Annotated in this window: 54 protein-coding genes, 1 tRNA gene, 1 other RNA gene and 1 pseudogene (2 of these 57 only partly in view); 29 read left to right on the top strand and 28 right to left on the bottom strand. The window is 65.1% G+C overall.

The window, feature by feature from the left end; translation table 11 throughout:
* Positions 1-941, bottom strand: a pseudogene (locus tag MUN23_RS05960) (iron chelate uptake ABC transporter family permease subunit); it reaches 163 nt to the left of the window's first position.
* A gap of 189 nt (positions 942-1130) precedes the next feature.
* Here MUN23_RS05960 and MUN23_RS05955 point away from each other — a divergent pair.
* Complete coding sequence (locus tag MUN23_RS05955; RefSeq protein ID WP_248764004.1) at positions 1131-2093, top strand: ABC transporter substrate-binding protein; 963 nt, start codon at positions 1131-1133, stop codon at positions 2091-2093.
* A gap of 103 nt (positions 2094-2196) precedes the next feature.
* Here the strand turns inward: MUN23_RS05955 and MUN23_RS05950 are convergent, their stop codons facing one another.
* The gene (locus MUN23_RS05950) at positions 2197-2826 is read right to left on the bottom strand and encodes a uracil-DNA glycosylase (protein WP_056348638.1); all 630 of its coding nucleotides are present in this window, start codon (positions 2824-2826) and stop codon (positions 2197-2199) included.
* 308 nt (positions 2827-3134) lie between these two features.
* Between MUN23_RS05950 and MUN23_RS05945 the strand changes: the two genes are divergently transcribed.
* The 5 genes from MUN23_RS05945 to MUN23_RS05925 all read left to right on the top strand — a co-directional run bounded on the left by MUN23_RS05945 (position 3135) and on the right by MUN23_RS05925 (position 7925).
* Complete coding sequence (locus tag MUN23_RS05945) at positions 3135-4199, top strand: M14 family zinc carboxypeptidase (RefSeq protein ID WP_248762983.1); 1065 nt, start codon at positions 3135-3137, stop codon at positions 4197-4199.
* A gap of 244 nt (positions 4200-4443) precedes the next feature.
* Positions 4444-5733, top strand: a complete 1290-nt coding sequence (locus MUN23_RS05940; protein WP_056348633.1) for an adenylosuccinate synthase — start codon at positions 4444-4446, stop codon at positions 5731-5733.
* 262 nt (positions 5734-5995) lie between these two features.
* On the top strand, positions 5996-6337 hold the full coding sequence (locus MUN23_RS05935; RefSeq protein ID WP_248762982.1) for a DUF1508 domain-containing protein: 342 nt from the start codon (positions 5996-5998) through the stop codon (positions 6335-6337).
* 257 nt (positions 6338-6594) lie between these two features.
* A complete protein-coding gene (locus tag MUN23_RS05930; RefSeq protein ID WP_248762981.1) occupies positions 6595-7146 on the top strand; it encodes an RNA polymerase sigma factor in 552 nt (183 codons plus the stop codon).
* Complete coding sequence (locus MUN23_RS05925; protein WP_248762980.1) at positions 7143-7925, top strand: hypothetical protein; 783 nt, start codon at positions 7143-7145, stop codon at positions 7923-7925. The genes MUN23_RS05930 and MUN23_RS05925 overlap by 4 nt, the downstream gene beginning before the upstream one ends.
* Positions 7926-7973: 48 nt before the next feature.
* On the opposite strand, the gene MUN23_RS05920 is transcribed toward MUN23_RS05925, so the two are convergent.
* The 4 genes from MUN23_RS05920 to acs are packed head-to-tail and all read right to left on the bottom strand — an operon-like array spanning position 7974 to position 13280.
* A complete protein-coding gene (locus tag MUN23_RS05920) occupies positions 7974-8468 on the bottom strand; it encodes a CoA-binding protein (protein ID WP_248762979.1) in 495 nt (164 codons plus the stop codon).
* A complete protein-coding gene (locus MUN23_RS05915; RefSeq protein WP_248762978.1) occupies positions 8465-9838 on the bottom strand; it encodes an O-acetylhomoserine aminocarboxypropyltransferase/cysteine synthase family protein in 1374 nt (457 codons plus the stop codon). The genes MUN23_RS05920 and MUN23_RS05915 overlap by 4 nt, the downstream gene beginning before the upstream one ends.
* On the bottom strand, positions 9838-11064 hold the full coding sequence (sfnG, locus tag MUN23_RS05910; RefSeq protein WP_248762977.1) for a dimethylsulfone monooxygenase SfnG: 1227 nt from the start codon (positions 11062-11064) through the stop codon (positions 9838-9840). The genes MUN23_RS05915 and sfnG overlap by 1 nt, the downstream gene beginning before the upstream one ends.
* Positions 11061-13280: an acetate--CoA ligase gene (gene acs, locus MUN23_RS05905; RefSeq protein ID WP_248762976.1), complete on the bottom strand. Its 2220-nt coding sequence runs from the start codon at positions 13278-13280 to the stop codon at positions 11061-11063. The genes sfnG and acs overlap by 4 nt, the downstream gene beginning before the upstream one ends.
* Positions 13281-13553: 273 nt before the next feature.
* Between acs and MUN23_RS05900 the strand changes: the two genes are divergently transcribed.
* The gene (locus MUN23_RS05900; RefSeq protein ID WP_248762975.1) at positions 13554-13979 is read left to right on the top strand and encodes a CoA-binding protein; all 426 of its coding nucleotides are present in this window, start codon (positions 13554-13556) and stop codon (positions 13977-13979) included.
* Here MUN23_RS05900 and MUN23_RS05895 read toward each other — a convergent pair whose 3' ends face one another.
* The gene (locus MUN23_RS05895) at positions 13980-15008 is read right to left on the bottom strand and encodes an isopenicillin N synthase family oxygenase (RefSeq protein WP_248762974.1); all 1029 of its coding nucleotides are present in this window, start codon (positions 15006-15008) and stop codon (positions 13980-13982) included.
* Between the two features lie 45 nt (positions 15009-15053).
* Between MUN23_RS05895 and MUN23_RS05890 the strand changes: the two genes are divergently transcribed.
* Genes MUN23_RS05890 through MUN23_RS05870 form a run of 5 tightly spaced genes read left to right on the top strand, consistent with a single transcriptional unit; the run spans position 15054 to position 17332 of the window.
* The gene (locus tag MUN23_RS05890; RefSeq protein ID WP_104062661.1) at positions 15054-15470 is read left to right on the top strand and encodes an MmcQ/YjbR family DNA-binding protein; all 417 of its coding nucleotides are present in this window, start codon (positions 15054-15056) and stop codon (positions 15468-15470) included.
* Positions 15431-16015: a DUF1990 family protein gene (locus MUN23_RS05885; protein ID WP_248762973.1), complete on the top strand. Its 585-nt coding sequence runs from the start codon at positions 15431-15433 to the stop codon at positions 16013-16015. The genes MUN23_RS05890 and MUN23_RS05885 overlap by 40 nt, the downstream gene beginning before the upstream one ends.
* Positions 16016-16029: 14 nt before the next feature.
* Complete coding sequence (locus tag MUN23_RS05880) at positions 16030-16656, top strand: hypothetical protein (RefSeq protein ID WP_248762972.1); 627 nt, start codon at positions 16030-16032, stop codon at positions 16654-16656.
* A gap of 34 nt (positions 16657-16690) precedes the next feature.
* Positions 16691-17008 (top strand): putative quinol monooxygenase, encoded by a 318-nt coding sequence (locus tag MUN23_RS05875; RefSeq protein WP_248762971.1) that lies wholly within the window; start codon positions 16691-16693, stop codon positions 17006-17008.
* A 30-nt stretch (positions 17009-17038) separates the two neighbouring features.
* On the top strand, positions 17039-17332 hold the full coding sequence (locus MUN23_RS05870; RefSeq protein WP_248762970.1) for a DUF503 domain-containing protein: 294 nt from the start codon (positions 17039-17041) through the stop codon (positions 17330-17332).
* A gap of 12 nt (positions 17333-17344) precedes the next feature.
* Here MUN23_RS05870 and MUN23_RS05865 read toward each other — a convergent pair whose 3' ends face one another.
* The 4 genes from MUN23_RS05865 to purS form a co-directional block, all read right to left on the bottom strand.
* Positions 17345-18187: a hypothetical protein gene (locus MUN23_RS05865; RefSeq protein ID WP_248762969.1), complete on the bottom strand. Its 843-nt coding sequence runs from the start codon at positions 18185-18187 to the stop codon at positions 17345-17347.
* 246 nt (positions 18188-18433) lie between these two features.
* Positions 18434-20767, bottom strand: a complete 2334-nt coding sequence (gene purL / locus MUN23_RS05860; protein ID WP_248762968.1) for a phosphoribosylformylglycinamidine synthase subunit PurL — start codon at positions 20765-20767, stop codon at positions 18434-18436.
* Positions 20764-21537, bottom strand: coding sequence for a phosphoribosylformylglycinamidine synthase subunit PurQ (gene purQ / locus MUN23_RS05855; RefSeq protein ID WP_248762967.1), 774 nt, complete (start codon positions 21535-21537; stop codon positions 20764-20766). The genes purL and purQ overlap by 4 nt, the downstream gene beginning before the upstream one ends.
* Before the next feature lies 1 nt (position 21538).
* Positions 21539-21790 (bottom strand): phosphoribosylformylglycinamidine synthase subunit PurS, encoded by a 252-nt coding sequence (gene purS / locus MUN23_RS05850; protein ID WP_056348600.1) that lies wholly within the window; start codon positions 21788-21790, stop codon positions 21539-21541.
* Between the two features lie 261 nt (positions 21791-22051).
* On the opposite strand from purS, the gene MUN23_RS05845 reads away from it, so the two are divergent.
* The 3 genes from MUN23_RS05845 (at position 22052) to MUN23_RS05835 (ending at position 28934) form a co-directional block, all read left to right on the top strand.
* Positions 22052-22237, top strand: a complete 186-nt coding sequence (locus MUN23_RS05845; RefSeq protein WP_058930172.1) for a hypothetical protein — start codon at positions 22052-22054, stop codon at positions 22235-22237.
* 252 nt (positions 22238-22489) lie between these two features.
* Positions 22490-25462 (top strand): exo-alpha-sialidase, encoded by a 2973-nt coding sequence (locus MUN23_RS05840; RefSeq protein ID WP_248762966.1) that lies wholly within the window; start codon positions 22490-22492, stop codon positions 25460-25462.
* Between the two features lie 379 nt (positions 25463-25841).
* Positions 25842-28934 carry a S8 family peptidase gene (locus MUN23_RS05835; RefSeq protein ID WP_248762965.1) on the top strand — a complete coding sequence of 1031 codons (3093 nt, stop codon included), beginning with the start codon at positions 25842-25844 and terminating at the stop codon, positions 28932-28934.
* Between the two features lie 81 nt (positions 28935-29015).
* Here MUN23_RS05835 and MUN23_RS05830 read toward each other — a convergent pair whose 3' ends face one another.
* Genes MUN23_RS05830 through MUN23_RS05815 form a run of 4 tightly spaced genes read right to left on the bottom strand, consistent with a single transcriptional unit; the run spans position 29016 to position 31391 of the window.
* Positions 29016-29369 carry a serine protease inhibitor gene (locus tag MUN23_RS05830; RefSeq protein ID WP_248762964.1) on the bottom strand — a complete coding sequence of 118 codons (354 nt, stop codon included), beginning with the start codon at positions 29367-29369 and terminating at the stop codon, positions 29016-29018.
* The gene (locus MUN23_RS05825) at positions 29366-30298 is read right to left on the bottom strand and encodes a 3-methyladenine DNA glycosylase (protein WP_248762963.1); all 933 of its coding nucleotides are present in this window, start codon (positions 30296-30298) and stop codon (positions 29366-29368) included. Before MUN23_RS05825 ends, MUN23_RS05830 begins: the two co-directional genes overlap by 4 nt.
* On the bottom strand, positions 30276-30851 hold the full coding sequence (locus MUN23_RS05820) for an SSI family serine proteinase inhibitor (protein ID WP_248762962.1): 576 nt from the start codon (positions 30849-30851) through the stop codon (positions 30276-30278). Before MUN23_RS05820 ends, MUN23_RS05825 begins: the two co-directional genes overlap by 23 nt.
* Before the next feature lie 57 nt (positions 30852-30908).
* The gene (locus MUN23_RS05815) at positions 30909-31391 is read right to left on the bottom strand and encodes a MarR family winged helix-turn-helix transcriptional regulator (RefSeq protein WP_248762961.1); all 483 of its coding nucleotides are present in this window, start codon (positions 31389-31391) and stop codon (positions 30909-30911) included.
* A gap of 81 nt (positions 31392-31472) precedes the next feature.
* Here MUN23_RS05815 and MUN23_RS05810 point away from each other — a divergent pair, with 81 nt between their 5' ends.
* Both MUN23_RS05810 and MUN23_RS05805 read left to right on the top strand, forming a co-directional pair.
* Positions 31473-31715, top strand: coding sequence for a hypothetical protein (locus MUN23_RS05810; protein WP_248762960.1), 243 nt, complete (start codon positions 31473-31475; stop codon positions 31713-31715).
* A gap of 131 nt (positions 31716-31846) precedes the next feature.
* Positions 31847-32062 (top strand): hypothetical protein, encoded by a 216-nt coding sequence (locus MUN23_RS05805; protein WP_248762959.1) that lies wholly within the window; start codon positions 31847-31849, stop codon positions 32060-32062.
* Positions 32063-32154: 92 nt separating this feature from the next.
* Here the strand turns inward: MUN23_RS05805 and MUN23_RS05800 are convergent, their stop codons facing one another.
* Positions 32155-33513 (bottom strand): aspartate kinase, encoded by a 1359-nt coding sequence (locus MUN23_RS05800; RefSeq protein ID WP_058930163.1) that lies wholly within the window; start codon positions 33511-33513, stop codon positions 32155-32157.
* Positions 33514-33729: 216 nt separating this feature from the next.
* Between MUN23_RS05800 and MUN23_RS05795 the strand changes: the two genes are divergently transcribed.
* From MUN23_RS05795 to MUN23_RS05785, 3 genes are all read left to right on the top strand, one after another.
* Entirely contained in the window at positions 33730-34701 is a 972-nt protein-coding gene (locus tag MUN23_RS05795; RefSeq protein WP_248762958.1) for an ABC transporter ATP-binding protein, read from the top strand.
* Positions 34698-35849 (top strand): ABC transporter permease, encoded by a 1152-nt coding sequence (locus MUN23_RS05790; RefSeq protein ID WP_248762957.1) that lies wholly within the window; start codon positions 34698-34700, stop codon positions 35847-35849. Before MUN23_RS05795 ends, MUN23_RS05790 begins: the two co-directional genes overlap by 4 nt.
* A 181-nt stretch (positions 35850-36030) precedes the next feature.
* A complete protein-coding gene (locus MUN23_RS05785; protein WP_248762956.1) occupies positions 36031-36885 on the top strand; it encodes a hypothetical protein in 855 nt (284 codons plus the stop codon).
* A gap of 125 nt (positions 36886-37010) precedes the next feature.
* On the opposite strand, the gene recR is transcribed toward MUN23_RS05785, so the two are convergent.
* The 5 genes from recR to MUN23_RS05760 form a co-directional block, all read right to left on the bottom strand.
* Positions 37011-37610 (bottom strand): recombination mediator RecR, encoded by a 600-nt coding sequence (gene recR / locus MUN23_RS05780; protein ID WP_056348564.1) that lies wholly within the window; start codon positions 37608-37610, stop codon positions 37011-37013.
* A 63-nt stretch (positions 37611-37673) separates the two neighbouring features.
* Positions 37674-41093 carry a DNA polymerase III subunit gamma and tau gene (locus tag MUN23_RS05775; protein ID WP_248762955.1) on the bottom strand — a complete coding sequence of 1140 codons (3420 nt, stop codon included), beginning with the start codon at positions 41091-41093 and terminating at the stop codon, positions 37674-37676.
* Positions 41094-41159: 66 nt separating this feature from the next.
* Positions 41160-41256: signal recognition particle sRNA small type (gene ffs / locus MUN23_RS05770), an RNA gene on the bottom strand.
* A 63-nt stretch (positions 41257-41319) separates the two neighbouring features.
* Complete coding sequence (locus tag MUN23_RS05765; protein WP_248762949.1) at positions 41320-41592, bottom strand: Txe/YoeB family addiction module toxin; 273 nt, start codon at positions 41590-41592, stop codon at positions 41320-41322.
* A complete protein-coding gene (locus MUN23_RS05760) occupies positions 41589-41840 on the bottom strand; it encodes a type II toxin-antitoxin system Phd/YefM family antitoxin (RefSeq protein ID WP_248762947.1) in 252 nt (83 codons plus the stop codon). Before MUN23_RS05760 ends, MUN23_RS05765 begins: the two co-directional genes overlap by 4 nt.
* A gap of 124 nt (positions 41841-41964) precedes the next feature.
* Between MUN23_RS05760 and MUN23_RS05755 the strand changes: the two genes are divergently transcribed.
* Both MUN23_RS05755 and MUN23_RS05750 read left to right on the top strand, forming a co-directional pair.
* Positions 41965-42219, top strand: a complete 255-nt coding sequence (locus MUN23_RS05755; RefSeq protein WP_248762945.1) for a hypothetical protein — start codon at positions 41965-41967, stop codon at positions 42217-42219.
* A gap of 233 nt (positions 42220-42452) precedes the next feature.
* Positions 42453-43346: a GIY-YIG nuclease family protein gene (locus MUN23_RS05750; protein WP_248762943.1), complete on the top strand. Its 894-nt coding sequence runs from the start codon at positions 42453-42455 to the stop codon at positions 43344-43346.
* A 400-nt stretch (positions 43347-43746) separates the two neighbouring features.
* On the opposite strand, the gene MUN23_RS05745 is transcribed toward MUN23_RS05750, so the two are convergent.
* A complete protein-coding gene (locus MUN23_RS05745) occupies positions 43747-44073 on the bottom strand; it encodes a hypothetical protein (RefSeq protein ID WP_248762941.1) in 327 nt (108 codons plus the stop codon).
* A gap of 311 nt (positions 44074-44384) precedes the next feature.
* Here MUN23_RS05745 and MUN23_RS05740 point away from each other — a divergent pair.
* Positions 44385-44472 (top strand) — tRNA-Ser (locus MUN23_RS05740).
* Between the two features lie 90 nt (positions 44473-44562).
* Here MUN23_RS05740 and MUN23_RS05735 read toward each other — a convergent pair.
* Complete coding sequence (locus MUN23_RS05735; protein WP_248762939.1) at positions 44563-45480, bottom strand: oxygenase MpaB family protein; 918 nt, start codon at positions 45478-45480, stop codon at positions 44563-44565.
* A 165-nt stretch (positions 45481-45645) separates the two neighbouring features.
* Between MUN23_RS05735 and MUN23_RS05730 the strand changes: the two genes are divergently transcribed.
* From MUN23_RS05730 to MUN23_RS05720, 3 genes are all read left to right on the top strand, one after another.
* Positions 45646-47031 carry a M23 family metallopeptidase gene (locus MUN23_RS05730; protein WP_248762937.1) on the top strand — a complete coding sequence of 462 codons (1386 nt, stop codon included), beginning with the start codon at positions 45646-45648 and terminating at the stop codon, positions 47029-47031.
* An 81-nt stretch (positions 47032-47112) separates the two neighbouring features.
* Complete coding sequence (locus tag MUN23_RS05725) at positions 47113-47640, top strand: glutathione peroxidase (protein WP_305886581.1); 528 nt, start codon at positions 47113-47115, stop codon at positions 47638-47640.
* 122 nt (positions 47641-47762) lie between these two features.
* Positions 47763-48695: a phosphodiesterase gene (locus MUN23_RS05720; RefSeq protein WP_248762935.1), complete on the top strand. Its 933-nt coding sequence runs from the start codon at positions 47763-47765 to the stop codon at positions 48693-48695.
* Positions 48696-48759: 64 nt separating this feature from the next.
* On the opposite strand, the gene MUN23_RS05715 is transcribed toward MUN23_RS05720, so the two are convergent.
* Positions 48760-50175: a stealth family protein gene (locus MUN23_RS05715; RefSeq protein ID WP_371876030.1), complete on the bottom strand. Its 1416-nt coding sequence runs from the start codon at positions 50173-50175 to the stop codon at positions 48760-48762.
* Positions 50176-50458: 283 nt separating this feature from the next.
* A complete protein-coding gene (locus MUN23_RS05710; protein WP_248762934.1) occupies positions 50459-51388 on the bottom strand; it encodes a hypothetical protein in 930 nt (309 codons plus the stop codon).
* 149 nt (positions 51389-51537) lie between these two features.
* Between MUN23_RS05710 and MUN23_RS05705 the strand changes: the two genes are divergently transcribed.
* Positions 51538-51837, top strand: a complete 300-nt coding sequence (locus MUN23_RS05705; RefSeq protein WP_058930154.1) for a type II toxin-antitoxin system VapB family antitoxin — start codon at positions 51538-51540, stop codon at positions 51835-51837.
* Positions 51830-52495: a LytR C-terminal domain-containing protein gene (locus MUN23_RS05700; RefSeq protein ID WP_248762932.1), complete on the top strand. Its 666-nt coding sequence runs from the start codon at positions 51830-51832 to the stop codon at positions 52493-52495. The genes MUN23_RS05705 and MUN23_RS05700 overlap by 8 nt, the downstream gene beginning before the upstream one ends.
* Before the next feature lie 68 nt (positions 52496-52563).
* Here the strand turns inward: MUN23_RS05700 and MUN23_RS05695 are convergent, their stop codons facing one another.
* The 3 genes from MUN23_RS05695 to MUN23_RS05685 form a co-directional block, all read right to left on the bottom strand.
* Positions 52564-53751, bottom strand: a complete 1188-nt coding sequence (locus MUN23_RS05695; protein ID WP_371875902.1) for an IS30 family transposase — start codon at positions 53749-53751, stop codon at positions 52564-52566.
* A gap of 88 nt (positions 53752-53839) precedes the next feature.
* The gene (locus MUN23_RS05690; RefSeq protein ID WP_248762930.1) at positions 53840-54481 is read right to left on the bottom strand and encodes a TetR/AcrR family transcriptional regulator; all 642 of its coding nucleotides are present in this window, start codon (positions 54479-54481) and stop codon (positions 53840-53842) included.
* A gap of 60 nt (positions 54482-54541) precedes the next feature.
* Positions 54542-55249: a DsbA family oxidoreductase gene (locus MUN23_RS05685; protein WP_248762929.1), complete on the bottom strand. Its 708-nt coding sequence runs from the start codon at positions 55247-55249 to the stop codon at positions 54542-54544.
* A gap of 414 nt (positions 55250-55663) precedes the next feature.
* Here MUN23_RS05685 and MUN23_RS05680 point away from each other — a divergent pair, with 414 nt between their 5' ends.
* A protein-coding gene (locus tag MUN23_RS05680; protein ID WP_248758872.1) for an IS110 family transposase crosses the window boundary here: on the top strand, positions 55664-55668 show its beginning. It continues 1066 nt past the right edge of the window; the window shows 5 of its 1071 coding nt (coding positions 1-5); the start codon lies at positions 55664-55666; the stop codon falls past the right edge of the window.

Raw genomic sequence — 55668 nt, 5'->3', positions numbered from 1 at the left:
ATCCAGCGCTGGTCCGGCCCGATCAGCCAGCGGGCCACATGCGGAATCATCAGGCCAATGAAGCCGATAGGACCGGCCGCGGCGGTGGCTGCACCGCTGAGCAAGGTGATGGCGACGAGCCCCAGGATGCGCGTCCGGTTCGAGTTGGCACCCAGTGCGGTGGCCAGTTCGTCGCCCAGCGACACCGCATTCAGGCCACGGGTGGTGACCACGGCTATCAGCAGGCCCGCCCCGATGAACGGCGCCGCCACCAGGACTGTCCATGGACCGGCTGTCCAGCGAGCCGATGCTCCAGGACCGCAGCTGGTCGAAGGCCCGTGGGTTAGTGAGCGTCAGCCCGGAGGAAATACCCGTCAGCACAGCCCCCAGTGCCACGCCCGCGAGGGTGATCCGCACAGGGTTCACGATGTTCCGGCCGGCGCTGCCTATGAAGTACACAACCGCGGCTGCCAGCACGGCGCCCCCCAGCGCGAACCACACGTATCCGCTCAGTGTAGAGACGCCAAAGACGCCCACGGCTATCACAATGGCAAAGGTCGCCCCGGCGTTAACGCCCAGCACGCCCGGGTCCGCGAGCGGGTTGCGTGTGATGGCCTGGATCAGTGCGCCGGCCGCTCCCAGGGCCATATCCCGGCAATGATGCCCAGCAAGGTCCGCGGCAGGCGGTTCTCCAGGATGATGGCGTGGTCCGCGGTATCCGCGTAGGCAAAGAAGGCCTGCAGCACCGACTCCAGCGGAATGGACTTGGCGCCGATGGCGAGGCTGAGCAGCGCGGCGCCGGTGAGGGCACCAACTGCGGTCAGCAGCAGGACCAGCCGCCAGCTGCCCCGCCGGACCGCGCCAGGGCTGGGCGGCATCTCTGCCAGGACGCCCGCCGCGGTGACAGTGAAGTGAGTGCCGGCGTTCGGCCGTGATTCCCCGGGGATGGTGTCTTGTTGCATGGGTATAGGGCGCTCCGGCACGGGTTGGGGACCTTCCGGGCAACGCCCGGATCAAGGATCACATTCTAATTAGGTTATCCTTACTTCGTGAAAATTGACGATTCAGTGACGGACCACGAGTCCGCACGTACCCGCATCCGCGGACGAAGCTCCGGCCTCAAAGTCGCCGGTGCCCTGCTAGTTCTTGGCATGCTGGCCGGTTGCGGCAGCTCCAACACTGCATCCGGTACCGCCGGCAACGCAGAGGTTGCCACCGGCGGATCCAAGTTCACCACCGCCGACGCGGAGACTGCCAAGCTCGGCAGCGACGCCGAGGCCGGCGAATTCCCCCGCGTCATCAAGCACGCCAACGGCGAGACCACTCTCGACAAAAAGCCGGAGCGCGTCGTTGTCCTGGACACCGGTGAGCTCGACGCCCTGGTCTCCCTGGGCGTCACTCCTGTGGGCATGGCCACTACGGAGGGTGCCAACGCGGTCCCCGGCTACCTGGCTGACAAGGTGGCCGGCGTGGAAACTGTGGGCACTATCCAGGACCTGAACCTCGAGGCGATCGCTGCCCTGAAGCCGGACCTCATCATCGGCAGCAAGCTGCGTGCGGACAAGCTCTACCCGCAGCTTTCCCAGATTGCTCCCACCGTCTTCAGCATCCGCCCGGGGTTTCCGTGGAAGGAAAACTTCCTGTTGGCTGGCGAGGCACTGGGCGAGGAGACCAAGGCGGTCGCCGCGCTCAACGCCTACCAGGCCAAGGCCGATGAACTGAAGGCTGCAGTCCCGGACGACCAGAAGGTATCCCTGGTCCGCTTCTTGCCGGGCAAGATCCGCCTCTACGCCAACAAATCGCTCATCGGCGTGATCCTGAAGGACGCCGGCATCGCCCGGCCGGAGAACCAGGACATAGACGAGCTGGCTGCGGAGATCTCTGCCGAGAACATCGGCGACGCCGATGCCGACTGGATCTTCTACAGCAGCTACGGCGAGCCCTCCGCCACCGGGGAAACCTCTGTTGTTGAAGGCGCCGTCTGGCCCCGACTCGAGGCCGTCAAGTCCGGCCACGCCAAGGCCGTCAGCGATGACACCTGGTTCCTGGGCCTTGGTCCCACCGGCGCTTCGCTGATCCAGGATGAACTCAAGGACCTGCTTACCGCGGGCTGAGAAGTCAGCCAAGCACTTAAGGAAGTACGACGGCGGGCGGTCACCTTTCCAGGAAAGGTGACCGCCCGCCGTCGTCCCCACCGGTAATTGAGCGTTCCGGTGGTTAGACCTTCGCGAGCCCTGTGCGGGCCATGGCGTCGGTGTAGACGACGCGCATTTCCTCGAGGTATTGTTCCTGCCGTGCGGGCGTCCCGGCGAAGGCGCGGCCGCTGAGGGAGCGGACCTTGTAGGTCTTCAGCCCGCGGCGCCAGAGCAGCGGAACTTCGGTCTTCAGCAGCAGGTTGGCCAGGCGGTTGGCTTCGGTGCCGTGGGCCACGATCACCGAAGCGCGGGGGACCACGGCGAGGAACTTCAGCAGCGGCTTGAGGCCGGCGGAAATCTGGTCCGGCGTGAACTTGCCGTTGACCTCGCCGGGGGTGTGCCACGGGTGTACGTTCCAGGGCATCACGAACTCGGGGCGCAGGCCCAGCTTCCACTGGATGCCGAGCATGCGGGTGGCGGCGTCTTCGTCGCCGGCGGTGATGAAGCCGGAGGGGTCAGCCTCGCCGATGTTGGAGTAGAGGCTGATGATGCGGCACTCGTCCACGTCGTGCATGGGGTCAACGTAGGGGACTTCGGTGTGGGGCTTGACACTCTGCAGGGAATCGCACAGCTCGTTGACGGCGGCAACGTTGGGCTCGTAACGGCGGCTCAGGAGCTGTTCACGGAGGGATTCTGGGGCCAGGGCTGTCATATAGTGCAATGTCTCCTGCGGGGCTCGGCGATGCTGCCAATCCGGAAAATGGGCGCGTGATGGGCGCGCCGGTCCGGCGTGGTTTCAAATGTGGTGTGGACCGATTCCTGGTCGATCTCTATCAGTTTAGCAAGCCCCGCGAAATGCGGGGCCCGGCCCCGGCCTCCCGTGATGGACGGCACAGGGCGAGCAGGCCTTGTCAAGTTAATTGACAGCTTTCGTTTAGCTTGATTGGCTTCTGTGACAGCGCGCAATAAGGACGTTGCGGCTGGTCGCACCCTCCATGCACTCGAAAGAGGTAACGTACCGTGAACAAAACCCTGGCAACCTTAAGGACCGCGGCCGTATCCGGAGCCCTGGTTCTGGCGGCACTCGCCGCGCCGGCACCGTTGGCCCATGCCGTGGGCGAAGGCCCCAACTATGACGGCAACGGCCAGATCACCACCTCGAAACTGGCAACCTATGACGAGTTGGTCTCCTTCCTGAAGGATCAGGACACCCGCCAGCCAGCCATGGACCTGGAGGTGATCGGCCAGACTGTCAAGGGCCGGGACATCCACCTGGTGAAGTACATTTCGGACCCGGCCAAGCCCACCATCCTGTACTTGACCCAGCAGCACGGAAATGAGCAGCTGACCACCGAGGGTGCCATGGCATTCGTGAAACACCTGGGAACCGGGAAATCGGGGGACATCCTGGACGGAGTGAACATCCTCATTGTTCCCATGCTCAACGCCGACGGCGCGATGGGAGATGTGAACTTCCCTCTGGACGACTACCTGGCCAAGGGAGACCGCAACATGACGCGGTACAACGCCGAGGAGGTGGACCTGAACCGCGACCACGTCGCCAAAATCCAGCCCGAAACCCAGTCACTCCACACCAACGTCATGCGCAAGTACAACATTGACTACATGATCGACCTGCACCACCAGGGCACCCGGAGCGAACGCGACGGAAAGCTGGTCTCCGGGTCCATCCTGTACCCCACCACGCCCAATGCCGATCCGGCTGTTGTGGAAAAGTCCAAGCAGCTGGGCGCCGTGGTCTTTAATAACGTCGACTCCACCGGCTGGGGCCACTTGGGCAAGTATGTGGGCGGCAGCGCCGAGACCATCAGCCGCAACGGCATCGCAGTGGAGTACGGGATCGCTACCCTGCTCTTCGAAATGCGTGGCATGTCTGATCACTATCTGGACGGCTACGCCCTCGGACTCCGCAGCAACGGTTACCTGATCCAGCAGACAGTGACCACGCTGACGGCCACTGCGGCGGCCATCGCTGACGGTTCGATTGCCGACGCCGACACGTCCTTCTGGGACAGCCTGGACACCCAGACGTCCAGTCCCGGCGAGGAAGCTGACGACGAGTAGTAGACCGCGGGAAGTCTGCCCGTGGTCCTTTGCCGCGCGCGAAGGGCCACGGGCACCCTATTGAGTGGACAAAGTCCGTGATCGGCTAAACTTGGGTGGTAAGAGCCCCGGACTCTTGCGTGGTTGGCCGCCGTAGCGGTCCGGCCAGGCTATGGCCTTCGGGGCATTCTCATGAACGGCGCTACGCAGGCCTGCCATCTCGGTGGACGGACCTGTGCGGCCCGAACGAATGGGGGAGGATCCCATGCCAGCAATCGTGATCGTAGGAGCCCAGTGGGGCGACGAAGGAAAAGGCAAGGCCACCGATCTTCTCGGCGGCCGCGTTGACTACGTCGTAAAGCCCAACGGCGGCAACAATGCCGGGCACACCGTCGTCGTAGGCGGTGAGAAGTATGAGCTCAAACTCCTTCCGGCCGGCATTTTGAGCCCCAACGCGATTCCGATCATCGGCAACGGCTGTGTGGTGAACCTCGAGGCCCTGTTCCAGGAGATCGAAGGCCTGCAGGCCCGTGGCGCGGACACGTCCAAGCTGCGCATCTCCGCCAACGCGCACCTCGTGGCGCCCTACCACCAGGTCCTGGACAAGGTCACCGAGCGTTTCCTCGGCAGCCGCGCCATCGGCACCACCGGCCGCGGCATCGGCCCCGCGTACATGGACAAGGTGGCCCGCCTGGGCATCCGCGTCCAGGACGTCTTCGACGAGTCCATCCTCCGCCAGAAGGTGGAAGGGTCCCTGCGCCAGAAGAATGAACTCCTGGTCAAGGTCTACAACCGCCGCGACATTGTGGTGGACGAGATCGTGGACTACTTCCTGGCCTTCGCCGAGCGCCTGCGCCCGCTGGTCATCGACAGCACCCTGGTCCTCAACAACGCCCTGGACGAGGGCAAGGTTGTGCTTATGGAAGGCGGGCAGGCCACGTTCCTGGACGTGGACCATGGCACCTACCCGTTCGTGACCTCCTCCAACCCGACCGCCGGCGGCGCGTCCGTTGGCTCGGGCATCGGCCCCACTAGAATCTCCCGCTCCATCGGCATCATCAAGGCCTACACCACCCGTGTCGGCGCCGGACCGTTCCCCACCGAACTGTTCGACGAGATGGGCATGTACCTGCAGAAGACCGGTGGCGAGTTCGGCGTAAACACCGGCCGCCCGCGCCGCTGCGGCTGGTACGACGCCGTCCTGGCCCGCCACGCTTCCCGCGTGAACGGCTTCACGGACTACTTCGTCACCAAGCTGGACGTCCTCACGGGCATCGAGCAGATCCCGGTCTGCGTTGCCTACGACGTCGACGGTGTGCGGCACGACGAAATGCCGATGACGCAGACCGAGTTCCACCACGCAGTGCCCATCTTTGAGTACTTCGACGGCTGGACCGAGGACATCACCGGTGCCCGCACCCTGGAGGATCTCCCCGAGAACGCCCGCAACTACGTGCTGGCCCTCGAAAAGCTCTCCGGCACGCGCTTCTCCGCGATCGGCGTCGGCCCGGACCGCGACCAGACCATCGTGGTCCACGATCTGATCAACGACTAGCTTTACTGAATTACGACGGCGGCGGGTCACCCTGGTGGGTGGCCCGCCTTTGTTCTGCGTGGGGTTTGTGCGGAATTTACACAGGGTTTACGCGGCCGGTCTTGTGGGGCTATACGCGGCCCGGACAGACTCTTAAGCACACCCTGAACTGATCAGCAGATCGTTCCACCAGACCCGTAGGTGCCGGACGCAGCGATGCTTCCGGGACCGCCCGTGGCGAAGATGCCGCCCGGACGGGACCCGCAGACCGGAAGGATTTACCATGGCCGGGAAGTTTGAAGTTTTTTTGGACTCGGATTCACGGTTCAGGTTCCGCCTCAAGGCGCCGGATGGCACAGTGGTGGCCGTGTCCGGGGCCTTCGAGGATAAGTCCGCCGTGGCTGCCGGGATTGCCGCCGTCCGCGAATGCGCCGGGACAGGGCTGGTCACCGATCTCAGCCCCGCCGCCAAGGTTGCACCGCCGGTCCCCGTACCCGCCCCTGTGGTGTTCCCCGCCCAACTCCAGCCGGACTGCGGGGACCAGCCCGTTCCCGCCACCAGGCCCCACACGTTTGTTATTGCCAAGACGCCGCGCCGGAGGGTGACTGCGCCGCGCTGGACCTGACCCACGCCGGACGTAGGCGGCGCAAGAACCCCCCGACGTCACGGTCCCGGAAAGTTTTTTGTCCGACCGAGTAACCCCTGCGGTGCCTGGAGCGATTACCCCTGTGAAGCGCCGGTCTGGAACTTGTCCCCCATCATGTTCCAGCCCGGCTCTTTTTGTTACCGGAGGGTAAAGTTAGCTGGCGAGGGCATTCCGCCCATGACGTGCGGGCCCTACGCCGCGCAAGCCCAGTCCCCTCCACCGAAGGCCCTGTGTCCGTGACCGATGCACTGACAGACGACGTTCTGCGTGCGCGCGCCCGCGATCCGGAGCTCTTCAGCATCGTGTACCGAACCTACGCGTCACAGGTCCTGGGCTACCTCACAGCCCGCGGGGTAGAAGATCCGGAGGCGGTTATGCAGGAAGTCTTCATCGCCATCCTGCCACGGCTGCAGAAGGTTACCGGCGGCGTGGCCGGGCTGCGCACGTTTGTCTTCTCCGTGGCGCACGCCAGGATGGTGGACGATCACCGGAGACAGCAGCGCACCCCCAGTAAACTCCCGTTCGAACCGGACCTTGACGGACGCGTGGAGTCCTCGGCCGAGGCTGAAGTGCTGCAGCGGATTTCCCCGCAGGAAGTGGCGGATCTTCTCAACGAATTGCCGGATGAACAGCGGGAAGTGCTGTCGTTACGCCTTGTCGCGGGCCTTACTGTGGATCAGGTGGCCGCTGTGATGGGCAGGAGTGCCGGTGCCGTCAAACAGCTCCAGCGCCGTGCATTGATCCGGCTGCGCGAGCAGTCTGCAGTGAAGGAGTACGTGGCGCCATGACCTCCAATGCCAGCTCCCTGATCCGGACCATTGATGAAATGCTCCTTGACGCCGGTGTGGACGATGCCGCCGGCCTCCGCGAAACCCTTCTCGCGGTGGGCTCCCTGGGCTCCCTGCCTGCACCCGAGCCCGGCCATGAACTGGCGGCACTCCTGTCTGGCCAGACCCACCAGCTCGCCCGGCACCGGCTCCTCCGGAAGCACCGGACCACTGTTGTGGGCCTTGCCGTCATTGCGGGGATGGGGCTGGGCGTCACCGGGGTGGCCGCCACCGGCACCGCTCCGGACGCGCAGGCCAGCAGCTCCATCCAGAAGTTGTTGCAGGACTGGGCTCCCGGCTGGTCCATCGCGGGGACTCCCGCCGCCAGCGGAACCGCCGCAAATCCGGCGGAGGCGCAGTTGCCCGCGGAGCCGGCAACCCACAACGACGCGGCGCCGGCACAGCCCCAAACTGTTGAACGGGAAACTGCCCCGCCGGCGAAAGGTCCGGAAAACGCCGGCCAGGACCGGGGCGCGGAGCCGGCCGGCCGCGGAATCGGTACGCCGTCGGGTACGTCAAGGACGGACGACGGCGGCGCGCCGGGGAACGCTGCGGGCGTCACCCGTGACGCCGCTGCCGGACTCGACGAGGCCGGAGAGCTGGTTGCCGGTACCCTGGCCGAAGCCGCGGCGGCGGGGGAGTCCCTGACGTCAGCCATCGTCCCTCCGGCACTGACAGAAAAAACCGGGGCCGGCAGTGCCGGTCCCGGTTCAATCTGGCTGAAGAAGTTCACCCGCTAATCCGGATCTCCGGCAGGAAGAGCCTTTCCTCCAGGAAGAGCCTCTTCGTCAGGAAAGCAGCTGCCGCCTGGAGGAGATCACGCCGGTGTCGAAGCCGGCCAGGTGCAGCCCGCCATGGAACCGGGCATGCTCGATCTTCACGCAGCGGTCCATCACCACGTTGAGCCCGGCGGCTTCCGCGTCCGTGGCCACGTCCTCATGCCAGGAGCCGAGCTGCAGCCAGAGGGTTTTGGCGCCGGCCGCGATGGCTTCGTCCAGGACACCCGGGAGGTCATCGTGCTTGCGGAACACATCCACGATGTCCGGGCTTTCGGGAAGATCGGCCAGTGAGGCGTACGTCGGTTCACCAAGGATCTCCTTGACCACGGGGTTCACGAAGTACACCTTGTACCGCGTGGACGACTGCAGGTACGTCGCCACAAAATAGCTGGCCCGGGACGGCTTGTCCGAGGCGCCCACGATCGCAATCGAGGTGGCTGCCCGCAGCAGGTTCAGGCGCTCCGGAGCGGAAGGTCCGGTCCAGGTACGTTCGCCGGTGCTCATACGTTCGCTCCAACCGTGCAGGAATCCGCGTCGGTGGTTGAGCTCGCCCCGGTGGAGGAATCCGCGTTGGTGGTTGAGCCTGTCGAAACCGACGCCGCGTCCAGTGCCTGGTCCAGGTCCCACAGGATGTCCTCGATGTCCTCCAGGCCCACGGAAATGCGGACCAGGTCCTCGGGGACGCCCGCCGACTCCAGCTGGACCGGGCTCAGCTGCTGGTGCGTGGTGGAACCCGGGTGGAGCACCAGGGTGCGGGAATCGCCAACATTGGCCAGGTGTGAGGCCAGCTGCAGGGATTCGATGAACTTCTGCCCGGCCGTGCGGCCGCCTTTCACCCCGAAGGAGAACACGGAGCCGGGTCCCAGGGGCAGGTACTTCTTCGCGCGCTCAAAGTGCGGGTGCGAGGGAAGCCCGGAGAAGTTGACGTAGGCCACGCGGGGATCGGCTTCGAGCCATTCGGCCACGGCCTGCGCGTTTTTGAGGTGCTCGTCCAGGCGCTGCGGCAGGGTTTCCACGCCCTGCAGCAGCTGGAAGGCCGAGAGCGGCGACAGTGCCGGGCCGATGTCGCGCAGCTGTTCGCAGCGCAGCTTGGTGAGGAAGCCGTATTCGCCGAAGTTGCCCCACCAGGAGACATTTCCGTAGGAAGCCACGGGCTCGGTCATGGTGGGGAACTTGCCGTTGCCCCAATCAAACCGGCCGCTTTCCACGATCACGCCGCCCAGGGTGGTGCCGTGCCCGCCGAGGAACTTGGTGGCGGAGTGGATGACGATGTCGGCGCCGTGTTCGATCGGGCGCACCAGGTACGGCGTGCTCAAGGTGGCGTCGACCACGAGGGGGACGCCGGCGTCGTGCGCTACCTTCGCGAGGGCCGCCAGGTCCTGGACTTCCGACGACGGGTTGGCCACCACCTCGACGAAGATCGCCTTGGTGTTTTCCTGGACCGCCGCGGCATAGTCCGCGGGGTCGGTGCCGGGGACGAACGTGGTGTCAACGCCGAAGCGGCGGAGGGTCACGTCCAGCTGGGTGACGGTGCCGCCGTAGAGCTGGGAGGCCGCCACGATGTGGTCGCCGGACTGCGTCAGTGCGGCGAAGGTGATGAACTCCGCGGCCATGCCCGACGACGTCGCCACCGCACCGATGCCGCCCTCCAGGGAGGCGATGCGCTCTTCGAACGCGGCCACGGTGGGGTTGCCGATGCGGGAGTAGATGTTGCCGTACTTCTGCAGCGCGAACAGGTTGGCGGCGTCCTGCGTGTCCTTGAACACGAAGGACGTGGTCTGGTAGATGGGCACCGCGCGGGCGCCGTGCTCAGCGTCGGGCGTGCCGCCGGCGTGCAGCGCGCGGGTGCGGAAACCGAACTTGCGGTCAGCCATTACGCAGTCACCAGTCCGGTGGTTGAGCTTGTCGAAACCCCGGTCTCGACAGGCTCGACCACCAGCAGCTCGGTGCCGTTTTTGCGGGCCAGGTCGGCTTCGAGTTCGCGGACGATTGGCAGGATGTCTTGGCCGAAGGCGGCCACTTCCTCCTGGAAGTGCAGGTAGCCGGTGAGGAAGAGGTTCACGCCGATCTTCTTGTACTCGATGATCCGTTCCGCGATCTGCTCGGGGGTGCCGATCAGCTGGGTCTTGAAGCCGTCGTTGTACTGGACCAGGTCCTCGAAGCTCGAGTCGGCCCACATGCCCTTGCCGTCCTTGGTGGACGCGCCGGCCTCCTGCACGGCGTCGCGGAAGCCCTGGACGGCGGGCTTGTGCGCCTTCTCGACGATTTCGCGCAGCGTGTCGCGGGCTTCCTTCTCGGAATCACGGGCGATGACAAAGCCGTTGAGGCCAAACCTCGGAGAGGGCAAAGCGGCGGCCAGGGCGCCCTGGGTGCCGCGCCGGGTCTCACCCGCCGCCGCAACAACGCCGGAGATGTTCTCCTTGAAGCCTTCCAGGTCTTTGCCGTTGGAGAAGTACCAGTCAGCCACGCGGCCGGCGGTGGCCTGCGCCGCCGTCGAGTTTCCGCCGAAGAAGACTTCGGGGTGCGCGCGGCCGGGAACGTCCACGGGGGCCGGGTTCAGGGTGAAGTCGGTGATGTTGTAGTACTTGCCGGCCTGACTGTACTCCTGCTCGGTCCACAGTCCGCGGAGCACTCTGATGAATTCCTCGGTGCGGACGTAGCGTTCGTCGTGCTCCAGCCAGTCGAGGCCGAAGTTGGTGAATTCGTTCTTGAGCCAGCCGGAGACGATGTTGACGGCGGCGCGGCCGTTGGAGATGTGGTCCGCGGTGATGATGAATTTGGCCAGGACGCCGGGGTGCCACATGCCCGGGTGGACGGCGGCGATGACCTTCAGGCGCTCCGTGGCCGCGAGCAGGGCGAGGCTGAAGGACGTGGCCTCGTGCTGCTTGTCGGCCCCGTAGGACGCGGCGTACCGGGTCTGCGTCAGGGCGTATTCGAAGCCGGAGTTCTCGGCGATCTGCGCGAGTTTCTTGTTGTAGTCAAAGTCCCAGCCGGTGCGCTGTTCGATGGTGGAGACCACCAGGCCGCCGGAAACGTTCGGTACCCAGTACGCAAACTTGAGCGGCTCTGAAAGGCGGGCAACGTTGCTGATGTCTGTCATGAGTTTTCCTTTACTAGGGCCCGCTCGCGCAGGACGTCCTGGATTCCGGCGATCGCCGGTTCGTTTTGGAGTGAGGTGGTGTCGCCCAGGGCGGTCCCCTCAAATAATTGGGTGAGCAGCCGGCGCATGATCTTGCCGCTGCGGGTCTTGGGTACGTCGGGAACGACGACGACGTCGCGCGGCTTCGCGATGGGGCCGATCGCCTTCGCGACGTGGTTGCGGAGCTCCTCGGTGGTTGAGCTTGTCGAAACCCCGCGCTTTAGTACGACAAAAGCGACAATCGCGTGCCCGGTCTTGGGGTCGGCCACCGGACAGACGCCGGCCTCCACCACGTCCGGGTGGGACACCAGCGCCGACTCGATCTCGATGGTGGACAGCAGGTGGCCGGAGACGTTGAGGGTGTCGTCCACGCGGCCCAGGATCCAGATGTCGCCGTCGGCGTCGTACTTCGCACCGTCGCCGGCCAGGAACCAGCCCTGTTCCACATACTTGCTCCAGTAGGAGTCGTAGTAGCGGCGGGGGTTGCCCCAGACGGTGCGCGCAATGGCGGGCCCGGGGGTGTCCACCACAATGAAGCCCTGGACGCCCGGCGGCACTGTATTGCCGGCGTCGTCCACGATCCTGGTGCTGACGCCCGGCAGCGGGCGGGCGGCGCAGCCCGGCTTGAACTCGGTGTCCGTGGGGGCGGGGGAGAGGATGGTGGCGCCGGTTTCGGACTGCCACCACGTGTCCACCACGGGTGCGGTGCCGGCGCCGACATTCTGGCGCAGCCAGCGCCACGCTTCAGGGTTCACGGCTTCACCCACCGTGCCGAGCATGCGGATGGAGGAGAGGTCGTAGCTGTCCGGCACGCCATCAGGGAACCAGCCCATCAGGGAGCGGACCAGGGTGGGCGCGGTGTAGTACTGCGTGACGCCGTAGCGTTCGATGATTTCGAAGTGGCGGCCCGGGTGCGGGGTGTTGGGCGTGCCTTCGAAGATCACCTGGGTGGCGCCGTTGGAGAGCGGGCCGTAGATCTCGTAGGTGTGCGCCGTGACCCAGGCGAGGTCCGCGGTGCACCAGTGCACGTCCTGGTCACGGAGTGCGGGATCCGGGTTGCTGAAGAGGTGTTCGAAGCTCCAGGACGCCTGGGTCAGGTAGCCGCCGGATGTGTGGACCAGGCCCTTGGGCTTACCGGTGGTCCCGGAGGTGTACATGATGAACAGGGGCGTTTCGGCGTCGAACGCCTCCGGTTCGTGGACGTCCGCGGCGCTCCCGACGGCGTCATGCCACCACACGTCGCGGCCTTCAGTCATGGGGACGGCGGCCAGGTTCTCCGGCGCCGTGGTGCGGTTGACGACGAGCACGTGCTCGATCGCGTTGTCCCCGGCGACGGCAGCGTCCGCGTTGTCCTTAACGGGCACGGCGACACCGCGGCGGAACTGGCCGTCCGTGGTCACCAGGAGCTTGGCTCTCGTGTCCTCGACACGGAACTTCAGGGCCTCCGCGGAGAAGCCACCGAAAACGAGCGAGTGGATGGCGCCGATCCGGGCCACTGCGAGGGTGATGACCACTGTTTCGGGGATGACCGGAAGGTAGATGACCACGCGGTCGCCCTTGGTGACTCCCAGGGCCAGCAGGGCGTTGGCCGCCTTGGAGACTTCGCGCTGCAGTTGCGTGTACGTGACGGTGCGGCGGTCGCCGGGCTCGCCTTCGAAGTGGAGGGCCACGTTGTCGCCCCTGCCATTGGCGACGTGGCGGTCCACGCAGTTGTAGGCGACGTTGAGCTTGCCGCCCTCAAACCAGGTGATCTCCGGGCCTTTTCTGGCCGCGGCGTCGGCCGGGACGCGGCGGTGGGCCGTGTGCCACGGCTTGCGGCCGGGGGTTCCTGCGGGCTGAGCCCAGTCCAGGCGGAGGGCCTGCTGTTCCCAAAATGCCACATTGTCCGGCTGGGCGGCTTCGTGCTCCGCCGTGTGCTGCGCGGCGGTGGTGCTGCTGATTGTGCTGCCGTGACGGGCCGGCCCGCCGGACGGTGCGCCGTGCACAGCGTCGTCCTGCAGCCCGGTCGAGGACCATCCCGATGGGCTGTTGGTGGGGCCGGCCGCGTCACGCAGCCCTGCTTCGATCGCCGTCGCGTTCGAAGTGGATTGGAGAGAGTCCGTTGCGGCGGCCGCTGCTGCGGCGCTGACGGGACTCAGGGTAGATAAAGGCGTGGCAGAGGATAAATCTGATGTCATAGATGTGCTCCATCGATCCTGGCGGTAGCACCCTTCGCTGTGTGCCGAGGATGGTCGCCTCAACGCGTACAGCGTTTGGTCAGGGATGCTGCGGCTTCATCGATCCAGGTCTCTCGGCCGCTCGGGATGGTCACTACCACTACAGCCGAACCGCACGCCATGCGCCAAACCAGGGTCCGTGGAACGTAATATTCGTTCACGCGAGTATTGACGCCAGTTGTTCATTCAAATATTCGATCATGGGCCGCTCAGGGGACGATGTACGCTTGCATCATGGACCACGTCAACGATCCTGCCGTTATTGAGCGCCTGATGCGAAACAAAGGGCGGTGGGCCATCGTGGGCCTGACCACCAACGAGTGGCGCGCAGCCTACGACACCTCGCTGTTTATCCGCGACCGGCTCGGGATGGAGATTATCCCCGTCAACCTTCCCGGCGACCCCGTCCACGGCGAAACCGGGTACCGTACCCTGGGTGAAATTCCGTCCGAAAAGCAACCCCTCGACGTCGTCGACTGCTTTGTGAACTCGCAGAAGGTCGGGGCGGTGGTGGACCAGGCAATTGCGGTGGGCGCCAAAGCCGTGTGGCTGCAGCTGGGCGTTATCGACGAAGCGGCAGTGGATCGTGCCAAGGCCGCCGGCCTGGACGTGGTGATGAACGTTTGCCCCGCGCAGCAGGCGTGGAAGTACAACCTCTGATCAGCGCTGCATCAGCTCCGGGTAGTGGCGTTCGGTCACATCGGGATGCGCCCGCATGCGGCCCTTGAGCATGTTCAGGCCAAAGGACGCGAGCATGGGGTTGGACGGATCGTCGGAGATGCCACGGGCTTGGGCTTTGAGCTCCGGAGGCAGTGGCACCGGATCGATGACCGCGTCCAGCCGCGGGGACCAGAAGAACGGGACTGAGTAGCGGTCCACGCCGGGTGGCGGCGCCTTGACCCGGTGGATCGTGGCGGCAAGGAAGCCTTCCGTGGCCACCTCCAGCATTTCGCCCAGGTTCACCACGAGTGCCCCGGGAACAGGCTCAACCGGCGCCCATTCAGTTGTCCCGGGCGGTAGCACTTCGAGGCCGCCCACCTCGTCTTGGAGGAGGAGGGTCACAAAACCGTAGTCAGCGTGGGAGCCCACGCCCTGGTTCCCGGCCGCCTCCACCACACCGCCGACGTAATGCACCAGCTTTCCCATCCACGCCGGTTCGTTGCCGAAGGGTTCGTCGAAGTGGTCCTCCGGCAGTTCCAGGGAAACCGAGATGCCCCGTAGCAGCTCCATGCCCACACTGGACATCAGCTCGGCCCAGGCCATGGCCGCCGGTTTGAGCTCCGGCAATGCCTCGTCGGGCCACATGTTGTGCCCCTGGAGCAGCCAGTACGGCTGGTCGGCCGGGTAGTTGTGGACGGGCTCGCGTTCGGGGGAGTAGTCGATCTGCTCGCGGGCGTCGGCCCGTCCCTGCGTGACTTCGGTGCCCATCCGGGTGTAGCCGCGGAAGTGCGGGGAAATCCTGTTGTCCAGCTTCATCCGCTCCTCGAGGGGCAGATCGAAGAAGCGTTTGATGAGGGCCAGCAGTTCCTCGGCCTGGCCGGGGGCGGCGCCGTAACCGGTGATTTGGAAGAAACCCACGTTGTGGGCGGCGTCCCGCAGCTGCTCGATGAATTCAGGGCTGAAGGAGCCGTACGGCTGGCGTGCGGCACTCATGTCCAGAACGGGGATGGTGGCCTGATCGGGTGACATCTTCGCAGACTAGCACCGCCGGGAAGGGCTTTGTAGGCTCGGTCCATGGACGCAGCCCAACTCAAGGCAATATGCCTGTCATTTCCCGGTGCCTTCGAGGATTTTCCCTTCGGTCCGGAGACCTCCGTGTTCAAGGTCCGGGCTGCCGTGGCGGGTGGCGCGCGGCATGAAGCCAAGATGTTTGCGGCGTCCGCCATGAACCCCGACGACTGGTCCGTGAGCCTGAAATGTGAACCCGCCCTGGCTGAGCAGCTGCGGGCCGCCCACCCGGAAATCACCGGCGCGTGGCACATGAACAAGACCCATTGGAACGGCGTGCGGCTGGACGGAAACCTGCCCGATGCCATGGTCCGGGACATGGTGGAGGACTCCTATGACCTGGTGGTGGCCTCCCTGAGCCGCAAGCAACAGGAGCAGCTGGGGTGGGCGCGGCTGTCCGGTTCTTCGGGCGGGCCCCGTTGACCGGGAAGCGCCTGGCTGCCGGCGGCCTCAACTACCCGGGCATCGGCGCCACCGAACACGGCCGGGCGCCGGAAGGCTACCACTGGGTCGTATCGCGGGAGCACCTGGGTGAGGGGTTGGCGGTCTACCGCAGGGTGGCGCACGGAATCCTTAGTTGGGAACTGCAGCGGCGGTCGGGCCTGCGCGTCCGGACCGAGTCCGACGTCGTGATCCCCGGCGCGCGGGTGGTGAGCGGGTTCGGCGTCGGGCCCTTCCGTATAAGTGCCCCGTGCGAGGTGGTCTGGGTCCGGCGGCCGGTGCCCGGAGACGGCCCCCAGTCAGCGGGCTTCGGCTACGGCACGCTGCCCGGCCATCCTGAACGCGGCGAGGAAGCCTTTGAAGTCGAGATCGCCGCTGACGGGCAGGTGTTCTTGAAGATCACCGCCTTCAGCAGGCACGCGAACTGGTTCTACCAGGCGGGAGGCCTGCTGGCCCGGGCGGCGCAGCGGCACATCACTTCGCGATACGTTGGAGGGGCACGCCAACTCGCCGCAGGTGAAAGCTGATCAGGAGAAGGTACATGCTGGACCAATCGACCCTTGACCGCCTATGGAACTTTGGGGATCCCGAGCTGTCCGAACAGCGCTTCCGGGACGCCCTTGCCGACCCGACCTACGACACCGACGAAAAGGCCGAACTCGCCACGCAGCTTGGCCGGGCCATTGGCCTGCAGGGCCGGTACGAGGAGGCGGATGCCTTGCTGGACTCCGTGGACGGCGAGGAAGAACCTACCGTCGGAGTGCGGATCCTGCTGGAACGCGGACGCGTCCTGAACTCCAGCGGCCATGCCGCCATGGCCGTACCCTTGTTCGAACAGGCAGCCGAGCTCGGCGACCACCTCGGCGAGGAGTTCCTCGCCGTCGACGCGCTGCACATGCTGGCCCTGGCAGACTCCGCCCATGCTGAGCTGTGGACCCGGAGCGCCCTCGAATACGCGTCTACCGCCCACGATCCGCACACACGGCGCTGGATGGTGGCACTGCACAACAACCTCGGCTGGACTTTCCACGGCGCCGGCCGGTTCGCCCAGGCGCTGGTGGAGTTCCAACTGGCCGAACAGTGGGCGGAACGGGCAGGAACCCCGGCGCAGCAGCAGGCTGCACGGGAGGCCATCCAGGCCTGTGACCTTGCCCTGGCCGCAGGCTGAACAACCCACACCCCTGCAACGGAAGGAATACCGCATGATCTTCATCGTCGTGAAATTCAAGGTCAAACCCGACTGGTCCGAGCGCTGGCTCGGCCTCGTGGACGCGTTTACCCAAGCCACACGCGCGGAGCCCGGCAACCTGTGGTTCGACTGGTCCCGCAGTGTGGATGACCCCAACGAGTTCGTGCTGGTGGAAGCCTTCAAGGACGACGCCGCCGGGGACCACGTCAACAGCACCCACTTCAAGCAGGCCATGGCGGACATGCCGCAGGCGCTGGCCGAGACGCCGCGCATCATCAGCCGCCAGCTCGATAGCGAAGGCTGGGACCGGATGGGCGAACTGACCATCTGACCCCGTCGGAGCAGTCGATACGATTACTGCATGTGGATCGGCTGGATTGAATTCGACATCCTCCTGGGCGATGTCCAGAGCCTGAAGGAGAAGCGCTCCGTTATCAGGCCGCTGCTGGCCGAGCTCAAGCGCCGCTTCGACGTGTCCGTCGCGGAGGTGGGGGACCACGACCAGTACCGGCGCTCGCAGGTGGGCGCCGGCCTGGTGGCAGCAGACCGGGCGCACCTCGTGGAGGTGCTCACCGCCGTCGAACGCTTTGTGGCAGCCCGGCCCGAGTTTGAACTGCTCAGCTCAAGGCAGCGGGAGCTCCGCAGCGACGACTGACTCATCGAGTGCTTAGAGGCCCAAGACTGCTTTGGCCGCTGGCCACGCCAATATGAGCGCAAGGAACGTGCCGCAGGTGAACGCCCCGGCAAGCCATGCACGAAAACCGTCATGTCCGATGAAGTGTCTGGTCCAGTGCTTGCCTTCAGGTTGTGAAGCATTGCGTAGCCGGGCGCTGACTGTTAGCCCCAAAACTGCGATCGCAGCCAAGCCGATAAGAACGTTCGCGGCGAAAAGCCAGAGGATTACACCTGCCGAAGGGTCCCCAAACTTGTAGCCATGCTGATTGACGTGCGCAATTGCATGTTTGAGGTCATCACTGCCGCCGACGAAAAATGCCACGGCCCAGCACATCCCGGCCAACAAGATGGAAACGATGGGAGCCGAAACCGGCATTTGTGAACCTGCCCGCCACTGGCGCAAGGTCATGATCAGGAGGATCACAGCACCAGAGGTCGGCGCCCAAGGCAGGGCGGCCATAAGACTTAGTCCCAGTTTTGCTGTGGCGAGGATTACGAGTAGAGAAACAAGGGCAAAGCCGACAAGCCATGCCGTGACGCCACTATTACCTGAGCTTGCGGCCGTCGGTTGATGGATTGTCGTACTTGAGTAGTGCCGCTGGTCGACTGTCTGCTTGAAGTGTGCGCTTCCGGAGATATCACCTGTGCGGATTCTTTGATCATTTTGTACTCCGGCCACCTCAAACGAAGCTTGGTCACGTTCCGCCCTGCGGGCTGCAGATCGTCCGACGACGGCAGTAAGCACGGGACTTACCACCGCACCTAGAAGGGATGCTAAAACTGGCGTCCAAGGGCCCGCTGCTTCTCGGGCCAAATCGTCGATGATGGTGCTCATGAACTTCCGCTCTCTCGTTTGTCATTTGCGAACAATACAAGGATGAGCGAGAGGTGTGACATTTTTGTCATAACAAGGGATCCAACTATCGGGGGCAGCCTGTCGAGGTGCTCACCGCCGTCGAACTGCTTGTGGCTGACCCGGCAACGCAAAATCCGCAGCGGTTCCAGACTTCCTTTCCCAGTGCTGGGGTGCGATTGTCCGGAACCGCCGCGGATTCCGTGAGCAGACTAGTGCTGCTGGGTGCTAGCCGAAGTACTTCGGCAGGGTCGCCTCGTGGGCTTCGCGGAGGGCGGCCAGGGACATGGTGTCCACGCCGTTGATCTCCAGGTTGCCGCTGGCTGCATCCACCACGCCGATGCGGGTGTGGGCAAAGCCGCGGGCCGTGCACATGTCCTTGAACCGGACCTCTTCCGAGCGGGGCACGCCAACAACCGCGCGGCCCTGGGACTCGGAGAACAGCGCCGTGAACAAGTCCACGCCGTCGCGGTCCAGAACGTCCTGCAGGGCGATCCGGGCACCCACGCCGTAGCGCAGTGCGGACTCCACCAGGGCTGCCGCGAGGCCGCCTTCGGAGAGGTCGTGCGCGGAGTCCACCATGCCGTCGCGGGATGCGTTGATCAGGATTTCGCCCAGCTCGCGTTCGGCGGCGAGGTCAACCTTGGGCGGCAGTCCACCGAGGTGGCCACGCATGTTGGCCCATTCGGAACCGTCCAGTTCTGCCGCCGTCGTACCCAGCAGGTAGATGGCCTGGCCGTCCTCGCGCCAGCCCGACGGCGTGCGGCGGGCGACGTCGTCGAGCTTGCCCAGCACTGCCACCACGGGGGAGGGGTGGATGGGCGTGGTGCCGGTCTGGTTGTACAGCGAGACGTTGCCGCCGGTGACCGGGATGCCCAGCACCATGCAGGCGTCGGAGAGGCCGCGGATGGCCTCCGCGAGCTGCCACATGACATCAGGGTCCTCGGGGGAGCCGAAGTTCAGGCAGTCGCTGACGGCCATGGGCACGGCGCCGGAGGTGGCCACGTTACGGTAGGCCTCGGCCAGCGCCAGCTGTGCGCCGTGGTACGGATCGAGGTAGGTGTAGCGGCCGTTGGCGTCGGTGGCAAGGGCAACGCCCAGGCCGGTTTCCTCGTCCACGCGGACCACGCCGGCGTCGTCCGGGAACGCCAGGGCGGTGTTGCCGCCCACGTACCGGTCGTACTGGTTGGTGATCCAGTCCTTGCTGCACATGTTCGGCGAGGCCACGAGCTCGGTGACGGCGGCAGCCAGTTCCGCGGGGGCGGAGGGGCGGCCGGTGTCCTGCACTGAGCCGGTGAAGGAATCGGCCTGGACGGAATCCTGCCATTCGGGGCGGGCGTACGGGCGGTCATACACGGGGCCGTCGTGGGCCACGGTGCGAGGGTCGACGTCCACGATGACCACGCCGTCCCAGGTGATGATCAGGCGGCCGGTGTCGGTGACCTCGCCGAGCCAGGAGTACTCCACGGCCCACTTGTCCATGACAGCCTCGAAGGCAGCGATGTTCTCCGGGGTGACCACGGCCATCATGCGTTCCTGCGACTCGGACATCAGGATTTCGCCCGGGGTCAGCGTGGGATCGCGCAGCAGGACGGAGGTCAGCTCAACTTCCATGCCGCCGTCGCCGTTGGAGGCGAGTTCGGACGTGGCGCAGGAGATGCCAGCGGCGCCGAGGTCCTGGATACCTTCAACCAGCGAGCCCTTGAAGAGCTCCAGGCAGCACTCGATCAGGACCTTCTCGGCGAAGGGGTCGCCCACCTGGACGGCGGGGCGCTTGGACGGCTTGGTGTCGTCGAAGGACTCCGAGGCCAGCACCGAGGCGCCGCCGATGCCGTCGCCGCCCGTGCGTGCACCGAACAGGACCACCTTGTTGCCCTTGCCGGACGCGTTGGCGAGGCGGATGTCCTCGTGGCGCATCACGCCAACAGCCAGCGCATTAACCAGCGGGTTGCCCTGGTAAACAGAATCGAACACCATTTCGCCGCCGATGTTCGGCAGGCCCAGCGAGTTGCCGTAGCCGCCGATGCCGGCAACGGCACCGTGCATCACGCGTGCAGTGTCCGGGTGGTCAATGGCGCCGAAACGCAGCGGATCCATCACAGCCACCGGGCGGGCGCCCATCGAGATGATGTCGCGGACAATGCCGCCGATGCCGGTCGCTGCACCCTGGTAGGGCTCCACGAACGACGGCGAGTTGTGGGACTCGATCTTGAACGTCACGGCCCAGCCGTCGCCCAGGTTGGTGACGCCGGCGTTCTCGCCGATGCCCACCAGCATGTCCTTCTTCATCTCCTCGGTCACCTTTTCGCCGAACTGGCGCAGGTGGTTCTTCGAGGACTTGTAGGAGCAGTGCTCGCTCCACATCACGGAGTACATGGCCAGCTCGGCGCCGGTGGGGCGGCGGCCCAGGACCTTGACGACCTCATCGAACTCGTTCTGCTTCAGGCCCAGTTCGGCCCACGGCAGTTCAGTGTCAGGTGTCTTGGCAGCGTTCTCGACGGTGTCGATGTTGAACTTCTTGGCGGTTTCGACAGGCTCGACCACGGAATTGATCTCGGTCATTTGTTGCCTCCCACAATCTTGTTCAGTACGGAGGTGAAGAAACCCAAGCCGTCGGTGTCGGACCCGCCGACCCCGTCGAGCGACTGGGGGCCGAAGCCAACCTCTACAGCGTGCTCCGGGTGCGGCATGAGCCCCACCACGTTGCCGGCGGCGTTGGAGATGCCGGCGATGTCGCGGCGGGAGCCGTTGGGGTTGAACCCCACGTACCGGAACACCACGCGGCCTTCAGCCTCGAGCGCGTCCAGGACCTTTTCGTCGGCGATGTACTGGCCGTCCTGGTTCTTCAGCGGAACCGTGATTTCCTGGCCGGCCTCGTAGTCCAGGGTCCAGGCGGTGTTGCTGTTTTCCACACGCAGGACCTGGTCGCGGCACATGAACTTCAGGTGGTCGTTCTTGATCATGGAGCCGGGCAGCAGGTGCGATTCGGTCAGGATCTGGAAGCCGTTGCAGATGCCCAGCACGGGCAGCTTGGCATCGGAGTTGGCGGCGTCGATGATCTTGGACATCAGCGGCGCGAAGCGGGCAATGGCGCCCGCGCGGAGGTAGTCGCCGTACGAGAAACCGCCGGGGATTACGACGGCGTCCACGTCACCCAGGGTGGTGTCGGCGTGCCAGAGCGGCACTGCGGTGCCGCCGGCGAGCCGGACTGCACGGGCGGCGTCGCGGTCGTCAAGGGTGCCGGGGAAGGTGACGACGCCGATTTTCGCGCCGGCAAGGCGCGGCTCGGCGGCGACGGCGATTGCCTCGCCGATCAAGGGAAGTTCAGTCATCTCAGGCCTCGACGACCTCGACGTTGACGACGTCTTCGATCACGGGGTTGGACAGCAGGGTCTCGGCGGCTTCGCGGGCCTGGGCCAGGATTGCGTCGGTCACCTCGCCCTCAACCGTCAGTTCAAAGCGCTTGCCCTGGCGGACAGAGCTAAAGCTGGTGAAGCCCAGACGGGGGAGTGCACCCACGATGGCCTTCCCCTGCGGGTCCAGAATCTCGGGCTTGGGCATGACGTCAACAACGATCCGGGGCATCCGGCAACTCCTGTGCGTGAGCATTGGGTAAGGGCGCAGCGGAGTCACGCCGTCTTACGCCGTTCCGGGGTGCTGGGGACGTTCTTTTTCGAACAGTGTGGACGGGCGCTCCGCGAGCTTGCTAGGCCATTCTACCGGGCCGAGCGCCGCACCCTGTATTCGGTGGGATCGGCCACAGTCATTGCGGCGGGGCGGGCTTTCGGGAGGTGGAGGACGACGGCGGCTATGGCCTCGCGGAGCAAGCGTCACTAGGATTGCGGCATGGCTGAAAAATCGAAATCTCTGCTGTTGCCGATGATGGCCGTGGCCGTTTTTGCCGGGTTGGGCCGGATGGTGGTGCAGAAGATCAAGGCGGACCGGGCTGCCCGGGAAACGCGCGTGGCCGGCCCCGTGGACGAAAAGACCCGCCAGTGGATCAGCGACGTGGTTCGGACGCCCAGGCAGTAGGCGCCCACTCCTTACGCAAGCCTTAAGACTTCCCAAGCTCAAACGGGCGTCCCTGAACGGGGCGCCCGTTTTTGTGACAAGTTCCAGGCCTCTCCCAAGCTTCTTCCGGAAAGTCCTAGCCATGTGACGCTCTACACACTAGGGTCGTAGGACGTCGTATGTGGCAGGTGGTATCCCCTCGGGTGCCGAGACCGCCCTCACGGCCGAATTCTCCCGATCCGCCGCCCCGCGGCGCCTTGAAAGGATATGGATTTGCGAATTTCTACTCAGCGGAACAGGCACCGAAGTATTGGCCGGACCGCAGGAGCCGGGCTGGTAGCGCTGGCGCTGCTGGCCGGATCCGGGATCGCCGCGCAGGCGGCACCGATCCCCCCGAACAACCCCACCGCTCCTCCCGGCTCATTCGCGGAGGCCAACATCGGCGCCGACCGGACTGCGGCGAACTTCTTCTACCGGATCCCGGCCCTGACCTACCTGGGCAACAACGTGGTGCTCGCCTCGTGGGACGGCCGCCCCGGCAGCGCCGCAGACGCTCCGAACCCCAACTCGATCGTGCAGCGCCGCAGCACCGACGGCGGCCAGACCTGGGGCCCCGTGCAGGTCATCGCCGCCGGCCACGTGGGCGACGCCACGGGCCCCAAATACGGCTACAGCGATCCGTCCTACATCTACGACGCCGAGGCCGGCAAGGTCTTCGCGCTGTTCGTGTACTCCAAGGACCAGGGCTTCTTCGGCAGCCAGTTCGGCAACAACGACGGCGACCGCAGCGTGATCTCCTCCGCCGTGATCGAATCCTCCGACGGCGGCGTCACGTGGACGCAGCCAACGCTCATCACCAATGTCACTAAGCCGGGCACCAGCAAGACCAGCCCGGTGGCCGGCGATATCCGCTCCAACTTCGCGTCCTCCGGCGAAGGCATCCAGCTCAAGTACGGCCAGTACAAGGGCCGCCTGGTCCAGCAGTACGCCGGCGACGTCCGCCAGGCCGATGGCACCAACAAGATCCAGGCCTACAGCGTCTACTCGGACGATCACGGTGCCACCTGGCACAAGGGCGCCAACGTGGGCGACCGCATGGACGAGAACAAGACCGTGGAGCTCTCCGACGGCCGCGTACTGCTGAACTCGCGCGACAACGCCAACCAGGGCTACCGCAAGGTGGCCATCTCCACTGACGGCGGCGCCACCTATGGTCCGGTCACCCAGGACACCGAACTGCCGGACCCGGCAAACAACGGTTCCATCGCCCGCATGTTCCCGGCCGCCGCGCAGGGCTCGGCGGACGCCAAGAAGCTCATCTTCACCAACTCCAATTCCAAGACCGGCCGCGAGAACGTCTCCGCCCGGATCTCCTGCGACGACGGCGCCACCTGGCCCGGCGTCCGCACCATCCGTTCCGGCTTCTCCGCCTACTCCACCGTGACCCGGCTGGAAGACGGCACGTTCGGCGTGCTGTACGAGGGCAACTACACGGACAACATCCAGTTCGCGAAGTTCGACGACGCGTGGCTGAACTACGCCTGCGCCCCGCTGTCCGTACCGGCACTCACCACCACCGCCGGCGCCACCAAGCAGGTAGCTGTCACCGTGACCAACCAGGAGGCCACCACACTTTCCGGCGCCAACGCCACGGTCTACACCCCCGCTGGCTGGACCGCCACCACGGTGCCCGTGCCCGACGTCGCGCCCGGTGCCTCGGTGACCGCCAACGTGGACCTGACCGCACCGGCGAACGCCAGCGGTCCGCAGAACCTCAACGCCGCGTTCACGACGGCGGATGGCCGGGTTTCGCAGTTCACGTTCACCGCCACCGTCCCGGCAGCTCCGCAGGTGGGCCTCACCATCACCGGAACGGCCCAGGCCCGCGACGTCATCGCCAGCCCCTACCAGGCGGGTGACGTCCTGAGCTACACGTTCAACGTCAAGAGCACCGCCAACGTCACGGCGAATTCAGTACCCGCTGCCGGCAACTTTGAGACCGGCTTCCTGCCGCCGGCCCCCGGCGCGCCCAGTGTTCCGAACTGCCGGTTCAACAGCCTGGCCGCGGGTGCAAACTACAACTGCACCACGGCCAAGCACACGCTGACGGCCGAGGACATCGCCCGCGGCTATTTCGTCCCCGAGGCGAGTTTCACCGTCACGGCCAGCGCGACTCCGTCGCTCACCAAGACGGTTCCGTTCACCGGCGCCGCGGTGGCACTGCGCGATGGTCTGGTTTCCGCCAGCATCACCGGCGCCCGTGCGGATTCCGGCCGTGACCTCGCCACCGCACCGTACGCCGCCGGCGATGCTTTTCCGTACACCTTCAGCGTGAGCAACACGAGCCCGCTCGTGGAAAAGGTGGTTCCCACCGCCGGTAACTTCAGCCCGTTCCTTCCCGAAGGCCCGGGCAACTGCCGCTACGGTGTGCTGCCGGCCGGCCAGGGCTACACCTGCGCCACGCCGCGCCACACCGTGACCGCTGCCGAGGCGGAGCAGGGCTACTTCGTTCCGAAGACCACTTGGGAAGTCAGTTCCGCAGGCCAGAGCAGCAAGGTCTATACGGTCGACGGTGGCGAAGTGGACCTGAAGGTCCGCGACGCCAAGCTGGAAGGCACCGTTTCGGCTGAGTGGAGCGACGCCGACGGTGACCGTTTCGCCAGCGAAGGCGATACCGTCTCATACGCCTACACCGTAGGCAACGCCGGCAACGTCGCCCTGACCGGGCTCAGTGCCCCGGACGCCTCCATCAGCCAGGACGCCCTGGCCGTGGGCGGGACCGTGACGGCAACGCGCGAGCACGTCCTGACCGCAGCCGACATCGCGGCAGGCCGGCTCGACGCGGTCTCGTTCGCGGCAACTGCCGCCAACGGCGCCAAGGAAGTCACCGCCACGGTGACCGGCGGCGCGCTGGTACTGGCTCTCCAGCCGTCGCAGCCCGAGACGGTCCCCGTCCTCGCCGTCCAGGACCTCGAGGAACAGACGGCTCCGTTCGACCTCGGCACGCAGGACAAGTACCGCAACGGCCAGAAGGTGACCCTGAAGGGTTTCGACTACGGCCAGTGGTACTACGTGTACCTGAACAAGAAGAGCTACCGGATCGGCTGGATTTTCCCCACCACCGACAACACCGTGGAGTTCATCCTGCCCTCAGGTGTGCAGAGCGGCCGCGACGACGTGGTGGTGCTGGACAAGGACGGCAAGCAGGTCTCCTTCGACCGCCTGCAGGTGACGCCCAAGGGTTGAGGGGTCGTCGTTTCCTAGCACCAAAGGAGACCTCCGCGCGGAGCTGGACTTTTCCAAAGTCCGGCCCGAGTGGGGGTCTTTCTTTTGTGCCTTCCCGGCCCCGCCTTGTAGCTGCATGATTGACGTATACGCCCGATGTGTCCTATGTCATATTCAGCTCTCAGTCTGTACTGTTTGTAACGGCTGGTCACGGTATTACAAAACCTGTAATACCGTGTGCCGTTCCCAGCTGCTCCAGACCGGCAACGTGGCCGGCCGTTCCTCGTGAAAGGTGTAGTCGCTCGTGAAATCAACTGGAAAAAGCCTCATTCGGGGCGGAGGACTCCGGAAGGCGGCGGCATTGGCCGTGGGCTTGCCGTTGCTCCTGTCTTCAATAGCGATGAGCCCCGCTACCGCGGCGCCCGCTGAAGCCAACACGGCAGTGGCAGCAAAGAAGATCAACCCCGGCGACTACCCCGCCGGCCGCTACATTGTGGTCCTGGCCGAGAAGCCGGCGGCCACCTACGACGGCGGGACTCCCGGACTCGCAGCGACGAAGCCCCAGAACGGCCGCAAGCTTGACGCCGACCGGCCCGAAGTCCAGCAGTACCAGGCGCATCTTGAGGGCAGGCAGAACGCTGTGGCCGGGTCCGAAAGCGTCCGGATCAAGCGCCAGTACACGGCTGCCATCAACGGGTTCTCGGCCGATTTGACCGCCGACCAGGCCGCTAAGCTCGCCAAGGACCCGGCCGTCCTTATGGTGGCACCGGACACGGAAAACGCGCCGGATTACTCCAGTACAGATTTCCTTGGGCTCAGCGGTGAAAACGGCATCTGGAAGACTGTCTTCGGCGGACAGGAGAATGCCGGCAAAGGCGTCGTAGTGGGCGTTATTGACTCCGGCTACACCCCCTCCAACCCGTTCTTCGCCGGGGAAGACGTGCAACCGCTCGCCGGCCAGGCCCAAGTGGGCGCCCCGTACCGCACAGCGGACGGCAACATCGCCATGCTCAAGTCCGACGGCGACACCTTCGTCGGAGAGTGCCAGAAGGGCCAGGGAACCGGGGCTGCGTTTGACGGCAGTGCCTGCAACTCCAAAGTCCTGAGTGCCCGCTACTTCGCTGACGACTACATGGCGTACGTGGCGCCGGAGAACCGCGCGCCCGAAGAACTGATTTCGCCTGTGGATGTGGGAAGCCACGGGACGCACACTGCCAGCACCGCCGCGGGCAACGCGAACGTCCGGGCCAACCTTGGTGCAACCGATATGGGCATCACCAGCGGCGTGGCGCCGGCGGCAAAGATCTCCGTCTACAAGGTCTGCTGGGAGGACGACAACCCGGCCACGGGCGGCTGCTACAGCTCCGCCTCCGTGGCCGCGATCAATCAAGCCATCTTGGACGGTGTGGATGTGCTGAACTACTCCATCTCCGGCAGCACCTCAACCACCACGGACCCGGTTTCCCTGGCTTTCCTTTCCGCGGCGTCCGCCGGAATCTTTGTTGCCGCATCCGCCGGAAACTCGGGACCCACGGCAAGCACCGTGAACCACGGCGCTCCGTGGCTGACCACAGTGGCCGCGAGCTCCTTCTCCACGGAGTTGCAGGGAACCGTCGAATTTGAGGATGGCAGCAAGTACCGCGGCGCCAGCCTTATGTCCGCTCCCGTTCCTGCGAGCAACGTTGTGCTGGCGGCAAGTGCCGCAGCCGCCGGCGCAGCAAACCCGGAACTGTGCGCACCCAATGCGCTGGATCCCGCCAAGGTGACAGGGAAGATTGTTGTCTGCGACCGCGGGGTGGTGGACCGCGTAGCCAAGAGCGCCGAGGTTCAGCGCGCCGGCGGCATCGGCATGATTCTGGTCAACGTAACCACCTCCTCCGAGGACCTTGACCGCCACGCAGTCCCCACAGTGCACGTGAACCCGCCGGCCACGCAGCAGATCAAGGACAAGATCATCGCCAACCCCGGCATCAAGGTCTCCCTGGTAAACACGGACACCACCGGCCTTCCGGCCGCGCCGCAGCCGCAGATCGCCGGCTTCTCCTCCCGGGGCCCGCTGCTTGCTACCGGCTCAGACTTGCTCAAGCCTGACGTGGCGGCCCCGGGTGTGGCAGTGCTGGCAGGTGTTTCGCCCATCGGTTCCGGCGGCGACCAGTTCGGCATGATGTCCGGGACGTCGATGGCCGCGCCGCACGTGGCCGGATTTGGCGCCTTGATTCTGGCCAAGAACCCCACATGGTCTCCGGCCACCGTCAAGTCAGCCATGATGACCACGGCAGCTGATATCAAGAACTCAGACGGCAGCCGGAACGGTGATGTGTTCGCCACCGGCGCCGGCCAGGTGAACATTGCGCGGGTCCTGGATCCCGGCCTGGTCTACGACAATTCCGAGGACGACTACCTGAAGTTCATTCAGGGAACGGGCCTGGACATGGGCATCCCGGGTCTCGGAACAACCGCACCGCGGGATATGAATGTTGCCTCGTTCGCGCTGGGGGCACTCACCGGCAAGACAGAGGTCACGCGGACTGTCACCGCGCTGACCCCGGGCGTTTACCGGGCCAAGGCCAGCGTTCCTGGCGTCAAGGTGACGGTCACGCCGTCAATCCTTAGCTTCAACGCTGCCGGCGAGAAGCGCACCTTCAAGGTCAGGTTCGAGAACACCAGCGCTGCCCTGGGGCAGTTTGCCATGGGCAACCTCATCTGGCAGGGTGCCGGCAAGAACGTGGCATCGCCGGTGGCCGTCCGCCCGCAGTCGGTGGTGGCACCGGCAAACCTGGCGTTTACCTCGGAAGGAGGCCAGGGGCAGGGCGACATTCCGGTGGTTTCAGGCACCAACGCGCCCGTGAACATCACCTTGGACGGCCTGTCCAAGGCTGACTCCTCGGCCATCGAACTGGTTCCCGGACCGCTGGCCCTGGAAACGGACGCGTCCAACTTCGCCAAGGAGGTCACCGTTCCGGCAGGATCGCCGCTGGCAAAGTTCTCCGTCTTTTCCTCGGACGAGGCCGCCGACTTCGACATGGTGGTCTTCAACCCGGCGGGACAGGCCCTGCTGGCCCAGACCGCCTCTGCCAGTGAATCGATTTCGGTTCCGAACCCGGCTCCGGGCGTTTACACGATTTTTGTGAACCTCTACGCAAGCCCCAATGGGCAGCCCACGAAGGCGTCCGTGGACGCTGCGGTGCTGGGAGCCAACGTGGGAAATGCCACGGTGACCCCCAACCCGCTGCGGCTCGGGAACGGCCAGTCGGGCATTCTGAAGCTCCAGTGGAAGGATCTCGCTGAAGGCTCGTATATCGGCCGGGTGACGTTCGCCGGTTCGAGCGCGCCCACCTTCGTCTCTGTGGTTGTCACACCAGGCAGTGCTCTGGTGGTCCCTGCTGATGAAACTGCCGGTGACCCTGCCAACGACAAGAAGGACAAGGTCAAAAAGGAAAAGAAGAAGCAGGAGGTTCCGGAGTTCTCCGGAAACCGCAACATGGATCTCTAGCCCTTCAGCAATGGCATGGGAACGCCGCCGGACCGCTTGGTTCCGGCGGCGTTCCCGATCTGCCGTGACTGCCGCCGATGGTCAGATTTCGCTGCGGGAACCAGTTGTCCCGCCGAACAGGGGAGCCATGGCGCGCCAGCGGGAGATTTCACAGCCATCGGTTCGCCGGAAAGTCACACTGACGGGACGGCCGTTGATGGAGCCGGTCACAACGGCCACCTGCGGCCCGCCGTATTGCTGCGTGCAGAGTTTCGGGGGGCCCGGTTTGGGAAAGAAGATGTCCTGACCGAAGCGTTCCATCGCTGACAACGCTGCTGCGGGATCGGGCACGGTGCAACCGTCGGCAGGGCGGCCATCGCGGACTATCAGCCGGAACTCGTACTCGGGGGAGTTGGGGTCTTCCGTGACCCTGATGGTCAGCTCGAGGTCCTTCATACCGACCCCGCAGTTCGAAGCGGTGCCAAGGCCTGCGCCAGGCGCCCTCGGAGCGCAGCAGCCTCACCGGCGAAGGCGCGCTGATGCTCAACGTAGGCCGCTTTGCCTTCCGCGGTTTCGATTCGAATGGGCGGGTAACCCCACTCCGCGAGGTCGTAGGGGGAGGCCTGCATGTCCATGGCCCGGATCCGCCAGGACAGTTCGAAGCAATCCATGACCAGTTCGCTGGGAAGCGCGGGCAGCAGTTTGTACGCCCACTTGTAAAGGTCCATGTTGGCGTGCAGGCAGCCCGGCTGTTCCATATGCCGCTGGTTTTCGCGGCTCGGCGCCAGTTCGTTCAGCGCAATCGCGTTGGGCGTGTAAAAGCGGAAAGCGTCGAAGTGTGAGCACCGGATCCGGTTGCCCTCCACCACTTTGTCCGTGCCGGCCGATCCCAGTCTCAGCTGCAGGTATTCATGGCGCAGGTCGAATTTGTCCTGGCGGTAGACCATGGCCCATTCGTGCAGCCCGAAACAGCCGAACTGCGCGGGCCGGGCAGCGGTGCCGCGAAGAATGATGTCCGCGAAGGCCACAGCCTCGTGCCGGTCGGCCAGGAACCGGGCGCGGTCAAATGTCACGGCAGGGGTTCCTGGCGGCAGCCCAAGGGAGGCGAGTTCGCCGTCGTCGAGCGTTTTGTAGTGCTTCCAGCCCATGCGGGCGGACGCCGCTTCAGCGGTGAGTACGACGCCGGCTCCCGGGTGCCAGCGCAGCAGCTGGCCAGGCTTCTGGGTGTAGTAAGTGAAAAGAAAGTCCTCCACCGGGTGCTTCCGACCTGCCGAGCGGCGGGCAAGGTAGGGATCCGAGTAACGGCGGACGCGTTGGGCGTGCGCTTCTTCGCGGGCACGCCAGGCATCGGCCGTCAGCAGGCTAAACTGCTCCACCGCTGGCACCCAGGACGTCCTGGGCTGCGTCCCAGGCGCCGATTTCGCAGCCGTTGGTGCGCGCGAACGCGGCATCCACCGGAGTGTCGTCCACAATCCCGGTGACCGTGGCGGTCTGCGGGCCGCCGTATTGTTCGGTGCAGGCCACGTCTTTGCTTCTGGGCGCCGGGCTGAGGAGTGCCGCGTTGTTCTTGAGGGCAGCGCAGGCAGCCTCCGGCCTGGGGTGTTTGCTCTCAGCGGTGGGGAGGCCGTCGCGGCAGACCAGCGTGTAGTTCACTGCCGCTTCGGTGGGAGAGGGCTTGACCATAATGGCAAGTTCGGCGTTGCCGGCGCCGGGGCCTGCCGTCGGGGCCGGGGGTGCGGAAGGGGACGGCGCAGGGACGGTGGTCTCGGTGTCCGGAGCGGGGGACCCGGAAGTGCCCGGGCTGGCGGAGGAGCTGGTTGTGGGGCTGGTTGTGGGGCTGGCGGATGAAGTCCCGCTCCCGTCAGGCGTGCCCGTACAGGCGGCGAGCCCGGCAATGGCGAGGACCGCCAGCAATGGCCGTACTGTTCGCAAACGCATGGACCCTCCTAGGTTGCTGCCATTTTACGCCTTGGCGGGTTTACTCCCTTGCCGCATTTAATCCCCGACGGGTTGCCCGTTGGATCCGGCGGTGGCGGCGATGAGCCCCATCATGGATTTGTGCAGCGCGCCCACCTGCTCACGGGTCAGCCCCAGGCGTTCCATCATGGTGCCCGGGACGGCAATGGCCTGCTGACGCAGCGCGGCGCCGGCCGGGGTCAGGCGCACGGCAAGGGTCCGTTCGTTTCCGTCCATCCGTTGGCGGGTGACAAAGCCGGCCTCCTCCAGCCGCCGAAGAAGAGGTGAGATGGTGGCCGGGGCCTGCGCCAGGGCTTCACTGATGCTGCGCAGGGTGCGGGGTGCTGATTCCCACAGGCACAGCATCACAAGATACTGCGGGTGGGTGAGTCCGAGCTTTTCGAGGACGGGCTTGTAGGCGCCCACCACGCTTCTGGATGCCACGGTGAGGGCAAAACAGAGCTGTTGCTCCAAGAGGAGGTCATCGTCCTGCTGCCGCGCAGCGCCGGCCCGTACCGTCATAACATTCCTCCAATAGTTAGTGCACTAATTGTTAGCGTACACTGGAGCGGGTAATCGGGTTCTATCGAAGGGGTCACTTTCATGGGCAAAGGCAAGTCAGCCGACAAGGGCAACGCATCCCAGCGGTTCATGCGCGCAACCGGCAAGCTCAGGGCGATTTTCGGCCCGGCCAACCGCAGTTCCCTGGTGCATGACATGACCGAAGAGAACCGGGCACTCCTGGTTCAGCGCGAACGGGAATCCCAGCAATGGGAAACGGTCACCCGCCCGGACGGCAGCACCTATGTTGTGCCCAGGAACCCGGACGACCAGTCCCTCCGCTGACCGTCCCCGGCCTCCCCACCCTGCCCAACCTCACCAGACCCTTTTTCGGGCGGCGGGCGTAAAATAAGGGCACTGACTCCACAAGGAGGCAGTGGCTCTTTCGCCCGCAACGCGGGAAGGGGGTGGAAACAATGGGACATGCGCTCACCGGTTTTATGCACGCGACTGACAGGCTCCGCTTTGTCTTCGGGCCGGCAACGCGTCTGGACGCGGATTCGCCCGTGGTCCACAAGCATGATGACTTCGAGCAGGCCTCTGACGAGGATCTTTCCCACTTCGTGGTGGAATCCGATTCCGAAGGTCATCACTACGCCGTGCGCCGCGAAGAATTGGACAAACAGGGCTGAGCTGCCCGCTTTCCCCAAAAAATGTTCTGGTGGCCGGCAGAACCGGCCTCCAGAACATCCTTCTGATGGTGTGCAGCAGGCTAAAGGGCTAGCTAGCGCCCGGTGCCGCCGTAGACGGTTGCCTCGTCCTCGCTGTCCAGGTCGAAGGCCTTGTGGATTGCCCGGACGGCGTCATCGAGGAGATCGGCGTGTGTCACCACGGAGATCCGGATTTCCGAGGTGGAGATCATGTTGATGTTGATCCCGGCATCGGACAGGGCCTTGAAGAACGTCGCGGAGACGCCCGGGTGTGACCGCATGCCGGCCCCGATCAGGGACAGTTTGCCGATCTGTTCGTTGTATTCGATGTTCTCGAACCCGATGTCCGGCTGCGCGGCCTTGAGCGCTTCCAGGGCCTCCGCGCCTTCGACGATGGGGAGCGTGAAGGAAATATCCGTCCGGCCCGTGCCGTGCGTGGAAACGTTCTGCACGATCATGTCGATGTTCGAGTGGGCGTCGGCAATGACCTGGAAGATCGCGGCCGCCTTGCCGGGGATGTCCGGTACACCCACCACAGTGACCTTGGCTTCGGAACGGTCGTGCGCAACGCCGGAGATGATTGGCTGCTCCAAGGCAACTCCCTCTTGAGTGGTGATCTTGTCTTCGGCGCTGGGGATGACCCAGGTGCCTTCGTTCTGGCTGAATGAGGACCGGACATGCAACGGCACACCGAACCGGCGCGCATATTCAACGCAGCGCAGGTGCAGTATCTTCGCACCGGACGCCGCGAGTTCCAGCATTTCCTCGCTGGAGATGGTGTCGATTTTCTGGGCGGAAGGCACCACACGCGGGTCCGCGGTATAGATGCCGTCAACGTCTGTGTAGATCTCGCAGACATCGGCGTCGAGTGCGGCCGCAAGCGCGACGGCGGTGGTGTCCGAGCCGCCGCGGCCCAAGGTGGTGATCTCGTTGGTGCTACGGCTCATGCCCTGGAAGCCGGCGACGATCGCGATGTGCCCCTTGTCCAGGGCCGTGCGGATGCGGTGCGGATCGACGTCGATAATGCGCGCCTTGCCATGGATGCCGTCCGTGATCATGCCGGCCTGGGAGCCGGTGAAGGACTGTGCTGAGGCGCCGAACTTGTTGATGGCCATGGCCAGCAGGGCCATGGAGATGCGCTCACCGGCGGAGAGGAGCATGTCCATCTCGCGGGCGGGGGCGGAGTCGGTCACCTGGGCGGCGAGGTCCAGCAGTTCGTCGGTGGTGTCGCCCATGGCCGAAACGACCACCACCACTTCGTTGCCGGCCCGCTGCGCGTCGACCACGCGCTTGGCGACGCGCTTGACGCCCTCGGCATCCGACACGGAGGAGCCGCCGAACTTCTGCACAATCAGCTGTTTGGTCACGGCAGTGCCTTCGGGCAGCTCCTGTGGCTGCGTTGCTGTGTGCACTTCGGAAGTGGGCGTACTCATGCGCGTACCTTCACTGGATCAATCGGAGTTCTGGAGGTCAGGCACGGCCTTGCGGCTGGACGGCGTGACGTGTCAGCCCAGTTTATCGCCGCCTGTGGCCGGACGCGGAATTGTGTCCAAATCTCAGCCTTCCGACGGATACTGCGCCCGTCGGCTCAGGCGTAGGCTCATATAGTCAGTATGCATGAACGGCTTTGGGGGACAGGTGCTCGGGAAATGACAGAAAACTGGGACAGAATAGGCATTCCGGCCCAGCCGGAAAGCCCGCGCCAGGACGGCATCAGCGCCACCGCGGTGAGCCGCAGCTTCGGGCAGGTGCACGCCGTCGAGCACATGGATTTCCATGCTCCGGCGGGAAAAGTCACCGCGCTGATCGGCCCCAACGGTGCCGGTAAAACCACGCTGTTGCTCATGCTGGCTTCACTGCTGGCGCCGGATTCCGGCACTGTCACGGTGGATGGGCTGGATCCGCAGCACCACCGCGCGGAAGTGCGGAAAAGGATTGGCTGGATGCCGGACACCCTGGGCGTGTGGGAGTCCCTGACCGCCCGTGAGATCCTCACCCAGATAGCCCGTTTCTACCGGCTGCCCAAGGCCGGAATCCCGCAGCGCGTCACCGAGATGCTGGACCGCGTCCGCCTGAGCGACCTTGCAGACCAGCCGGCCCGTGTCCTGTCCCGGGGGCAGCAGCAGCGCCTCAGCCTGGCCCGCGCCCTGATCCACGATCCGTCCGTGCTGCTGCTCGATGAGCCGGCGTCAGGCCTGGACCCGGGATCGCGGGTGGAGCTGCGGGTGATGCTGCGGCAGCTTGCGGCGGAGGGGAAGTCCATTGTGGTCTCCTCCCACGTGCTCAGCGAGCTGGACGAAATTGCCGACGCAGCGGTGTTCGTCAACCGAGGGAAGACGGTCCGGCACCAGACCACGGATGCGGCTGCCGCCTCCGGAAGGCGCTACGCCATCTCGGCAACGGACGGCGCAGCGCTCGCAGCCAAACTCGCGGACTTGGGCCTGGCGTTCCGGGTTGAGGACGGCCGCCGGCCGGCCGTCAGCCTGGTGTTGCTGAACGACGACGACGCCGCCCGCCTCCTGCGCGACCTGGTGCTGGCCGGCGTCGGGGTCAGCTCCTTTGCCCCCGCCTCGGGTGCCCTGGAAGAGACTTACATGAACCTTGAGGGGGAGCGGCGATGAGCCAGCTGACAGATACAACGCAGCGCCCGCCGGCCGCCGGCTTTGGTGCCGGCTACCTTGCCGGTATCCGTGATGTGGTGGTCCTGGAACTCAAACAGCGGCTCCGCTCTCGCGGCTGGTACATCATGCTGGCGATCTGGTTCATCCTGACGGGCCTGGTGACCTGGCTTACGTGGGCCAGCTGGAATGCCCAGCGCGAAGCCCAGCGGGCCTACTCCAACTTCATGCCGCCCGACACCGGACCAGGGTCCATGATCTTCGAAGTGGTCTTGGCCTTTGTCCTTCTCTTCGCATTGCTGGTGGCGCCCGCATTGTCTGCCAATGCCGTCAACGGCGACCGCGCCGGCGGGACCCTGGCTATCCTTCAGGTGACCCTGCTCCGTCCCGGACAGATCCTGTGGGGCAAGTTCTTCGCCGCGTGGGCCGCCGCCCTGGCATTCCTGGTGGCCAGCACGCCGTTCCTGGTGATCGGAGTGGCCCTCGGCGGCATGACGCCAGGCCATGTCCTCGTGGCCCTGCTGATGCTGGCCGTCGAAGTGGGCGTGGTGTGTGCCATCGGCGTCGGAATTTCCGCGCTGGCGGGGCGCCCGCTGTTCTCGATTGTGGTCACGTACCTTGCAGTGGCCGGGCTGGTTTTCGGTTCCCTGATTGCCTTTGGCCTGGGCACCGGTCTCTCGCAGGGCACTGTCATGGCCAACGAGGCGCAGTACCGCAACGTCGTACCGCTGCAGACTGTGCCGGACGAAACAGCACCGGAGGAACCGGCGTACACCTGCTCCGGACCGCTGCGCGCCCAGCCGGTGGTGCGCACCGAACGCGTGGCGTGGATGCTTGCCATGAACCCCTACGTGGTCGTGGCAGACGCCATCCCGTATACGGTCCGCGTCAACAGCGGCTTCGGCATGTCATCACCGGTGGGGGCCATCGAATCCATCAGCCAGGGTGCACGTTACGCCATGGCCGGTCCGGAGGGCACATACCCTTGCGCCAACGGCGAGGCCAAGCCGCAGTACCTGGCGCAGTCCACTCCCTTGTGGCCGCTGGGGCTTGGCCTGCAGCTGCTGCTTGCCGGGCTGCTGATGTGGCTGGGTTGGCGCTCACTGCGCACCCCGGCACACAGGCTGGCGCGCGGAACCCGCATCGCCTAAAGCCGGCGTGCCACTGCCGTGACAGTCCTTTCCCTGACGGCTGGGTCACTGGACTGCAGGGGTACTGGACAGGCCTGCTTCAGCAGATCATTGGATTAGCTGTCCGACGTGGCAGCTGACTGTCGGGGCTGGGCCTGTCCATAGGGATGGAGGCGGCACGTGGCTGATAAGAACGTGGCGGATGGCGTCCGTGGCTGACGGCGAACCTCTGTCCGAACCCATTGGCGCCGGAAAAAACCAGTATGACGACGAAGCCCACGCCGGGGACACCTCGTCCCCGGGTGGCGCCCAGGTTCGGTTGCTCGTCCGTCGTGCGTCGGCCACGGCGCTGCTGACAGTGAGCTCTGGCCGCTTCTGGTGGGAGAGCGCCGCCATTCTCGGTCTCTGCGCGGGCTCCGGGACGCTGATGGTGATCGCGTTGGTCACGGGCGGTGACCTGCCGCCGGAATCCCATGCCTGGGTGTATATGCTCACGGCAGCAATGCTGGTGCTGGTGAGCTGCGTGCTCGCTGTCCGGTGGGGGAACGGGCGGAGCGGCGCTGGGCAGGATCCAGTCGAGGGTGCTGTGGATGGCCCAATGCTGGACTGGGCGTGCAGCAGTGCCAAGGGATTGCTCTTCGCCAGCGTGTCTGTCGTTTTCCTGCTGCTGCTCGCGCTCTGGTCGGAGTCCGCGCCCGCAGTTGCCGGGGTGACCTATGTCCTGATGATGCTTGAAGTCATGGTTTTTGGGCGGCATAGGCGCGGGCGCTGCCCGGTGGTTCGAAGGTCAGTGGGGAAGGGCTCTGGCCTGGGGCGTCGCAGCTTTGCTTCTGGTGGGCAACGTTCGCCGGAGTTCCATGGCATCGCCGAGATTTACCACACCGAGCGGATCTTCTGGATGGCAACTAGCGACCCGATGGTGATCCTGGCGCTGGTTGCCGGTGAGGCCAAGCACAAGGAAAACGCCTTGGATTGGCTCCCAGGGGAGCTGCAGAACGCAGCGGAAGGCACCCAAGTTCCTTGTGGAGGGGCAGGAACGGGAAAAGGCAGGCGCTGAAATGCCACTGGCACTGATCGGCGTTGGCACGAAGGCCGGAGCTGCAGGCATTCTGTTGGCAGGCGGCAACCGGGCTGCGCAACGTCGGCTCAACCCTGCCGCCTGAACCTGTCTTTCAGATCAGATCAGGTCAGGGCGTTGCGGCGGCCTTCGAAGGCGCGGCCGAGCGTGACCTCGTCGGCGTATTCAAGGTCGCCGCCCACGGGCAGGCCGGAGGCCAGCCTGGTTACCACGATGCCGATTGTCTTCAGCATCCTGGCCAGGTACGTGGCGGTTGCTTCGCCTTCGAGGTTGGGGTCGGTGGCGATAATGACTTCCTGGATGGCGCCGTCGTTCAGCCGTGTCAGGAGTTCCCGGATCCGCAGTTGCTCGGGTCCGACGCCGGCAATGGGGTTGATGGCTCCGCCCAGCACGTGATAGCGGCCGCGGAAGGATCGTGTGCGCTCCACGGCGAGGACGTCCTTGGACTCCTCCACCACACAAATGACTGACGGGTCGCGCCGGGGATCGCGGCAGATGTTGCACAGTTCCTGCTCGGTGACGTTACCGCAAACCGTGCAGAACTTCACGCGTTCCTTCACCATGGTGATGGCTTCCACGAGTCGCTTCATGTCCTGGGGGTCCGCTTCGAGGATGTGGAAGGCCAGCCGCTGTGCGGATTTGGGACCGACACCGGGAAGCCGTCCGAGCTCGTCAATCAGCTCCTGGACTGCACCTTCGTACACGTTTTCCTCTTTTGGCTTGGCTTGGATGGTGATTGGAGTTGCGGGAGCACGTGCGGCGGGTGCCTAGAACCTCGAAGCGATAGGGCTTCCGTCCGGGGACCGCTCCTCGATCAGCTTTCCGCCCAGAATACGCTCGACGGCGGCGCGTCCAAAGACACCGGATTCCTCGATGGTTTCATCGTCCGCGCTCGGTATGTCCTGGACGTAGGTTGCGGCGGCAGCCCTGGCTGGCGCCTTGGCACGCCCGGCTTCGGCCTCGGGGCTGTTGGACAGGCGCTGGTAAAGACTCTGCCGGGCGGCAGCAGCGGACTCAGAGGTTGCCGGTGCCGGCTGCAGGGGTGCGGTAGCCGGAGCAGTCGATGCCATGGCGTACTCACGGACGTCAGCCGGTTCGGGAACCGTTGCTTCCCCCGGCGGGACTGCCGGGGCTCCCGGTGCTTGGCCGGTTGGCGCCGGATTGTGGGGCTCCGCGGTTTCTGGCACGGGGCTTTGTAGTGCGGGGGGCTCTGGCGCGGAGCTCTGCGGTGCAGCTGAATGTGGTGCAGCTGAATATGGTGCGGGGATTTCGGGGATTTCGGTGGTTGCGGTGGGGGCTACGGGTGGCAAGCCCCAGCTGGCGTCGGCATCGGACTGGCTCACGACAGCTGACGTCTTGGGGACCTGGGCGGTGGCCGGCTCGTAGCTGGGCGCAGGAGCGGTTTCCGTGGCCTCTTCCGGGACGGACGTGTTCAGGCTTTTGCCAACATTGGGCTCGGTGCCAACCACCCATACGCCCGGCGCCTGCTCGACGGCCCGGCCCCACGGATCGAGTGCCGTATCGGGTTGTGACGGAGCGGCCGATGCGGCAGCGGAGGACCTGCTTGCTGGGGAGGCCTTTGCTGCTGCAGCCTTTGAAGCACCTCGGGCGGACCGCTTGGCGGGTGCGGCCGCTGAAGGCTCAGGCTGTGCAGACGACAGGCGTGGGGTAGCCGCAGCCGAGGGATCCCAGTCCATGGGTGGTTCCTCGTCCAGCGGCGGGGCATCTTCGTCGCGCGGCGGGCCCCAGTCGTCATCGGAGTAGGCATAGGAACCGGCATTGGCATCCGGCTCAGCTGGTACCGGCTGTCCCGGGGCGGCTGGTACTTGGGCGGCCTCAGTGACTGATGCCACGCTGACGGCGCCCAAGTGCTGGATGTTTTCCGCCGAAGCTGCTGCGCCTGCAGACGGTGCAGGTGCAGTAGTGGGAGGAGGCGCGGCCGGTTCAGGAGTACGCGTCGCGTGGGAGAGGGCAGGCGAAGGTGCCTGTGCGGTGGCATGCACCACTGGGGTGGAAACAGCGCCAGCAGGGGCCAGGCCCCACGCGACATCGGCTGAACTGGCCGGAGCTTCAGGACTAGCTTCGGAACTAGCTTCCGAACCGGCTTCCGGACTAGCGGGAGCTTTTGGGTTTGGCTCAGCGCTCGCTGCCCTGTTGGCGCCACCGGCGACTGCGGTGATCTGGCAGTCGATGCCCACCGTTTTGTGGATCGCCTGCCGCAGGTTTTCAGCGTGATCAGCCCGGCCGAAGGCGCCAGCCAACCCGGTAGTGCTGAACGACAGTGTCAGGACCTGGCCGTCAAATGCACCCACCTGGGCGTTCGGCTCAACCAGGGCCCACGTGCTGCGCTTGATCTTGGAGAGTGTCTGCAGAACTTCCGGCCAGGCACGGCGCAGGACTTCGACGTCGCCTGTCCCGGCGGCCCCAGTGCTTGCCGCGCCAGTTCCTGTCGCACCGGTCGGTGCAGCAGTGGCAGGGGCATGGCCAACCGAAGGGGGCGCAGCCGGGGCAGGTGCAGCGGTGGCGGGAGCCGTGACAGCGTCGGTGCTTGCCTGCGGGGTGGCCGGGGAAACTGCGCGGGTGGCGTCTGCCCCGGTCTCCCGAGTGGGCTGACCGGATGCCTGCGGTGTGGGAGCGTGCCGCCTGCCTGTGGACTCGTCAACCGGCCAGTCGTTGGTGCTGACCCTGGGCGGCGTCAGCGACGGCCTGGTCTGTTCGGCTCCGTATGCGGGTGGCCGGGCCGACCCGGGACCGGCAGCCGCTGGCCCTGAAGGCTGCTGCGCAGCAACCGGCGCCGCAGCAACTTGCTGTGCCGCGGCCGGAACCGCAGCAACCGGAAGGTCCGCGGCGGGCGCCTCAGAAACGGCTGGCGCAGAAACTGGTTGTACGGAAGCTGCTGGTACGGAAACGGGTGCAGCAGGAGCCGGCGTTGCCGCCGTCGGCACCGCGGAAACCGCAGCGGGTCCAGCCGAAACCGCAGCACCAGCCGGAGCGGGAGCGCCGACGTCGTTCCCGGCGTAATTCAGGCGCCGCTCCACGCGGTCGATCCGCGCAGCGATGCCGCGTTCCGTCTGCTCCGAGCTGGGGAGCAGGATGCGGGCGCAGAGAAGCTCAAGGTGCAGGCGCGGAGAAGTGGCGCCGGTCATCTCGGTCAGCGCAGTGTTGGTGACATCAGCGGCGCGGGAGAGTTCGGAAGCCCCGAGGTTGTGCGCCTGGTTCTGGAGCCGGGCGATCTGGTCCGCAGGCATGCCGCGGAGGATGACCTGGGCGCTTTCGGGCATCGCCTGGACGATGATGAGGTCGCGGAAGCGTTCCAGCAGGTCCTCGACGAAGCGGCGGGGATCGTGGCCGGTCTGCACCACGCGGTCCACAGCCCGGAAAACGGTGGCGGCATCTGAGGCGGCCACCGCTTCCACCACGTCATCCAGCAATGATGCGTGGGTGTAGCCGAGGAGGGCTACGGCAAGTTCGTAGTCGAGGCCGTTGGGTCCGGCGCCGGCCATCAGCTGGTCCAGCACAGACAGGGAATCGCGGACGGAGCCGCCGCCGGCCCGGACCACCAGCGACAGAACGCCGGGAGCCACGGGAACGTTTTCCTGGGTGCAGAGCAGCTCCAGGTACGCCATCAGCGGCTCCGGTGGGACAAGCCGGAAAGGGTAGTGGTGCGTGCGGGAGCGGATGGTGCCGATGACCTTGTCCGGCTCCGTGGTGGCGAAGATGAACTTGATGTGCTCCGGCGGCTCTTCAACGATCTTCAGCAGGGCGTTGAACCCGGCCGAGGTGACCATGTGGGCCTCATCGATGATGAAGATTTTGTAGCGGTCGCGGACCGGGGCGTAGGTTGCCCGTTCGCGGAGGTCGCGGGCGTCATCCACGCCACCATGGCTGGCAGCGTCGATCTCGATGACGTCCAGGGAGCCGGAGCCGCCGCGGGCCAGTTCAATGCAGCTGGGGCACGTCCCGCAGGGAGTATCCGTGGGGCCCTGGGCGCAGTTGAGGCAGCGGGCCAGGATGCGGGCGGAGGTGGTCTTTCCGCAACCGCGTGGGCCGGAGAAAAGATAGGCGTGGTTGACACGGTTTTTCCGCAGTGCCGTCATCAGCGGCTCGGTGACATGTTCCTGCCCGATAACGTCGGCGAAGGAGTCCGGGCGGTATCTGCGGTAAAGGGCGGTGGTAGTAACAGTCACGAGAAAACCCTACCAATCCGGGCAGACAATCAGGATCCCTCGCGGACGGCCGCCCTGTGGGGGAATAGTAAAGACCCCCCATGCACCCGCCAGAGCCCGTTTACCCTTGCTACCTTCCGGTCCTGGGGGAGTTCAACAGGATGACGCCACATGAGGGGCCGCAGATAAGTTTACCCGAAGATTCCGGAAGGTCCGGACGGCCCGGGCGTCGGCAGTCCGTGGCCGGTCAGTTGCCGTAGTGGTACCGGCAGGCGGCAATCAGGATTTCGACGCCGGAGCCACTTTCCACGTAGCGGTAGACGAGTCGGTGCTCGTCAGTGATGCGGCGTGACCAATAGCCGTGAAAGCCGTGCTTGAGCGGCTCGGGTTTTCCGATGCCTTCGTTGCCGTTTCGGGCGATGTCTTGAATCAGAGTTTTGATCCGCTTCATTGTCCTGCGGTCCTGGGCCTGCCACCACAGGTAGTCCTCCCAGGCACTTTCGTCCCACGAGTGCTTCATTCAAGAAGATCGCGTTCGGTCCCGTGCCCGGATTCGAGGCGCTCGATGGATTCCAGAATGCGCCGGGCATTGGCTGGGCTCCGGAGCAGATAAGCCGTTTCGCGAAGGGATTCGTAATCGGCCCGCGAGACGATGACCACGTCTTCCTTGCCGGGGCGCGTGATGATCACTTCTTCGCGGTCGTCCGTGACGGCGTCGAGAGTTTCCTTGTAGTGCGCGCGCGACTGGGAGTAGGTAAGTGTTTTCACGGGCAGGCCTCCTGGTGAGTACAACTTATTGTACTCTGGCAGGCTTGCATGAGGCTGGGCGGCTGCGCCAATATTCGCTTTCGCGGCCCGGACACGATTTCAGCGGTGCGGGCCCACGCTGCCCATGCGGGCCAGGGCAGCCCTGCAAAAAGTCGACGGCGGTCCGGCTCGGCGCAGCGTGCTTGCTGAAAAGGTGGTCAGGCGGACAGGCAAGCACTGGTCAGCGAAGCTCATCAAGCTCATGCCCACGCCTGCGCTCAAGGCCATCAACAGTGTGATGGGGCGAAACTTCGTCACCAAGTATGGGACCAAGCAAGGAATCATCGTTCTGGGCAAGGTGGCGCGCTCGGCGTCGGGGCAGCCATCGGCGGTGCCATGAACTTTGCCATGGCCCGCGGCCTGGTTAAGAGTGCCCACAGAGCGTTTGAACTGGACGGCGCCGTTGATGAGGCTGCCGACGTCGAGGTGTTCGAAGAGGAAGCTGCGCCGTAAACAGCCGTCATGTGGAGGCGTGGCCCAAGGGCCTACTGGGCCTGATAGAGAGTCGCTGTGTCGGTGGAGACGCATAGGATCGTTGGAAGCTACCTGCCCCGGAGATTATGGAGTATCGCCTTGGATTCCCTGTCAACTGATCCCGTTGAACTCGAAGAGGAATTGTACGTCGAGGAAGTGAGCGACTCCCTTACCCCTGACCCGACGCCGATTTCGAGCCAGCCAGGCACGCCCCGGGAGGAACTGGCCGCACTTCTTCGGGCTGATACGACCCGGCTCGGCGACGTTTTTCGTGGTCTGGAGGAAAACAGGTCAGCCAATGACATCGCCAATGACCTAAATGTTTCAACCAGCGGCTTTGTCGGCAACTATAAGGCGAAAATTGATGCTCTCCTAGACGGTGTTGTTCCAGGCCCGAGCTACTTGAGCGCGACGGGCGCGGCGGCCCGATCCTTCCTGAAAAAGAACCGTGGAGTCCTGTCATCAGCGGCAGCTTCGCTGCTCCAAGGACACATATACTCCCTCGAGAAAGCCTACGACTCGGTCATCACTGACGAGTCTCCTGTGGACACATCGGTTGCTGACAGCCAAGACGAAGAACTCGCCGAAACACTGACGCGCTTGGCACACGTTGCAGGGATCTACGCATTTTCGTATGGATGGTATTTGGAGAGCCCGGTGGATGCAGACCGTGGAAATACGTTGATCAAGGTTGGTCGGTCAGACCACGTTGGAAGACGGCTGGTTGAGCATCAGGGCTATGCAGTCAAGACACACATGCCTGAGCCGGTTTCGATCTTGAGGATCTACACAACTCAGCCCGGTGAATCACAGGTGCAGGAGAAACGCTTCCATAAGCTCTTAAGCACTGCTGGCCATGACAACCCCCGTCGAACTGTTGTTAGGGGCAAATCCGAGGTCGGGAAGGAATGGTTTCTGACGAATGCCGATTTCCTGGACGCAATAGCAGAAGCCTGCGGGCTCAAGACGGAATACATTGGTATGGCTGATTAGCAGACCTGGCTTCAGAATGTCACCGCCACCCGTTCACAGGCCGGCTCGTGAACGCCGGCTCCTCGTAATGGTGAGCAGCGCGCAAAGGCCCGCACAACGCCGGTCGAGTACGTCCTCCTCAACCACGCACTTGACCCGGACTTCGGACACCTGCTCGCCCGTTTCCACTGCGCCGACAGGCGGCTGGGCGTCCGGCAGGGGGGTGAAGCGCCCGTGGCGCGCAGACAGGAACATGGAAGACTTCGCTCGATGACTGTTGAGCCGCTCCGGTCTGGTTCGGACAACGGTGCTTCATCGGCAATCCCAATGGACATTGCGCCTCGGCCAGCACTGGGTCAGCAATGAAAGTTGTCATGGCTGGGCACGGCCGCGAAAGCCGGAGCAAAGGCACGGACGCCAGCTAGCGTCGCCAGCCATCCACCGGCCAGCTCATAAAGGCGGGCTCCTCGTAAGGGTGCGCCGCGCGCAGGGCCAGCACAACGGCGTCGAGCATCTCTTCCTCGACAACGCACTCCACCCGGGTTTCCGGCACGCGTTCGACCGCACCCACGGCCCCGATGAACGGCTCGGCACCAGGCAACGGAGTGAAGCGCCCGGTACCGGGGGAGGTGAATGTGCAGTGCGAATAGTTCCCGATCCTGCCCGCGCCGGCATCCCCGATTGCCGCAAGCAGGGGCTCTGTGTGTGTCTCCGGAACGTAAACCACCAAGGCGTGCAGCTGTGTCATGGCCTCATCCTGCCAAGACGGCAGGGTAATGGGCAGCGATTTTCATTGCTTATCCGGCGGGTAGGGCCGATCATGGATATGTACACCGATTGGGGCAATCTCAAGGTTGTGAGCTGCGGGGCCTGGCTGGAGGGCCGGACCCGGCAGCTCAACGGTGTATCGGAGGAATGGGCGCATTGGGGGCGTCCATTTTTACGTTAACGGGCCAGCTGGAACCCGGATTGCCGCGTGCGGTAACAGTCCGCCGGCCCAATTGGGCGATGCCGGAATGTTCAGGTAGTCTAGTATCTGCTTTTGATTCGAAAGCAGCTGGAGAATTCGCCTAGCGGCCTATGGCGCACGCCTGGAACGCGTGTTGGGTTAACGCCCTCGGGGGTTCAAATCCCCCATTCTCCGCCAGCCAAAAACCCGGTTCTGACCTCGTCAGGGCCGGGTTTTTGCTGTCCTCCAGCCAAGCGTTGACCCATGGCTGGAGGACAGCTGCCCAGGTCACGCGCCCGCGTAGCCCAACCGGCGGAGGCGCTCCCGAGCCGCTTGTTCGCTGGGTCCAGGCCCACGTCCAAGGGCAAGATGTACGACGCCGAGAGTCACCTTCGTTGCCAGCCTCACGGGGAGCGGGAACGGCCCCAGCCGGGGGACCTGGAGCCCCAGCATGCGGCGGTACTTCGGCTCAAGGCTGTAGACGGCGCCGGCGAAGATCATCCGGTAGCCGGGGCGCAGCAGCGGATGCAGTGGCGCGTTGCGGATGAACTCAACGGTCTCGGCAACCCTGCTGTCCGCCACCAGCTCACCGTTGTTATACCAGCGGTCCAGTTGCTCCCGCATTTCGGCCTCGCTCAGGGGCGGATCCTCCACGCCCATCAGCCGTCCGGCCTGGGCCCACTCACGGACATAGGCGTCGGGGCCGCCGGGGATCCCGGCACCCCAGATTTTGTGGGCCGAGAGGAAGGCGTCCACGAACGCGATGTGGACCCAGCGGGCGAGTTCCGGATCGTTGGCCGAGTAGCTCCGCTCGCCGCCTTGCCCGTCACCGTACGTCCCCTGTACAGGCTCATGCAGCCGACGGACCCGGGCGGAAGCCTCGTCGGCGGCGGCCTGTGGGCCATAGGTGACGGTGAAGATCCAGCGGATGGTCCGGGCCAGCCGGCTGAGCGGATCTGCGCGGAAGTCGGAGTGCTCGTGGATTCCCGCCAGCGCCCCGGGGTGCAAGGCCTGAATCAGGAGCGCGCGGACCCCAGCCACAATGGTGGTCATGGAGCCGTGCACCGCCCAGACGGCCGAGCCGGGAAGGTGATAGCCGGCGTCGTCCCCTTCGGACAGCCGCGGAACCCAAGCGGGCTGACCGTCAGTGCTGCCGGTGAATACCCGTTTGATTTCGCCCTGCCATTCCCTGAGGAAATTTCGCATGCCACTATTCTCGCCCAGAAGCCGCGGGCACGGTTCTGAGGGCTGATCCACATAATGTCCGCAGCGGTACCGGCGCGGGGGTTCACAGGCCCAGGTCTTTGTGGTCCCATGAGATGGTAAGTCCGTCTGGATCCGGGGTCTGGCGGGCCAACCCGGGAGTAACGAGTGGGCAATCATTGGGGATCCGGCCGGGAGAAGGAGCCCGCGGGCGGCTGTGCCATGGCTGTGCGCGTGCTGGCCGCCAGCGCCGTTGTTGCCGCGTCACTCTTCGCCGTCGGCCTCCCTGGATCGTCCCCCGTTGAACCCCGCCCGGCAGCTTCGCCGGCGGGTGCCGGACATGTTGGCCTGCCTGGGCTGGCCGTTGCTTTCCTGACGGACAGCCGGGCCTTGGTTCCGTTTAACCGCACAGTGGTCAGGACGATCGCCAAGGGCGGGAGCGCTCCGCTCAACGTGGCCGCCACCGGGCTCACCCGCCCCCCGGAGGGGTCCCTCATGGCGCCCCTGGAGATCCTCACGTCAAGCTCTCCATTCGGGTACAGGGTCAGTCCGATCACCGGTGCGGGCGGCGATTTCCACCTGGGCCAGGACTTCGCTGCCGGCTGCGGCACCAGGGTTTATTCGGCCGACGCAGGCGTGGTCCGGGCCGCCGGGTGGCACCCCTGGGGCGGCGGCAACCGCGTGGAACTAGACCACGGCAACGGGCTGATCACCACGTACAACCACTTGGAGGCGGTGGCGGTCCGGACGGGGGACGCTGTGCAGGTGGGCCAGGTCATTGCCCGTGTGGGCACCACGGGATGGTCCACCGGCTGCCATCTGCATTTCGAAACCATCCTCAACGGCAAGCACACCAGCCCGCTGAACTGGACACTTCTGCGCATTCGTCAGTTGGACGAGCTCGAGGACATAGCCATGGTCAACTATGAGGCCAAACCCGTGGACATCGGCGCGCAACGCTGGGCCATCCCGGTCGCCGAAGACAACAGCCACACGGTCCTGGGCGGCGAAGAGGAACTGTCCGAACCGCCGCCGGTGGAGGGATCAGTGACAACGTCGGAACCGCCGGACGAGGCACGCACGGAAGAGCCGTCGTCGGACGCTACCTCGCCTGAATCCGCGTCGCCGGACCCGACTGCAACTGAAACGGCGACAGGACCTGCGACAGGGACGGCGACGAAAACAGCCACTTCGACGGCATCGCCCTCCCCAACGCCTTCCACGCCCCGGGCAACGCGGACGCCGACGGGAACGTCAAGCGCCACGCCGACGACGACGTCACCCACCCCCACGGGCACCTCACCCACACCCACGGGCACTTCGCCCGCGCCGACGACGAGCGCGTCGTCGTCTCCGACGCCCACTGTCTCCAGGTCGTGGCGGCTCAGGCCTACTTCGCGCCTGACGCCGACGCCGGCGCCAACGGTGGAGCCCACAGCAACAACGAGTAGCGGGTCGTCAGCCGAAACAGCCGCGCCTTCGGCTTCTACGACAGCTACAACCACCGCCACGCCTACCGACACCGCAACATGGTCCGAGTCGGCGGGACCCTGACAGAGAACTCCCAGACTGCACCCGTACCCTTGATGGTTGGCAACGAATCACCTGCATGACCAACCTTTCAAGGACGGCGCTGTGACAGACCTGTACACCATTCCCCTCACCCTCAACGACGGCACCGAAACCGACTTTGGCCGGTTCAAGGGCAAGTTGGTGCTGGTGGTGAACGTGGCGTCAAAGTGCGGGTTCACTCCGCAGTACGCGGGCCTGGAGACGCTATACGAGAAGTTCCGCGACCGCGGCTTCGATGTGCTCGGAGTTCCGTGCAACCAGTTCGCCGGCCAGGAGCCAGGCAACGACAGCGAGATCGCCGAGTTCTGCGAGCGGAATTTCGGTGTCACTTTCCCGCTGACGGCCAAGGCCAACGTGCGTGGCAAGGACCAGCATCCGCTCTATGCCGAGCTGACCAGGTTCAAAACCAGTGTGCTGCCCGGCCTGGTGAAATGGAACTTCGAGAAGTTCCTGGTCAACCGCGAGGGCGAGGTGGTGGCACGCTTCGCGCCCACCGTCGAACCGGACTCCGCCGAGGTCATCGACGCAATTGAAATGGCACTGGCAGAATTTGACGGACCGGCGGCCACAACCGAACTTTCCCAAGCTTAATTCTTTAGTTTTTTCCAACTTGGCCGCAACAATTTACCCACAGTTTGCCAATTGTCTGATTGGATAATAGTTACTGAAGGGTAGAAGGGAAACGCCGTTTCCCACCAACCACAGAGGCAGCAATGAAGCACATCGAGGCCGAACACCCCCGGCCACGCCACTTCCTTCTCCACCTGAGCGACCCCCACCTGTTGGGAGGTCCGGATCCCCTTTACGGCGCAGTTGACAGCGAAGCCAAGCTCATTCAGCTTTTCGACGAGGTCAGGGCTTCCGGCGCCCGGCCCGAGGCCGTGATCTTCACGGGTGACCTCGCCGACCAAGGCGACCCTCAAGCCTACGCAAAGCTGCGGGCAATTGTTGATCCCGCCTGCGAAGACATGGGCGCCCAAGTCATCTGGGCCATGGGCAACCACGACAACCGCGCCAACTTCCGGACCGGGCTGCTGGACGAGCCGGCCAGTGACGCACCGGTGGATCGCAGCTACTTCATCAACGGCCTACGCATCATCACCATGGACACGTCGGTCCCGGGTTACCACCACGGCGAGCTAAGCCCGGCCCAACTGGGGTGGCTCACCCGCCAACTGGATACCCCTGCCCCCGACGGCACCATCCTGGCGCTCCACCATCCGCCGGTCCCGTCGATCCTGGACCTTGCCGTGCTCGTGGAGCTGCGGGACCAGGCAAGCCTGGCCTCCGTGGTCCGCAACTCCGACGTCCGGACTATTCTGGCTGGGCATCTGCACTACTCGACTACCGCCACCTTTGCTGGGATTCCTGTCTCCGTTGCCTCGGCCACGTGCTACACCCAGGACCTCAACGTCGCCGTCGGCGGTACCCGCGGCCGGGACGGCGGGCAGGCCTTCAACCTGGTGCATGTCTACGAGCACACCATTGTCCACTCCGTGGTTCCGCTGGGGAACGCGGCCACCGTAGGGGAGCATGTCACCTCGGAAATGACTGCCGAGCGACTGGCCGCCGCGGGCGTCAGCATCCCTGACAACGCCAAAACAGGAGGCGTCAGGAAGGTAGCCCTTCCGAACTACGCTATCTAGCCGCGCAAAGCCCGGAGGGTCGGAAGCCCTGACGTGGGCGTGACCAGTGTCAGGGCTGCGAGCGTCAGAGCTCCCAGGGCGCCTTGATGGGGTAGTACTTCTCCAGGAAGTCGGTCACGATCTCGGCGCGCTCGTCCGCGGGGACTTCGGGGAAACTGCCGTCGTTGAGGCAGAAGAAGTCCATGTTCCGCTTGGCCAGCAGCTTGGGCAGGGAGTTCAGCCCGGCGCGGGCGGTGGTGTCCACGTAACGCACCTTGGCTGCGGTCTGCGTGACCGCACGGCCTGTCAGCAGCGCGTAGTAGTGGTAGAAGGAATTGGTGACCGAGATGTTGTCCGCGGCGCGGAACCTGCTCGCCGCCGTCTTCTGGAACTCCTCCGGGAACTCACGCTCCATCCTGGCCACAACGCTGCGCCGCAGCGGGGCCGCGGTGTGCTCCAGATGCCGCGTGGTGATCCGACCGAACCGGTTCCAGAGCAGCTTGCGGTTCACGCGGGCGGCGTTCTCGAAGCCACTGCGCTCGGCATCGTTGTCGCCCAGCCCGATCCGGGTCTCGGCCTCGATGAACTTCGTGACGCCACCCGGTGTGAAGAACATGTCCGGGCCCACCGAGCGGCCGAAGAACATGTCGTCATTCGAGTAGAGGAAGTGCTCGGAGAGGCCCTCGATGTGGTGGAGCTGGCATTCGACCGCCTGCGAGTTGTGCGTGGGCAGCACTGCGGGATCGGCGAAAAACTCATCGCTGCGGACAATGGTCACCGACGGGTGCTCCGCGAGCCACTCCGGGGCGGGGGAGTCTGTGGCGATGAAGATGCGGCGGATCCAGGGCGCGAACATGTAGATGGAGCGCAGGGCGTATTTGAGTTCGTTGATCTGCCGGAAGCGGGCTTCGTGGTCGTCGCCTTCGCCGAGAACCACACCCTGCTGCTGGGCACGGCGGGCCGCGATGTATTCGGGAGAGCTGCCGTCAACCCACGAAAACACCAGGTCGATGTCGAAGCTGATATCGCTGGCATGGTCGGCGAACATGTTCTCGATGGTGGGCCAGGTGTGGCCGTACCGTTCAACCGTCCCGCGGACAGCGTCCTGGGACTGCATGGTGCGGCGGGTCAGGGAGTTTTCGATCGGGAGGATCAGCTGGTCGCCCTCAAAGCTCCAGAGCTCAATCTGGACGCCAGCGGAGGAACCGAACTCGAAACCGCCGTCGGGTTCAACCCTCGGTCGGTAGAGGCGGAAGATGCGGGCCTGACGGTTGGGGGAGAGATCCCCGTCTGCCACCAGCACCGAGGACTTCTTTTTCGCGTCCACGGTCATGGAGTACACGGGCTCGTTGCGGCAGGCCTCCACCAAGGCCGCCCGCAGCTTCTTGCGGTCGTTCCAGTCCAGGGCGATGACCGGACGGTCGTTGTTGCCGCGCACCAAAAGGTAGTCCAGCCCTGCCTCCGCGAGCACATTGCGCAGGAACAACAGATCCTCAACCATGGCCTGGTACGGCGTCCTGTTGTGGTTGATCAGGGCAAACCGGCCCTTGTGCCGGACGACGTCCGGCCGGTGTTTGAGGCGAGCTTCGGCAGCCGGAGACGTCACCTCCGTGTGGGTGCGCGGTTCTACGGACGCCTGGCCGCCGTAGTAGATCTCGTCCTGGACAGGTGCTTCTGTAATGGTTGTCTCCGTCGCGTGTAAATGGTAAGCGTTCTTATCTGAATAATAGCGCGACGCCCAAAATGGCAGGCCTCAAACAGGCGGCTGCCGGCCGGGGACGGGCTCAGCCGACCATGGCCTCCCGCCAGCTGCGCAGGTAAGCTCCGCCGGCGTCGTCGTGAATGACATCTTCCCCAAGCCCCAGATCGGTGGCGGTCAACACGTCATAGGGCTTGACCGGAACGCCGTCCGCCGGGCGGACATCAACGTGTTTTACGGGGTGGTCATTGTGGTGGAGCCAGTCCGCCATGGCGTAGTCCGTGCGGGAATCACCTACCGTCCGCCACGCCAGCGGCGTGATGCCCTGTGCCGCCAGCAACTCCACGGCGCGGCTGGCGCCGAGGTCTTTGCCGAGCCGCACTGACTCAATATCGGTGGAAATAATGGTGGGATCGACGCGGTAGTCCACCTCGTCGTCGGAATTCGGTGCGTGGTGCTCCAGGCGAACCACGCCCATGCCGTGGCGGGTCATGAGGTCCATGGCGTCGGAGTCGAAAAGCTTCTGTTCGGCCAGGTAGTCGGCGGAGGGCACCTCGATGTGCTGCTCAACGGACACCATGGCACGTTTCGTCTCGTCAAAAAACATGTGCCTGGAGTAGTCCTCGGCCACGAGCCGGCGGACGTCATCGCCGTAGGCCTTGGGCACGGCCAGTTCGTGATCAACGTGGATGGGGCCGGGCCCGGCGGCGGTGTAGCTGAACCACACGGCGCCCTTCTCGCAAATGGCGTGGATGACTGTCCCGGCGGGAATGCCGGCGGCGATCATCGGCTCCATGACCTGCTCCCGGATGAAGGTATCGGAGCGGCCGGTATTGAAAATGACCGGAATTCCGGCGGTGGCCAGCGCCACAAGATCGGCAATGATGCCGGGTTTCACGTCACGGGTCACGGGGCTGGCCACGGGTCCGTCAACGTCGAGCAGGAGTGCGAGGGGCGGGGTGGACGGCAGGCGGACGCCGGGCGTGGTGCTGGCAGGGAATTCGGGTGCAGTCATGGCTCCATTGTGTCAGCCACGGGCCTCTGATCCTGCGCCGGCGGCGCAATGTCCACGGCATGTGACAGATGGTCACTGTTTGGCTACAACCTTGGGATGCTCCGGGCCGGACACTTCTCTTGGGCCCCCAAGCTGCCTAGGGTGGCATGGTGATCTTCAAAGCTGTGGGCGAGGGACGCCCGTATCCCGACCATGGTTTCAACACGCCTAAACAGTGGGCGTCGCTGCCGCCGCGCCCTGTCCGCCTGGACGAACTGGTGACCACCAAACGGACGCTCGACCTCGAAGCGCTCCTGGCCGAAGACTCCACCTTTTTCGGAGACCTCTTCCCCCACGTGGTGCAGTACCAGGGAACCCTGTACCTGGAGGACGGGCTGCACCGCGCCGTCCGGACAGCGCTGCACCAGCGGACCGCCATCCACGCCCGCGTGCTGGTCATAGATGGCTAGGAAACCCAAGGACGCCCACGTCCTGCACGGCCACCACATTGTCACCGGCCCCGAACTGCGGGCCACGTTTGAGGCTGCCGGCGACCCCGACAACCCGGTGCGGGTGCGCCGCCGCGTGGTGCATGGAGTGGTCCTGGTATTGCTGCTGGGCCTCATTGCCGGCGCCATCATCGTTGCGCTGGCCATCATGAGCGGACAGCTGAAGCTTCCGACGACGGCGGGCAGCGACGAGCCCCGGACCACCTGTCCCGGGGCCACCTTTGACTACACCCCCAACGACAAAATCAACCTCAACGTCTACAACTCCACGTCCCGCCCCGGTCTGGCCCGCTCCGTGGCGGATGAGTTGCTGGTCCGGAAGTTTGTGGTGGGTGCCGTGGCCAACACGGAGGCCGGCTACCGCGGCGTGGCCGCGGTGGTTTCCGGGGCGGCCGGGCAGTCTGCGGCCTTCAGCGTGCAGCGGAACCTGCCGGGCTCCGACTACTTCCAGGACAGCCGGACGGACGCCAGCGTTGATGTGATTCTTTCCAGCGATTACAAAGAGCTGGCCGCCGCGGACCGTGTGGACCAGACGCCAGGGACGCTCAGCTGCCCACGTGAAAGCCGGCGGATCGCTGACGATGCCAAGTGGCCGGTTATTCCGACGGCCGCCCCCTGACCCCTTGCTCTATCACTTCCGGTCGTTAAACCAGCGGCAAAGTCAAGTAGTCGGAGCAACGCGGGGGTTTATGCCGCGTGTAGCAGCTGGTTCAGCCGGTTGGCTGGGGTCTCGAGGTTAAGGGTGGGCCGGGGCCGGCGGTTGAGTTTCGCGGCGACCCGGCGGAGGTCCTCCGGGGTGTGAACGGAGAGGTCAGAGCCTTTCTCGAACCAGAACCGCAGGAGCCGGTTGGTGTTCTCGTTGGTCCCGCGCTGCCAGGGTGAGTGCGGGTCGCAGAAGTAGAGCGTGGTCTCGAGTGCGGTCTGGATTTGGGCGTATTCGGCCAGTTCCGTGCCGCGGTCCCAGGTGATCGACCGTCGCAGGTGATCCGGGAGCTGGCCCATCTCCCGGATCATCGCGGCGGCGACAGTCTCAGCGGTGTGGTCCCCGGCGAGGTGGAGGAGGATCGTGAACCTGGTCGAGCGTTCCACGAGTGTTCCGATCGCGGTCCCGTCGCAGCCGATGATGAGGTCACCTTCCCAATGCCCCGGCACTGCCCGGTCCTGGACCTCGGCCGGGCGCGCACTGATCTTGAACGCCTCCTTGTAAGGGCTGTTCTTGTGCCGGTCCGCGGCGTGGGGAACGCGCTGCTTCCGCTTCAGGCTGAGCTTCTCGGCCAGATCTGCCCGCAGACTTCCGCGGGATTGAACATACAGCGCCTGGTAGATCGTCTCGTGGCTCACCTGCATAGTGTGATCACCGGCGAAGTAAAACGCCAACATCGCCGAGATCAGTTTCGGACTCCACCCGTCATCCATCCACACGCCGATCAGCCGGCACAGATCCTCGTCCTCGACCAGCTTCAACGCCTTGGGCCGGCGCCTGGCCTGATGCGCCCTCGTATGGGCGACCGAGGCGTAATACACCCCGTCCGCGCTGGCGTTCCGGTTCACCTCCCGCCAGACCACCGACTTGTCCCGACCAATCGCCTCACCAATGTCGGCATAGCTGAGTCCCTTCCGCCGACCCATCTGGATCATCCCCCGATCAGCCAAGTTCAACGCCCGGCCACCCGGACCGTCCGCCGTCGGTGCCGGATCCGAAAGACCCCCAACAGCGCCCATGTTCACAGTCATCATGTGGCCAGACTGGGCCCACCAGTTCCTCCCAGCCCCATGCGTGACTCCGACACGCCGCGCGGCAGCGACAATCGACATCCCGCCACACACCATGTCAACGAACTCGGTGCGGGTATTCGGAGGAAATGATCTGGCCATGAAAACGCTCCATCAATCAGAGCGTTGCTACGACCGTATGACTCTGCCAGCGGGATGACGACTCCAGGTGATAGAGCAACGCAGGGGGTTACGGCAAGGGGAGGCTGACGCGCAGGGGTGCGCCGTCGTCGTCGAACCGTGCTCCGGCGCCCAGCTGGATGAACCGCACGGTCCGGGCGATCCGGGCCTCAAGTTCGGCGGGCTCGTTGCTGCCGCGCGCTGCGCTGGAGGAGAGCGTGCCGTGGATGAGCTGCGCCTGCTGGCGAATGTCCGCTTGCGGCAGGTACCCCTGCGCCATGCCGTCCCCGAGGATGCCCTGCAGCAGGACGCTGAGTTCACCCACGTGGTCGGCCAGTTTCGCAAAGGACGACGGCGACAGCACCGCCGCCATCGCCGGTCCGGGCGGGAGATGGCGGCGGCTGAGGTCCTCCACCTGGGTGCGCACGTACAGGGCCAGCCGTTCGACGGGGTTATCGAGCGCGCTCAGTGAGTCCCGGAGTTCGGCGAGGAAGCGCTCGGTCTCATCCAGGGCGTAGGAGATCAGCAGTTCTTCGATGTCGGCGTAGTAGTTGTACACCGCGGTCCGCCCCACCCCCGCATGCCGGGCGACGTCGGTCATGGTCAGCCCGGGCAGGCCGTGGGTGAACAGGAGCTCCCCAAACGCTGTCAGGACCCGGCGTTGCGTCTCGGCGCGTTGCGCAGCGTTGTTGGCCGCCGAAATCCTGGGCATGCAGACACTTTACCGCGATGTGTCAGTAAAAAGCGTGCGCCGGACTGACGCGCCTCTGAATCAGACAGCGCAGCCGTCGGGGCCGCAAGCCTCGCCGTCGTTGCCGTCCGCGGCGCTGACCAGAACCAGGGGGTTGGTCTCCTGCCAGGCCTGGTTGAGCGCCGCCGTGAACGTTTCGGCAGGCTGGGCACCCGAGAGCCCGAACTTCCGGTCAATCACAAAGAACGGGACGCCCGTGATTCCCAGGGCGCGGGCTTCCTCGAAATCGAAGCGGACGTCGTCGGCGTATTTGTCCGTGGTGAAGAGCTCGGCGACTTCTTCAGTGTTGAGGCCCAAGTCGTAGCCCAGGGCGGTGAGGTACTCGGCGCTGCCAATGTCCTTGCCGTGCTCGAAATGGTCGCTCAGCAGGCGCTCCTTCGCGGCATCCTGCTGTCCGTGCTGGGCCGCGAGATGGATCAGGCGGTGGGCGGTGAAGCTGTTGGCCACCACCACCTGGTCGAACCGGTAGTCCAGGCCCTCGCCCTTGGCCTGCTCGGTAACGTGGTCAAACATCTGCGAGACCTGCGCCGGGGCCATGCCCTTGCGCGTGCTCAGGTAATCCAGCTCGGTGCCGTCATAGTGCTCGGGAAGGGTGGGGTCCAGCTGGTAGCTGCGCCACTTCACCTCCACAGCATCGCGGTGCGGGAACTCGGCCAGGGCCGCCTCGAAGCGGCGCTTGCCGATGTAGCACCACGGACACGCGACGTCTGACCAGATCTCAATCTTCATGCTTGCCACAACCCCGCCTGCCCCGGGGCCATTCCGCGGCGGGGTGTCAGATTGGTCACCATTGAGCGCGAAGGGACACTTGAGGCCCTCAGCCGCTGGGCCTCAAGTGTCTGTGAGGATTTTAGTGGCTGGTCTGGGACTGGCTGGCAGAGTGGGTATTGGCCGTTCAGCCCCGTGGATGTGACTCATCAAGTGTTTGGCCCTGCAAGGGGTGTCTTTGAATGGATCTGTCCATCCGCGGGGGTGGCGGCCGGTACCACCCGGCCCACCTCGGTAACTTGATCAGAAGGTTGTCCGCCTCTTTGGGGGCGTGGCTCGTCACAGTGTTGTTCCGAAGTGACCTCTACCCGGACTGGTACCGGCCGTGCGCGGCCCTGACCATATCCGCGAATAGAGGAAGGTGCCAGAACCGCTATGAC

Source organism: Pseudarthrobacter sp. SSS035 (assembly GCF_023273875.1).
In the GTDB taxonomy this organism is placed as follows: Bacteria; Actinomycetota; Actinomycetes; order Actinomycetales; family Micrococcaceae; genus Arthrobacter.
This window is presented reverse-complemented; position numbering and strand designations above follow the sequence as displayed.

Coding starts and splice junctions, on each gene's coding strand:
- MUN23_RS05955 (WP_248764004.1), top strand. CDS start 1,131: ATGCTGGCCGGTTGCGGCAGCTCCAACACTGCATCCGGTACCGCCGGC.
- MUN23_RS05950 (WP_056348638.1), bottom strand. CDS start 2,826: ATGACAGCCCTGGCCCCAGAATCCCTCCGTGAACAGCTCCTGAGCCGC.
- MUN23_RS05940 (WP_056348633.1), top strand. CDS start 4,444: ATGCCAGCAATCGTGATCGTAGGAGCCCAGTGGGGCGACGAAGGAAAA.
- MUN23_RS05935 (WP_248762982.1), top strand. CDS start 5,996: ATGGCCGGGAAGTTTGAAGTTTTTTTGGACTCGGATTCACGGTTCAGG.
- MUN23_RS05925 (WP_248762980.1), top strand. CDS start 7,143: ATGACCTCCAATGCCAGCTCCCTGATCCGGACCATTGATGAAATGCTC.
- MUN23_RS05920 (WP_248762979.1), bottom strand. CDS start 8,468: ATGAGCACCGGCGAACGTACCTGGACCGGACCTTCCGCTCCGGAGCGC.
- MUN23_RS05915 (WP_248762978.1), bottom strand. CDS start 9,838: ATGGCTGACCGCAAGTTCGGTTTCCGCACCCGCGCGCTGCACGCCGGC.
- sfnG (WP_248762977.1), bottom strand. CDS start 11,064: ATGACAGACATCAGCAACGTTGCCCGCCTTTCAGAGCCGCTCAAGTTT.
- acs (WP_248762976.1), bottom strand. CDS start 13,280: ATGACATCAGATTTATCCTCTGCCACGCCTTTATCTACCCTGAGTCCC.
- MUN23_RS05900 (WP_248762975.1), top strand. CDS start 13,554: ATGGACCACGTCAACGATCCTGCCGTTATTGAGCGCCTGATGCGAAAC.
- MUN23_RS05895 (WP_248762974.1), bottom strand. CDS start 15,008: ATGTCACCCGATCAGGCCACCATCCCCGTTCTGGACATGAGTGCCGCA.
- MUN23_RS05890 (WP_104062661.1), top strand. CDS start 15,054: ATGGACGCAGCCCAACTCAAGGCAATATGCCTGTCATTTCCCGGTGCC.
- MUN23_RS05880 (WP_248762972.1), top strand. CDS start 16,030: ATGCTGGACCAATCGACCCTTGACCGCCTATGGAACTTTGGGGATCCC.
- MUN23_RS05875 (WP_248762971.1), top strand. CDS start 16,691: ATGATCTTCATCGTCGTGAAATTCAAGGTCAAACCCGACTGGTCCGAG.
- MUN23_RS05870 (WP_248762970.1), top strand. CDS start 17,039: ATGTGGATCGGCTGGATTGAATTCGACATCCTCCTGGGCGATGTCCAG.
- MUN23_RS05865 (WP_248762969.1), bottom strand. CDS start 18,187: ATGAGCACCATCATCGACGATTTGGCCCGAGAAGCAGCGGGCCCTTGG.
- purL (WP_248762968.1), bottom strand. CDS start 20,767: ATGACCGAGATCAATTCCGTGGTCGAGCCTGTCGAAACCGCCAAGAAG.
- purQ (WP_248762967.1), bottom strand. CDS start 21,537: ATGACTGAACTTCCCTTGATCGGCGAGGCAATCGCCGTCGCCGCCGAG.
- purS (WP_056348600.1), bottom strand. CDS start 21,790: ATGCCCCGGATCGTTGTTGACGTCATGCCCAAGCCCGAGATTCTGGAC.
- MUN23_RS05845 (WP_058930172.1), top strand. CDS start 22,052: ATGGCTGAAAAATCGAAATCTCTGCTGTTGCCGATGATGGCCGTGGCC.
- MUN23_RS05835 (WP_248762965.1), top strand. CDS start 25,842: ATGAGCCCCGCTACCGCGGCGCCCGCTGAAGCCAACACGGCAGTGGCA.
- MUN23_RS05830 (WP_248762964.1), bottom strand. CDS start 29,369: ATGAAGGACCTCGAGCTGACCATCAGGGTCACGGAAGACCCCAACTCC.
- MUN23_RS05820 (WP_248762962.1), bottom strand. CDS start 30,851: ATGCGTTTGCGAACAGTACGGCCATTGCTGGCGGTCCTCGCCATTGCC.
- MUN23_RS05815 (WP_248762961.1), bottom strand. CDS start 31,391: ATGACGGTACGGGCCGGCGCTGCGCGGCAGCAGGACGATGACCTCCTC.
- MUN23_RS05810 (WP_248762960.1), top strand. CDS start 31,473: ATGGGCAAAGGCAAGTCAGCCGACAAGGGCAACGCATCCCAGCGGTTC.
- MUN23_RS05805 (WP_248762959.1), top strand. CDS start 31,847: ATGGGACATGCGCTCACCGGTTTTATGCACGCGACTGACAGGCTCCGC.
- MUN23_RS05800 (WP_058930163.1), bottom strand. CDS start 33,513: ATGAGTACGCCCACTTCCGAAGTGCACACAGCAACGCAGCCACAGGAG.
- MUN23_RS05795 (WP_248762958.1), top strand. CDS start 33,730: ATGACAGAAAACTGGGACAGAATAGGCATTCCGGCCCAGCCGGAAAGC.
- MUN23_RS05790 (WP_248762957.1), top strand. CDS start 34,698: ATGAGCCAGCTGACAGATACAACGCAGCGCCCGCCGGCCGCCGGCTTT.
- MUN23_RS05785 (WP_248762956.1), top strand. CDS start 36,031: ATGGCGTCCGTGGCTGACGGCGAACCTCTGTCCGAACCCATTGGCGCC.
- MUN23_RS05765 (WP_248762949.1), bottom strand. CDS start 41,592: ATGAAGCACTCGTGGGACGAAAGTGCCTGGGAGGACTACCTGTGGTGG.
- MUN23_RS05755 (WP_248762945.1), top strand. CDS start 41,965: ATGCGGGCCAGGGCAGCCCTGCAAAAAGTCGACGGCGGTCCGGCTCGG.
- MUN23_RS05745 (WP_248762941.1), bottom strand. CDS start 44,073: ATGACACAGCTGCACGCCTTGGTGGTTTACGTTCCGGAGACACACACA.
- MUN23_RS05735 (WP_248762939.1), bottom strand. CDS start 45,480: ATGCGAAATTTCCTCAGGGAATGGCAGGGCGAAATCAAACGGGTATTC.
- MUN23_RS05720 (WP_248762935.1), top strand. CDS start 47,763: ATGAAGCACATCGAGGCCGAACACCCCCGGCCACGCCACTTCCTTCTC.
- MUN23_RS05715 (WP_371876030.1), bottom strand. CDS start 50,175: ATGGTTGAGGATCTGTTGTTCCTGCGCAATGTGCTCGCGGAGGCAGGG.
- MUN23_RS05710 (WP_248762934.1), bottom strand. CDS start 51,388: ATGACTGCACCCGAATTCCCTGCCAGCACCACGCCCGGCGTCCGCCTG.
- MUN23_RS05700 (WP_248762932.1), top strand. CDS start 51,830: ATGGCTAGGAAACCCAAGGACGCCCACGTCCTGCACGGCCACCACATT.
- MUN23_RS05695 (WP_371875902.1), bottom strand. CDS start 53,751: ATGGCCAGATCATTTCCTCCGAATACCCGCACCGAGTTCGTTGACATG.
- MUN23_RS05690 (WP_248762930.1), bottom strand. CDS start 54,481: ATGCCCAGGATTTCGGCGGCCAACAACGCTGCGCAACGCGCCGAGACG.
- MUN23_RS05685 (WP_248762929.1), bottom strand. CDS start 55,249: ATGAAGATTGAGATCTGGTCAGACGTCGCGTGTCCGTGGTGCTACATC.